Genomic DNA, 54385 nt, shown 5'->3' on the forward strand with positions numbered 1-54385 from the left:
GGTCACCGCGTCCCGCAGGGTGCGGACCGCGTCCTCGTCGCCGAGCAGGCGGCGGGTCACCGGGTTGGGCGCGCGCAGCACGGCCAGCACCATGTGCCCGGCCTCGATGCGGTCGGCCTTGCGGGCCAACGCCTCCCGCAGGGACAGCTCCACGATCTTCTTCGAGTCCGAGGTGAAGGGAATGTGGCCGCGCGGGCCGCCCTCCGCCCCCCAGTACTTGCGCCAGCGCGATCCCTCGGCGGGAACGGCCGCCTCGTCGAGGGCGTTCTCGCCGAAGGTCGCCTCGAGGCTCTCCCGGACGGCGTCGAGATCGATGCCGATGGAGCGCAGGGCCTCCGCGTCCTCGGCGCCGAGCGGTTCCCCGGTCCGCTTGCGGGCCAGCGCCTCTCGCACGTCGTCGGCGGTGAGGCCGTGCGCCGCAAGGATTTCCCGCAGGCCGCCGTCCGGGCAGACCAGCAGTCCGAGCAGCATGTGCTCGACCTCGATGGTCGAGGAGCACAGGTCGCGCGCTTCCTCCTGGGCCAGGACGACCGCGGTGCGGGCGGGTTTGGCGAATCGTTCGAACATCAGCGGATACCGCCCTTCCGGTTGTACTTCTGGTGGACCGCCTGCCGGCTGACCTCGAGCGCGTCGGCGATGGCCTGCCAGGACCAGCCCTGGGTGCGGGCATTGGTGACCTGGATGGCCTCGAGTCGCTCGAGCAACCGGCGCAGTGCGAGCACCGCGCGGAGCCCGACCTGGGGGTCGGGGCTGCCGGCGGCGGCCGCCAGAGTCGTTGCTTCACTCATGAATGTCAATTTACGTTGACATCCACCGCGCGTCAACGAAAATTGACATCGGGAAGGGGGTGTTCGCCGTCAGAGGAAGGGAACGAAGGGGGCGTAGTCGCGCACGCAGCCGTCGGTCCAGTCCCACAGCTCGTCGGGGTCGGTCGGGATGCCGTTCTGCAGCCGCAGCCGCCAGCCGCCAGGCACCTTCTCCCACAGATCGCCGTCCCGGTCCTTGTAGAGACCGAACGCGGACGGCTCCCAGGCGTTGATCCTCGTGCCGTGCTGCGTGGTGACGGCGCTGCCGCGCGCCGATGAGATCACCCATGGCCCGAATGTGACATTCACATCTCCGGCCGACCGCGGTTGCTGCCCCAACTCGACTCCCCATTTGTTGTTGTTTCAAACTATTGGAGCAGAACGGACTGCCCGAGCCCCCGTCCAGCGGGGACCACACGGGTATCCGTCGGCAACCGCGCGAGTAACTGACGGCCATACAAGTAAGGTCTGCCTAAGTAAATGGATGGAGTACCTACGTTCGGCGAGTACATTCGCCAGCGCCGCACCACCGCGAATCTCACGCGCCCCCAACTGGCCTGGCTGGCCAACCTCTCGGTGCCCTACCTGACCAAGATCGAAGGCGGCGCCAACCCCTCCCGACGAGTCATCGAATCCCTGGCGACCGCGCTCAAAATGACGCCGGTCGACTTCGAGTACGCGCTCGTGCTCGCCGAGGGCCCGCTGCCGAGCATCGAACCCGACCTGCCGACCGCGACCGACCAGGAATATCTGAATCTGCTCAACCCCGCGATCGGCGCGTACATCAGCGGGCTGTGGGACATCGTCGCCGTCAACGCCGCGCACCAGGAGTTCTTCCCGGAACTGGCGGCCGGATCCAACTACCTGGAATGGCTGCTCTTCAATCCGATCTCCCGGACCGTCATGGTGAACTGGGACAACGAGGTTCGCATGGCGGTCGGCCGCTTCCGCATGCAGCTCGCCCGCACCGGCGAGGAGGAGCGCGGCGCCGAGATCCTCGAGCAGTGCCTGGCCGATCCGGACTTCGCGCTGCTGTGGCATTCCGACACGGTCGCGGTCGACCGTGGCGATCTCACCAAGTTGGTACGGGATCCGCGCACACTGGCCATTACCGAGATGCGGATCAATATGTGGCGCACCCAATCCACGTTGCATTCGTGGCTGCTGGTGCTCGGCACGGTGGTCGATCGACCCACCGCGGTGACTCGTCCGGTCATGCGGCAGCGCCCCGAAACGTCAAGGGCTATTAACGCTTCCGAGGGGGGTGTTACCCCGTCGAGACGCGCGAAAAACGTTGCGCCGGGTAAGGATCCGATGCCCACAACCCCATTGCAGCAACTCAATAGCAAACTTACCGATGGGTGACCAACCGATATCACCCGACCCGTCGTGCCGTGCGAAAACTAGCCCGACCAAGTACCGGTGGCGATGAATTCGGTCAGCACCGCGGTCGGCTCGGCCAAGCTCAGCCCCTGGTCGGCAACCCATTCGTCATTGAAATAGGTTCCGGCATAACGGTCTCCGCCGTCACAGAGCAGCGTCACCACACTGCCGGTACGGTTCGCGGCGATCATCTCGGCAATCAGGGCAAAGGCCCCCCACAGATTGGTGCCCGTGGAGCCGCCCACCCGCCGGCCCAGCACCGTGCTCGCGTGCCGCGTGGTCGCCACCGATGCCGCGTCGGGCACCTCGATCATGCAGTCCACCACCGTCGGAATGAACGACGGTTCCACCCGCGGCCGCCCGATGCCCTCGATCCGGGACGGCATGCCGGTCTGATAGCCCAGGTCATCGAGCTCGTAACCGCCGTAGAACGCCGAGTTCTCCGGATCCACCACGGCCAGCCGGGTCTCGTGCCGCTTGTAGCGCAGGTAGCGGCCGATGGTCGCGCCGGTACCGCCGGTCCCCGCGCCCACCACCACCCACTCCGGCACCGGATGGGTCTCCAGGGTCATCTGCTGGAAGATGGATTCCGCGATGTTGTTGTTGCCGCGCCAGTCGGTGGCGCGTTCGGCATTGGTGAACTGGTCCATGTAGTGGCCGCCGGTCTCGGCCGCCAATCGCGCCGCCTCGGCGTAGATGTCGGGGGCGTGTTCGACCAGGTGACAGCGTCCGCCCTGGGCCTCGATCAGGGCCAGCTTCTCCGGAGACGTCTTCGCCGGGACCACGGCCACGAAGTCCAGGCCCAGCATCTTGGCGAAGTAGGCCTCGCTGATCGCGGTCGATCCTGACGAAGCCTCCACCACCGTGGTGCCCTCGGTGACCCAGCCGTTGCAAATGGCGTAGAGGAACAGCGATCTCGCCAGCCGGTGCTTGAGACTGCCCGTCGGATGAGTGGATTCGTCCTTCAGGTACAGCTGAACGCCCCGCTCCGGGGGCAGCGGGTAGCGCAGCAAATGCGTGTCCGCGCTGCGCTGGGAGTCCGCGTCGATGAGCCGGACGGCATTGTCCACCCAGTCCCGGGGTGCGCTGCGATCGCAGCGTTTCACTGCTCGCCCTTGCCCTGCAGCCTCGAGCGCAGCTGGTCGCGATCCGCGCGGCGCTTGGCGTCCACGGCGGCGATGTCCCGGTTCACCTGGGTCCGCAGCTTCTTGAACAGCACCAGCGACAGCGGCATGGCGATGAGCAGCGCGAACAGCAGGGCGACGATGAGGGGAATGGACACCTTCACCGCGGCGGCGACGCCCACGATGATCGCGGTGATGACGGCGACCAGCCCGAGCCGGGCCACCGTGTAGAGGGCCAGATTGCGCGCCAGGCTACGGCCCGCACCGTCGGGTCGGGTTGCTTCACTCACGCGGTCCAGACTAGGGGACGGCGGATCGGGAAACGGCCGCGACCCTCGTCCGCCCAGGTCAGACAGGCCAACCGGTCTGTATGTCGCTGGCCGTTCGCTGTGGCGCGGCCAAACGTGACCGTAAACACATAACGGATATCCGTTTTGTCTATTACTTCCTCTTTACCAAAGCGAGACCGTTCGAACACCCGGGGGGTGCAGTGCAACGATGTCGCTACTGATGAGGGATCTGTCGAAACGGAAAGGTTTGCGAATGACTGCGTTCACCGCGGCGAGCCGCGCATTGGGTTCCGTCACCGGTCAGGACACCCTGCTCACCCCAGGCCAAGTCGCTGCCATGTTCCATGTCGATCCGAAGACCGTGACCCGGTGGGCTCACGCGGGTCGGCTCGGCTCCCTTCGGACTCCGGGCGGTCACCGCCGGTTCCGGGAGTCGGAAGTTCTGCAACTCCTGCGGTCCCTCACCACCGAGGCCCGCGTGTAGCACCGATTTTCACGGATTACCGCCCGCTTCACGTGCCTCGGGTACGCGCTCGGATTACCCTCGAAGTCAGGAGGTGAGCGACGTGGCGTACCTGTTGGCACTCATCGCGGTAGTGACCGTCGCGATGCTGTGCTGGAAGGCCTTCGGACCCCAGCGATCGGCCGGCATCGGCCCAGCACCAGCTCGGCGCAACCGCATTATCGGTCCCGAAGACGATCCGGATTTCCTAGCCAGGCTCTCCCGAGAGCATCGCGACGGCGAATCCACCTGATTCACCGAAGTTCCGCCAATGAAGTAGCCATAGCGATATATGTGACCGTCCCCCGTGGAACCGCTTCGGCGCAGCCCACGGGGGATCGTCGTTTTTCCGGGCTTCGTCCGCACCCGACACGCGGCGCATACTGGGGCAGTCCGGTTCCACAGCGGGGCCCATCCGGAGGTGCCTGATGGAGCGTGAACAGAACCTGTCGCAGGACGCCCGGCGCAAAGCCGGGGACGAACGAGCCGCCGCACGGCGGGCCGAGCGGCACGGGCAACTATCGGACATGCACCTGATCCGTGAGGAATCGGGCGCGGACTACGAGCCGCTGACCCGGGGTCAGGTGCGTATGACCGACGTCGAACTAGGCGAGTACGAGCCCGGCTGAGCAAACCCTCAGTGGCTGAGGGCGTCCTCCTCCGCCTTGCGGCGCAGGTTCTCGGCGACCTCGGCCTCCCAGGCCTCGTTCGCCTTGGTGGTGTCGACCTCGAACTCGAAGCGCTGCACCGACTTCGGGTCGATATCGGCGACATCCACGTAGAACTGGTCGTACCAGCGGCGCAACTGGTAGACCGGGCCGTCCTCCTCGGTCAGCAGCGGGTTCTCGATCTTGGACTTGTGCTTCCAGATCTCGACGTCCTGCAGGAAGCCGTCGCCGATGCCCTTGGTCATCTTCTTGGCGATCTTGTCCGCCTGGGCGTCGTCCACACCCTGCGGCTTGCGCACCGACATGCCGTACTGCAGCACGAAGGCGTCCTGCGAGATCGGGTAGTGGCAGTTGATCAGCACGGTCTCGAGCTCGAAGCCGCTGTAGTTGTTGATCAGCGGATTGACCATGTACGACGGGCCGAAGTACGAGGCCACCGACTTCAGGGTGGAGTCGCCGCCGTACTGGGTGGCCATGCCCTTGTCCGGGCGGGCCGTGGAGTCCAGGTACTGGGTCGCGACGTGGCCCTCGAAGACGTTCTTGAAGTACGTCGGGTAGGCGTAGTGGATGTAGAAGAAGTGGGCCATGTCGACCACGTTGTCGATGATCTCGCGGCAGTTGGAGCCCTCGATGATCATGGACTCCCAGGTCCAGTCGGTCCAGCCGTCGCCGATCGTCTCCAGGCCGTTGCCCTCGGCGTCGGTGAACGGGCCCTCGATGTAGGGGATCGTCACCTCGTCGGTGGGCGGGTTGCCCTCGTGGTCGTGCCACACGAACAGCTGTCCGTTGCGCTCCAAGGTGATCCACGAGCGCGTGCGGGCCAGCGGCGGCACCCGGCGGGCATACGGGATGCCGGTGCACTTGCCGTTGCCGCCCCAGCGCCAGTCGTGGAACGGGCAGGCGATGGAATCGCCCTTGACCTCACCCATGCTCAGATCGCCGCCGAGGTGGCGGCAGTACGAGTCGAGCACGTGCAGTTCGTTCTTGCTGTCGGCGAAGATCACCAGCTTGGTCCCGAAGGCCGAAACCTGGTGCGGCTTACCGTCGCGGAACGTGCCGGCCAGTCCGAGGCAGTGCCATCCCCGCGCGTATCGCGAGGGCGCCTCGCCCACATCGATCTCGCGCACCTTACGAACCCGGGCCTCCGGCGTCACTGCCATCTCGAGCTCCCCTTCACTGAAAACTAGAACGTGTTCTAATCACTGTCGCTTAATACCGTACAGCGCAACAGCACTCAGGGGTAGTGCCAGCACGAAGAAGGCCCCGGCACGGATGCGCCGGGGCCTTCGAGAACAGCTGGATCAGTTCAGTCCGGCATACGAGTGCAGGCCGCTGACCACGATATTGATGATGAAGACGTGTCTTGACGTTTGCCACGACAAGCTGTCGTCGATCTCAGCGTCCGCCTACGCATTCCACATTGAGTACGATCGGCAACCCGTAGCTCCCCGCGGCCCAACTGCGTACCCGCTGCGTACCGTCAGGCGACCTTGAAGTACGAGGATGTCCCGACCTGTGCCGCCAACTATCCGTGCCGGACGGACAGGGGCGGACAGGCATAGGTACGCAGGACCGGGGGTAGGGTGGACACTCGCCAACAACGGACGCTACAGACGCTGCACGAGGGTGGATGCTAGCGCCCTCAGCCCTAAAAGCGCTTCCCGCAACTCACTCTGCGATATTTGACTTCCAGTTCCGTGAACCAAATTGTTTCGAATTTGCAGCAGCGAGAAGAACTTCTCCTCATCTTCAGAATCGAGGCTTCCGCTGTCAACTAGTCCTTGAATCATCCTTCTCAGGCTCGGCGTGCGGTCACTATCGAGGCTCAGCTTTTCCGCCGCCAGAAGATTGACAGTCCGCTCAAGTTCCGACCATTCCGTTAGGAATTCAGACTGCAAGACTAGCTTTTCAACTCTCGATTCAGTGCGATAGATACCTTCCTCCCGAGCCAAGAGGCTCGTTCGATCGTTCAGGATGTAAGAGTAACGTCCAGAAAGCGCGACTGTTAGCAGCGTAATTACCGCGCCCGAGGCAGCAACAGCCAATGATAATGCAGCAGACGCCTTAAGAGTGTCACCAAACTGGAAGTACACCCCTACAAGGGATCCCGCAATTACCAATGCGATGCCGTACAGTCGCATAAGCAATCCGGTTCGAGCACGCCGCCGAAGGCGCAGATCAGCCGCCAAATTTGCGCGGATGATCTCGCCACCTTCCGATTCATCCGACGCGGAAATGGCGGCAATCATATCTGTCGCCCCAACCCTGCCATCCCATTTTCCACCGTCACGTGCCTGGCGATTCCGCGCAACAGTAATCGCACGCTCGGAAATTCTCTGTCGCTGGATAGCTAAGTGCGTATCCAGAGCGCGCTTAGCACTGGCCGTGAAGACTTCGTCACGCTCGTCGCTCATCGGCTATCCTTATTGTGCTTGTAGACCTCCGAGATGAAAATTACGACAATCGCAGCTATCACCGCAAGCACTCCCCATCCCGATTTGAGGTTGTTTGTTGCCCACCCGCCCAGAATGCCAGCCGCGGGGGTAGCAATCACAGGGATAAAATCCAGCCCGCTTTTCGGAACTCGCATTAACCCTTGACGAACCAGAAATTCAGCTTGAGTGACATGCTGAGGGGTGATCTCCTGCTGTCCACCAGTGTTAGATGCGGCTTCAATGCGGTCGGCTTCGCGTAAGAGATCCTGCTTGAACTTGTCTACCTTCGCATCGAACTCAGCTTGGCCTTGTGGGGAGAAGTTCGCCAACCCACGCTCCTGTTCCTGGCCTCGAAGGTGCGGCGGCCTTGTCCATCGATGACAGCTCGTAGATTGTAGGCCGCACCTGGCTCGTTCAGCTACCTGCTACAGACCCGCGACCGGCGGCAGCGCTTACGAGGCTGCGAAAAAACTGTTGCAGTCGCCGCAGTAGGTGGTCCGGCCGCCGAGCAACGCACGGCCGGACCCACAACACTCAGGACTATGACCTATGTCGCCGGATGACCGGCGGAACGGTGAACATGGCGACCACGGCAGTCGCCCACTGGATCGCGATAGGCCAGCCCGCGAGGAAACCTGCGGCGGTGGCGATGCCAGTAGTCACCATGAACACCACCCAGGGCATTCGATACGGACCTCGGTCATCGCTACCCCTCCGACGGGACACAGGAAATGAACCAGGCGGTACCCTCATAGGGCCCTTCCTTTCGTCATGCGTAGACAACTGGTTTGGCAACCGCGCCTCGAACTGCTCCAACAGTTCGGGGCGCTTCCCTTGCAGCGCAACAACTCCGAACGCGCTGTAGGAGATTAACCCGGCCGTCAGGCAGCAACGATGACCGCTACCGCCAGTTCATACCCAAACGCTATAAGTCACCCCATGCGGGGACCGGACTCGGCGCTCCCCCGGGCTCTATGTTCAAATCCGCGCGACAATTGACTGTGACAGGGATCACTTTCCTACAGTTTGTATGAGATCGCAGGCGAACCTGCGGCAAACATCGGACGTTCAAGGACATCCCGATCGCGAAAGATGCTGATAGACAGGCAGTTTGACAGTTCGAGAGCACACTCAGCCGATCTTGAAGCGGCTATTACAGGTACCGCAGTAGATTGGCCCATCCTCGTAGGTGCCTCTTGAGACGCGGATCTTGCGTCCACAGTCACACGTCGCGGCAACGCCGTTGTTACTGGACTTGTGACCGTCACGTGGGTCCGGCTCACGTCGCCGGTAGGCCACCAGCCCGGAAGCGAGTTCCTCCAGCTCGTCTCGGTACAGACCCCGAGTATCATCGGGCACCGCAGTCACGGACCATCCGATCTTGGGATCCTTCGCCAAGCTAAGCCCAAGTTCTTCGCCGAGGGCGCGGTATCGCTCGTTGTGCCAGCGGCCCTGGCGGCTGGTGTCTTTGATGTCGCGGACGACCGCGACGCCGTGGGCGGCTTCGTGCAGCAAGGTGCCAAGAACGTCGACCGGACCGCGCTGGAGTCCTTCGCCGCCGACGAACAGCTCATGAAGTTCGTACTCACCGCGGATCCAGCGGTACGGGGCGAAGTGGCCGAGGGTCAGTTCCCCGCCGGCCGATCCGGCTCCTACGGTTAGCACCACACTAGGTACGTCCGGGTGCAGGTGGCGGATTTTCACCCACGTGGTTTCGAGGGCGGAGACGAGAAGGCCGGTGATGGTGTCGGAGTCGGTCATGATCGCCGAAAGCTCTTCCGGGAATTGACACGTACGTGTCAATCCAGGCGGTCATGACTAAATTCGCGCTACCTGAGGCCGTGGCCTGATGGATCATGATCGCTACCTCCAGGCCAAGGACTGCGAGGAACTGACAGGAATTCCTGCGTCCACATGGCGCTACTGGGCGCATATCGGCTCGGGGCCAACCAGTTTCAAGCTCGGCCGCCGCCGCGTCTGGCGAGAGAGCGTCATTCTGGCGTGGATCGCCGAACAGGAAGCCGCGACAACCAACGACGGGGCGGCCTGATCATGCCAGCTCGACGGAACCGGCGCGCCGGGGTCGAAGACCTCTGGTACAAGACCATCCGCGAGCAGGACGGCACCACGCGACGCGTTCCGTCGAAGCTGCATGGAACCGGGAAGCGTTGGCGCGCAAGATATGTCGATGACAGCGGTCACGAACATTCGAAGCGGTTCGTCAGGAAGACCGATGCACAATCCTGGCTCGATATTCAGACGGCCTCACTGGTCTCCGGAACCCACATACGGCCGCGCGACGCTCAGAAGACCGTCGGCCAGTGGTGTGACGAGTGGCTGAAAGGCTATGCCCAGCACCGGGATAACACAGTGCAGCTGGCGAAATGGCATGTCAAGAAGATCAAGGCGGAATTCGGCGATCTGAGGCTGTCGGCCGTCCGGCCGTCCGCTGTGAAGGCGTGGACGGCGAAGCTGAAGGCTGAGGGACTGGCCGACAGCTACGTCTACTCGCTCCACTCTCGGCTGTCCCAGATCTTCAGCGATGCAGTACATGACAATTTGTTGTCACGTAACCCGTGCTCGCGCCGGACATCACCGAATGCGGGTCAACAGAAAATCTATGTTGCAACTATCGAGCAGATCTGGGCTTTGTACGACGCGATGCCCGAGCATCTGCGGGTGGCGGTTCTGCTCGGCGCATTCGTCGGGCTTCGCATCTCGGAGGCCGCCGCACTCCGCGTCGAAGATGTCGACTTCGAGGGCGGCATGGTCTATCCCCAGCGGCAATGGCCGGATCGCCCGCTCAAGACCAAGGCCAGTGATACGCCCGTCCCGATTCCGCAGGAACTCGCGGATCTGCTGAAGACCGCGATCGGGTGGCGGACAGGCGGACACGTGGTCAGTGACGAGTTGGCCAAGCCTGTGTCCCCCTGGGTCATCGGGTGGCACGTGCGGTCAGTGAGGGCGGACATCCCCGGACTTCCCGACGGCTTCAGCTTCCAGGATCTACGCCACTTCTACGCCTCCCTACTGATCCGGCAGGCTGCGGACATCAAGACTGTCCAGGCCCGTGTCCGTCATGGCAGCGCGGTGACCACCCTGCGCTACTACGCCCACCTGTGGCCGGACGCGGACGCGACCACACGGACAGCCGTGGCCGCCGTCCTTCAGGAGCATTTTGGCAAGACTGCGTACCCACTGCGTACCAAGACGGAAAAATCCGGTAATTCCGTACCGGATCAATCCGAGAACCCGCAGGTAGATCGGGCTAGTTGAGGCCCGCGTAGCTGTGCAGGCCGCTGACCACGATGTTGATGATGAAGAGGTTGAAGAGCATCGCGACGAAACCGGCGATGTTGATCCAGGCGGCCTTGGTGTCGCGCCAGCCGGAGGTGGCACGGGCGTGCAGATAGGCGGCGTAGAGAACCCAGGCGATGAAGGAGCAGGTCTCCTTCGGGTCCCAGCCCCAGAAGCGGCCCCAGGCGGCCTCGGCCCAGATCGCGCCCAGGATGACGCCCGAGCCGAAGATGGGGAAGCCGATGATGGTGGTGCGGTAGGCCAGGCGGTCCAGGAGCTGGGCGTCGGGGAGGCGGCGGGCCAGCTGGCCCCAGATGTTGTCGGCCTCCGCGCCCGCGGGCTGCCAGATGCGGAACAGGAACAGCAGGCTCGCGATACCCGAGACCAGGAAGACGCCCGAACCGATCGAGATCACGGTGACGTGGATCGGCAGCCAGTAGGACTTCAGGGCGGGAACGACGGGGGCCGCGTCCACGTGCAGCTTGGTGCCCGCCAGGAACAGCAGGATCAGGACCGGGGTCAGCAGGAAGGACCACATGCCGCGGTAGCGCTGATCGTTCAGCAGGACCAGGCCGAGCAGGACCGCGGCGGCACAGGCCATCGAGATGAACTCGAACATATTGCCCAGCGGGAAACGGTGGGTCGCGAAGCCGCGCAGGACGATCGAGGCCACGTGCACGCCGAATCCGACGAACACGACCGCGAAGCCCATATTGCCGAGACGCTCCGAGAAGGGGCGACCGACTCCGCGGGACTCCACCTTGCCGGGCACGTTCGGCGCGGGCCGCTCGGCGACCGGCTCGGAACCGCCACCGGCGGTGACCAATTCGCGGGTGGTGGTCGGCACCGTACGGGTGAGGGCGAACTGCCAGACCAGCATGATCCAGACCAGCGCGTAGATCACGATGGCCGATTTGAATCCGAGATCGCTGTAGGAGGCGAGATTCTCGTCGATCGGCATTACTTCTCTCCCGTCAGCAGCCGCTCACGCAGGCGGTCGAACTCGCCGCCCCAGCCGGCCTGGTCGGTGCGGGCCAAACCACCCATTTCTACTACGGTACGTCGTACACCGTCGGACGCCTCGCCGGGGTACACCCGCAACCAGATGCGACGACGCTTCACCAGCAGCGACACCAGCAGGCCCGCCATCATGGTCAACGCCGACACCAGCACCCACTGCTGCGCCGGATCGTGCGAGACCTGCAGGTTCACGAACTCTTCCGCGCCGTCGAAGGTCACCTTGGTGCCGTCGGGCAGGGTCGCGGTCTCCCCCGGCTTCAGGTTCACCCGCTGTTCCTTCACCAGGCGGCCCTGCTTGATCATCTCCGGATCCAGTGCGAACAGCGACTGCGCGCGGCCGGTGTCCAGGCCCGTGTCGCCCTTGTAGATGTCGATCGCCACCGCGGGATCGGTCATCGCCGGATACCGGGAGGTGAGCAGCTGGCCGTGCATGAGCGCGGTCGGCGCGAACAGGCCCTGGATCGCCACCTGATGCTTGCGGCGCTCCTCCTCGCTCGGATACATGCCGCCCGGCGGATCGACGCGCAGCACACCCGAGGACAGGAAGGTGGAGGCGTCGTCCGGCTTCCACTGGATGGCCTCGGTGCGGGTCTGCCCGTTCGGGAAGGTCACCGTGAACTTGGGCGCGAAGCCGTGGCCCTGCAGGTACACCCGGTCACCGGCGACGCGCAGCGGATGGTTCACCTGGATGGTGGTGTCGTTCCACGTCCCGGAGGCCAGGTCGGTGCCGGTCTGGTACTGGATGTTCGAGGTGAACATCGCCGCCTGACCGTTCTTCAGGTAGTCGGCCTTGAAGTCCTTGACCCGCACGCACATCGGGGTCAGCCCGGTGCCGTCGTTGACATTGCCCGCGCGGAACGAGTCGAACACCGCGGGCGAGGTGGTGCAGAAGCCGGGGCCGTCATTGGCGAGCACCACGACATTGCCCTCGTAGCCGAACAGCTTGCCGATCGCGATCGCCGCCAGCAGGCCCACCAACGCGAGATGGAAGACCAGGTTGCCGAGCTCGCGGGTGTAGCCCCTCTCCGCGGACAGGGTCAGCTCCCCGTCGCGATCGCCCGGCTGCACCACCGTGCGCCAGCCGCGCATCTGGCCGCGGGCCCGGTCCAGCACCTGCTCCGGGGTCTCCGCGTCGGTGCCGGACCAGTGGTGCGGCAGGCGGGACAGGTTGCGCGGAGCCCTGGTCAGCGGCGCACGCAAGGCCCGGTAGTGGTCCACGCAGCGCGGCAGGATGCAGCCCACCAGCGAGACGAACAGCAGCACGTAGACGGCCGTGAACCAGAAGCTGGAGAACACGTCGAACAGCTGCAGCCGGTCCATCCACGGACCCAGGGTCGCGCGATTGCGGATGTAGTCGTCGACCTTGCCCGCGTTGAGGCTGCGCTGCGGCAGCAGCGCGCCCGGAATGGCGGCCAGGGCCAGCAGGAACAGCAGCATGAGCGCGGTGCGCATGCTGGTCAGGCCACGCCAGGTGTTGCGGAGCAGACCGAGGACGCGGCGCGGCGGCGACTGACGCGGCGGACGGGCGGGGGCGCTGGGGGTTTCGATGGTGGCAGTCATGTCAGATCGGCAGGGTCACATTCGAGACGAAGGCGTCGCGGACCCAGGAGACGAACACGTCCCACGATCCGGTCACCAGGGCGATGCCGACGGCCACCAACAGCAGCCCGCCGGTCACCTGGATGGTGCGGGAATTACGGCGCAGCCAGCCGACGGCCCGCAACGCGGTCGCCGAACCGAACGCCAGGATGATGAACGGCAGCCCCAGGCCGAGGCAGTAGGCCACGATCAGCGCCACGCCGCGCACCGCGGTGGTGCCCTCGGTGCCCGCCGACACCGCCATCACACCCGACAGCGTCGGGCCCAGGCACGGGGTCCAGCCGAGCGCGAACACCGCGCCCAGCAGCGGGGCCCCGATGAGGCCGGTGAAACGACGCGGCTCCATGCGGGTGTCGCGCTGCAGCATCGGGATCAGGCCGATGAAGGCCAGACCCATCACGATGGTCACCACGCCGCCGACCCGTTGCAGCAGTTCACGATTGAGGGTCAGCGCCTGCATGGTGCCGAACACGGTGGTGGCGGCCAGCACGAACACGACGGTGAAGCCCGCCACGAACAGCGCCGCCGCGCCCGCTACCCGCAGGCGCGCCGAATTGCGGCCCGCCACGGCGGTTTTCGCGGTCCGCGCCGATTCCACCGTCACCGGCGGGGCCTCCGCGCCGACCACGCCCGCCAGATACGACAGGTAGCCGGGAACCAAGGGCACCACGCACGGCGAGGCGAACGACACCAGGCCCGCCAGCAGGCACGCGCCCAGCGCGAGCAGCAGCGGTCCGGAGGCGGCGGTCTGCTGGAACGAATCTCCCACGCTCGCCAGGTAGGTCACGTGATTCACTGCTCGGCCGCCAGTCGATCCACCACCGGCCGCAGGTCCTCGGCCAGCAGGCTGCGCAGGAACACCGCCGCCACCCGATGCTGCTTGTCCAGCACGATGGTGGTGGGGATGACGCTGGTCGGGAACTTGCCGCCGAGCGCGAGCAGGCTGCGCATGGCCGGGTCGTAGACGGAGGGGTAACCGACCTTGTTGTCGGTCACGAAATCCTGGGCCTTGTCCTTCTGGTTGTCGCGCACGTTGATGCCCAGGAAGGCGACGCCATTGTCCTTGGTCGCCTCGTAAACCTGTTCCAGCGCACCGACTTCCGCGCGGCACGGGCCACACCACTGGCCCCAGATGTTGAGCACCACGACCTTGCCGGGGAAATCGTCCACCGATGTGGTCTTGCCGTCGTGCATCAGATCCGGGCCGGACAGCTTGCCGATGGTGCCGCGCGCGGACGGCGGATCGTAGAAGATCTCCGTCTTGCCGCCCGGCGAGACGAAATCGAAGGTGCCGCCCTGGGCCACCGCGTCCTTGCCCGCCGTCGTGCACCCGGCGAGCAGGGCCACCACGGTCAGCCCCGCCAGCAGGCCCGCCACCCGCCGCAGCGGGTGTCGGACGAACGCGGACCGGGACGCGATGGCGCGGCTCATGCCCCGGTCACCGTGGGGTCGGAGGCGCCGGCGGGCTCCGAGTAGACGATGTCGATCAACGTATCGCCCTGGTAGACCAGGGAAGTCAGCGATGCCAGCGAGCACTGCCGGTTCCGCGGGTCGTGCCACAGGCGCTGCCCCTGCAGGAAGCGGCGCAGCGTCCACACCGGCAGCTGATGCGACACCAGCACGGCCTCTCGACCGGCGGCCTCCACCCGCGCCTTGTTCACCGCGGCCAGCATGCGGTGCGCGATCTGCAGGTACGGCTCACCCCAGGACGGGGTGAACGGGTCGCGCAGCTTCCACCAGTGGCGGGGCTTGCGCAGCGCGCCGTCGCTCGCCGAGACCCGCAGGCCCTCGAAGGTGTTGCCCGCCTCGATCAGATTGTCGTCGGTGCGGATGATCAGGCCGTGGCCCTTGGCGATCGGATCCGCGGTCTCCTGCGCGCGCTGCAGCGGCGAGGCCACCACCAGCGCGATGTCGTGATCGGACAGTGAACGCGCCACGGCCTGGGCCTGCGCGCGGCCGGTCACCGACAGCTGGAAACCGGGCAGGCGGCCGTAGAGGACACCGTTCGGATTGTGGACCTCGCCGTGGCGCATGACATGGACGATCGTCTCCACGTCGCTGGCCACATCACCGGGGAGGATCAGGCCGCCGCCGGTGCCGGAGGCCGGGGCGGGAACCTCGGTGTCGGCGACGGCGAAGTCGGCTTCCGCGACGACGGACTCGTCGGTCTGGGGATCGACCTCGACGACGATCTCGGACGAGAACGCGACGGGGGCGGGCTCCGCGGCCTCGGCGGGGGCGGATTCCACAGCCTCCGCGGGGGCGGATTCCACAGCCTCGGTGGTCGCGGGCTCCACGGCCTCCGTGATCGCGGGCTCGACAACCTCGGCGGTCGCGGGCTCGACAACCTCGGGGGTCGCAGGCTCGACGACCTCGGGGGTCGCGGGCTCGACAACCTCGGCGGTCGCGGGCTCGACAACCTCGGGGGTCGCGGGCTCCGAAGCCTCGGCGGGCGCCTCGGCCCGGGCGGGAGCGGCGGCGAACTGCTCGGCGGCGGCGATCGCGGCCTCGAAGACCGGCTCGGGGTCGTCGGCCACGACCACGCCGGAATCATCGGATTCCGTTGCGGCGGGCCGGGGTTCGGCCACCGGGGCGGTCACGTCGCCCACCGGGGCGACAGCGATGTTCTCGCCGGTCTCGGCGAGTTCGTCCTCGGCTTGGCGGATGGAGTCCAGGAGGCGGGTGGCCTCTTCGGCGGAGAGAGGAGCCTCGTGCTGGGCGGGGGCGGGTACGCCCGAGTCGGGGTGGACGGAGCTCACGCGGCGGATCCTTCGGGAGTGGCGGCCGCCGCGGCGCGCGCGGCGGCGGGGAGGGCGGCGGCGATGCGGTCGAACGCGTCCTCGTCGAGAGCGGCCGAGACGAACCACGCTTCGAAGGCGCTCGGGGGCGCGTACACACCGGCATCCAGCAGCGCGTGGAAGAAGGCTGGGAAACGCCAGGTCTCGGCGGCCTTGGCGGCGGCGTAGTCGGTGACCGGGTTCTCGGCGAAGAACACGCTCACCATATTGCCCGCGAATTGCACCCGGTGCGCGACGCCTTCGGCGGTCAGCGCCTCGGTGAGCAGCCCGCCCAGGCGCTCGGAGTTCTTGTTCAGGGTGGCGTACACCGACTCGTCGGCGGTGCGCAGCGTGGCCAGGCCCGCGGCCACCGCGACCGGGTTCCCGGACAGGGTGCCCGCCTGGTAGACCAGGCCGAGCGGGGCCAGGTGGTTCATGATGTCGGCGCGCCCGCCGAACGCGGCGGCGGGCAGGCCGCCGCTCATCACCTTGCCGAAGGTGTACAGGTCGCCGGCCACGCCGTCGATGCCGAACCAGCCCGAGTGGCTGACCCGGAAACCGGTCATGACCTCGTCCATGATCAGCAGCGCGCCGTGCTCGGTGGTGAGCCGGCGCAGTCCCTCGTTGAAACCGGGGACCGGCGCGACCGCGCCCATATTGCCCGCGGCGGCCTCGGTGATGACGCACGCGATCTCGCCCGGGTGGGCGGCGAAGGCGGCGGCCACGGCCCCGAGGTCGTTGTAGGGCAGCACCAGGGTGTCGGCGGCCTGAGCGCCGGTGACGCCGGGCGAGGTGGGCAGGCCCAGGGTGGCGACGCCGGAGCCCGCGTCGGCCAGCAGCGCGTCCACGTGCCCGTGGTAGCAGCCGCTGAACTTCACGATCTTGGTGCGGCCGGTGAAGCCGCGGGCCAGCCGGACCGCGCTCATGGTGGCCTCGGTGCCCGAGTTCACCAGGCGGACCCGGTCGACCGGAGCGACCCGGGCCGCGATGGCCTCGGCGAGTTCGATTTCGGCCTCGGTCGGCGCGCCGAAGGACAGACCGCCGGTGGCGGCCCGCTGCACGGCCTCGACGACCGCCGGGTGCGCGTGCCCGAGGATCATCGGGCCCCACGAGCACACCAGGTCCACGTAGTCGTTGCCGTCGGCGTCGGTCAGCGTGCACCCGCGCGCGGAGGCGATGAACCGCGGCGTGCCGCCCACGGAATTGAACGCCCGCACCGGCGAATTCACGCCGCCGGGAATGACCGCCGCGGCGCGTTCGAAAAGGTGGGCTGAGACCGGGACCGACGCCTGGCTCACACGCGGAGAAGAACTCACGGCACCCAGTCTCTCAGCCGCCCCCGCCCCCGTCGACGACAGGGTGTAGTCGAGTGGCTCTTCCCACAGCCAACCCGACATCTTCGCACCCCGGATCGAAGCGCGCATCTCGACGGCCGACGGCTGAGATCATGGGAGCCGGCGAGCGGGTCCTCGATGACGCGGGTCCGAGCAACACGCCGAAATGAGATTCGGACAACGTAATTCGCTACTAGATAGCTGATGCGTAATGTCTCGACGTAGGAAACGGCTTCGGAGAGAGGGCGGGACGTATGCGGGTCGTTCGGTTCGGGGTAGGGATCATCGCGGTGGCGGCCGGTCTGGCCGCCGCGCCCGGGGTGGCGCAGGCCGCGGTGCCGCTGGTGCAGATCGACCAGGGGCGAGTGGGGGTGGCGCTGTCGCATCAAGAGACGGCCGCGATCGCCGATGGGCCCTTACCCGCGGTGGTCAGCATGTTCGTCCCGTTGAGCCGGATGGGCGCGGGCCTGGAGCCCGACACCACCATCTACAAGGACGACAAGGGCGGCGTACACGCCTCCCTGCGTCAGGTGATGATGGAGGCCGCCGATCATCCCGACGGCACGGTGACCCTGTTCGTGAACCTGCCCGGCACCAAGGGCGGTCGCGTGCTGGATGTTTACCAGAACTGGAACTGAGGCGGAGACGGCGGCGCGGTCTGCGGTCGCGCCGCCGCACCCTCCGCTACGGGAGCGGAATCCCCAGGCAGAACGCCGCCCATCCGGTGGACAGCAGGCAGTTCAGCGGGGACGGTAGTAGGTCTTGCCAGGACATCACCAGCAGTGGTGACCCGTAATCCGGGACGGTATCGACCGGGGCCGCGGCGGCCGGAGCCACGACCACAGCGCCGACGAGCCCCGCGGCCAGCACCGCGGGCGCGATGCGTTTCACGAGTTCTGTGCGCTTCATGCCGATGATTCTCCGCGCCGGCCCGAGGCCGACCGAGGCGAAAACCGACTTCGCACCCCTCAATACGGCGTGTCGGACCAGGCTCGCCGAGCGCGAACCGCCCGCGCGGCCCCGTCGATCAGCGACAGTCCGGCCATGATCACCAGCGCCGCGGACCCCGCCAGCCACGGCCCGACGTAGCGGGTCGCACCGAACGACGGCGCCTCTCCCTGCGCCTTGAACACCGTGGTCTGCACCCCGTGCCGCCAGCACCACACCGCCGCGACGGCCAGCACCGGCACCAGCACGATCTCGGCCGCTATCGTCAGCCACCGCATCACAGCGCCTCCCGAGGCTCGTCGTCGGTCCCGCGCGGGTGGCCCAAGGCCTCGGTCAGCGCCGCGCGCAGCGTGACATGGTCACGCGCCCACGCCTGCACCAGCCGACCGTCGGTCAGTTTCAGGCCGATTCCCTTACGCCGCCGTGGTACTCCGGTCAGCTCGCCCAGCGCCCGCGCGGACTGCCAGTCCTCATAATCCCAGGACTCCTCGTCGTCTTCGGGCAGCACCTCGGCGATGTCGCGCAACGGCACCACCTCGGTGCCCTCGCGCAGCTGCTCGGGGGTCAGCTCGACACTGATGTGCCGCTTGCCCGCGATCACCTGCAACCAGACGAACCCGGCCAGCAGCACGGCGCAGAAGACGAGCCCGAACCAGTGGATGTCGCCGCCGCGGATCAGCTCGATGCCCAGGATGATCGCGCACATCGCGGGTCCGTAGGCGATGGTCCGCCAGCGCGCGCCGGGTTCGGAGAACAGCACGGCCCCGGGGGCGTTGATGGCCTCACTCATAGGTCGAGCGTAAAGATCGCGGAACGGCTCAGTGGGCCAGGCCCGGAATCAGGAGTACGGCGAGGGTCAGCAGACCGAAGAGGAACAACAAGCTCAGCACCGCGACATCGCGCCGCAGGCTGTGCGGCTGCTGGATCACCACTCGCATCGTTGCCTCCGCCTTCCCGGCGCCGCACGCCCACGCTCAACGCCTGGGGCCCGGCTTCCGGTTCCCGAAATACCTGTGACTGCCCTCACCATAACGCGTTGACACCCGCGTAACAAACTCGGCGGTAACCTAGCGCGGTCCGGGCCGGAAGTAGGCCTCGGATTCGCTTCGGTAGCAGAGGAATACGGCCCCGCCGGCGAGTACCGCCTGGACGATGCCCGCGCCGCCCGCGACCAGCGCGGCCACCCCGCTCTCCTTGGCGCCGACACCGAACAGCGTCCCCGCCGCGCCGAGCACCAGGAAGATGCCGAAACCGGTGAGAACCGCACGGGCCCAGTTCTTTCCGCGCCCCAGCTGCCACACCACCGCCACCCCGGCTCCGGACAGCACCAGCCAGAACACCGCGACCAGCACGAACACGACGGCGGCCCAGACCTCCACCTGTGCCAGGGTGATCGCCGGTTGCTGCTCCTTCACCTGGTCGAACATCTGCTGCGCCAATTCGTTCCGCTGCCCGAACTGCGCGATCAGCGAGGCGATCAACTGCACCAGCCCGACCCCGAGCGCGACGTACCAGAGCTGACAGGCGGTGCCGACGTCCTCGGGCGCCGGACGCGCCGGATCGTTCGGCGGGACCATGGGATTCACGATCAGAGCTACTCGTTCCGGTTCAGGCCAGCCAGTGCGCGGCCTCGGTGGCCCAGTAGGTGAGCACCATGTCCGCGCCCGCCCGCCGGATCCCGAGCAGCGATTCCAGGATCGCGCCCTTGCGGTCGATCCAGCCGCGCTCGGCGGCCGCGGTGATCATCGCGTACTCGCCGGAGATCTGATAGGCCGCCACCGGCACCGTGGACCGGTCCGAGACCTCGCGCAGGATGTCCAGATACGACATGGCGGGCTTCACCATGACGATGTCCGCGCCCTCGAGCAGATCCAGTTCCAGCTCGCGGATCGCCTCCCGGCGGTTGGCCGGATCCTGCTGGTAGGTGCGCCGATCGCCCTGCAGCGAGGAGCCGACGGCCTCCCGGAACGGGCCGTAGAACGCGGAGGCGTACTTGGCCGCGTACGCGAGGATGGCGGTGTCGGTGTATCCGGCGGCGTCCAGGCCCGCGCGGATCGCACCCACCTGGCCGTCCATCATGCCGCTGGTGCCGAGCAGGTCGGCGCCGGTCGCGGCCTGCGCCAGCGCCATCTCGACGTAGCGGCCGAGGGTGGCGTCGTTGTCGACCGCGCCGTGCTCGTCGAGCACGCCGCAGTGGCCGTGGTCGGTGAATTCGTCCAGGCAGGTGTCGGCCATGACGACCGTCGAGTCGCCGACCTCGGACACCAGCGCGGACAGGCCGCGGTTCAGGATCCCGTCCGGGTCGCTGGCCCCGCTCCCCTGGGCGTCCTTGTCCTCGGGCTTCGGCACGCCGAAGAGCATGAGCCCGCCCACGCCCGCGGCCACGGCTTCGGCGGCCGCCTTGCGCAGCGAGTCCATCGAATGCTGGAAAACGCCTGGCATGGAGGAGATCTCACGCGGTTCGTCGATACCGTCGGCGACGAACATGGGCAGAATCAGGTGCCGCGGCTCCAGGCTGGTCTCGGCGACGAGCCGACGCATGGCGGGAGTGCGGCGCAACCGCCGAGGGCGGTCCATTCCGGTCATGCTCGCATGATATGCCCGGCTCGTGACCGGGGTGCGCGCGCCTCCGACGCCGGGCCCGGCTGGCTACCAAAGTCATTGTGAGCAGCCGTTTTTGTCGGTGGGTCCGAGTAGAATCGAAGATGTGTTCGAAGGGATCGCGCCGCGTTCGAAGGTGCGATCCCGGACCGCGACGGGAGGATTGGCCGTGCTCGCAGCCGTTACCAGCATGTCCGGCAAGGTGAACCGGGGCGCCGGGGTTCCGAAGAAGGGGGAGGTCATCGATCACGCGTGGCGGCCGCTGGCCAAGCAGCCGCTGCCGGCGGGGCGGCCGCGCACGTGGTACGTCTCGCACAATCGGCGATTGAAGGCCATGCGGCTGGCCATCGCGCTCCTGGATTCCGGGTCCTTCGGACCCGACCAGGCCACCAACGAGAAGATCAGGGAGACAGCCGAAGTCATCGGCGTGCATCAGCCCTCGGACGCGACCTGCCGCATGGTCCGCCGTCTGATGGCGGCCCAGCGCTGAGCGCCACGCGGCTCCGCTGAGCGCGGCGGAGGCCTGCCGACATCCCCACGACCGGACGTCGGAGAGCCTCCGCCGCACCCGCGGCACTAGGAGTTCAGGCAGCCGGTCTGGGTCGATCCCGGCGTGCCGGGATTACTCGAACCGCTGGTCAAGCACTTCAACAGGGTCTGCAGCACGGCCGCGGCGGGAATGCCGGACGAGCTGACCCCCGGCGCGTCGGCGACCGGCGCCGCCGCACTCGGGGCCTCGGCGAAAGCCGCCGCCGGGGACAGGCCCGCGCCCAGCGAGATTCCACACATCGCGATCAGGCCGACTGCTACACGCTTCATGAATGTTCACCTCTCGAAGATCGAATACCGAATGCAGCGTAGGCATTTCGCTTCCAGATGAAACGACGACATTTCCTTGGGCATCCACCCGGCGAATGCGAGAGACCCAGGGAGCCACCGAGATCGGAGGTGGCGATCTTGTCTCGCCTGGAGCCGATACGACACCGGCCCCGCGTCGCCGGGACGCGGGGCCGGGTGGCCGGATGTCGTGCCGAAGCTAGCGGCTGCGGCGGCTCTTCTTGCGCGGCGGGGGCAGCAGGCCCTCGGCGCGCAGGTGGGCGGCGTGCTCGGCGAGCGCCTCGACGAGCGGGCCGACCTGGGCCACCTCGGGCTGCACGTCCACGCGCAGGCCGAATTCGATGGCCGTCTCGGCGGTCTTGGGTCCGATGCAGGCCACGATGGTGCGGGCGTGCGGCTTGCCGGCGATGCCGACCAGGTTGCGGACCGTGGAGGACGAGGTGAACAGGACCGCGTCGAAACCGCCGGTCTTGATCATCTCGCGGGTCTCCGCGGGCGGCGGGGACGCGCGCACGGTGCGGTAGGCGGTGACGTCGTCGATCTCCCAGCCGCGGTCGCGCAGGCCCTCGGCGAGGGTCTCGGTGGCGATGTCCGCGCGCGGCAGCAGCACCCGGTTGACCGGGTCGAAAACGTCGTCGTACGGCGGGAAGTCGGCCAGCAGGCCCTCGGAGGACTGCTCACCGGACGGCACCAGCTCGGGGTTGATGCCGAAGGAGCGCACCTTCTCCGCGGTGGCCTCGCCGACGCAGGCGATCTTCACGCCGCTGAAAGCGCGAGCGTCCAGGCCGAATTCGCCGAACTTCTCCCACACCGCGCGCACCGCGTTGGTGGAGGTGAAGACCACCCACTGGTAGCGGCCGTCGACCAGGCCCTTGACCGCGCGCTCCATCTGGGCGGGGCTGCGCGGCGGCTCGACCGCGATGGTCGGGACCTCCATGGGGATGGCGCCGTGGTTGACGAGCTTCTCGCTCATCTCGCCGGCCTGCTCCTTGGTGCGCGGCACCAGCACGGTCCAGCCGTAGAGAGCACGGGACTCCCACCAGGAGGTCTTGGCGCGCTTGTCCACTTCCTTGCCGACCGTGACCACCAGCGGGCCGACCAGTTCGGAGGCCGCGTTGTTCAGGGTCGCCAGGGTGGCGTCGATGGTGCGCTGCTGGCGGGTGGTGCCGCGTACGGTCACCGCGACCGGGGTCTGCGGCGCCAGGCCGTGTTCCACCAGCGCCGACGCGGTCTCGGCCAGGTGGCCGGAGGTGGCGTGCAGCACCAGCGGGCCGGGCGCGGCCGCGACGGCCGCCCAGTCCACCTCGCCGCGGACGTCCACCACGGTGTGGCTGGAACCGAGTTCGATACCCGCGTAGGCGGGCACGGTGGTGCCGGCCGAGAGACCGGGCAGCACCTCGAAGCTCAGATGCGAACGGGTGACGGCGTTGATCTCCTGGATGACCGAGTCGGTGGTCATCGGGTCGCCGGAGACCAGGCGCACCACGTCGGAGCCGCCGCGGGCCTCCGCGATCAGGGTCTTGGCCACCTCGGCGGCGTCGCCCAGGGCGGGGCGCACGTCCACCGGACGGGTCCCGTCGGCGCTCTCCTCGACCGCGATGCCGATCAGGGCGAGCACGCCCTTGTCGACGTCGGGGTCGGTGAAGGCCAGCGTCGCCCGGCCGAGCACCTCGCGGGCCCGCACGGTCAACAGCGCCGGGTCACCGGGCCCTGACCCCACGAAAAGGATCCGACCGGGATTCTTCTTCGTCACTCGGCTCATCGGCTGTTCTCCATTGGGCTGGGATTGCTGTCGTCGGTGAGCTCAGCGGATTCCTCTGTGACGCTGAGCAGTTCGCGCGCCCCCAGCTCCAAGAGCTCGCGCGCCAGTGCCCGCCCCAGGTCCGCGGCATCCGCGACCGGTCCGACCACTGAAGCCCGGATCACATCCGAGCCGTCGATCGCCGCCGCGCAGGCGCGCAGCGACAACTCCTCCACCACCCGGCCGTCGTCGTCGAGTGATTCGACGACCTCGGCCAGCGCACCGATCGGCGCGGTACAACCGGCCTCCAAGTCGGCCAGCAACGCCCGCTCCGCGGTGATCGCGGCACGGGTGCCGGGATCGTCGAGGGCGGACAGGATGGTCACGAGTTCGGTGTCCTCGCTGCGGCATTCGACGGCCAGCGCACCCTGTGACGGGGCGGGCAGCATCTGCACCGGTTCGAGCGATTCGGTGACGACGTCGAGGCGGCCGATGCGGGCCAGCCCGGCCCGCGCCACCACCACGGCATCCAGTTCACCGGAGGAGACCTTGCCGATCCGGGTGTCGAGATTGCCGCGCAGCGGCACGATCTCGATGCCCAGGCCCAGCGCCTTCAGCTGTGCGGCGCGCCGCGGCGCGGAGGTGCCGACCTTCGCACCCGCGGGCAGCTCGCCCAGCACCAGGCCGTCGCGCGCCACCAGCGCGTCGCGCGGATCCTGCCGGGGCGGGATGGCGGCGATGTCGAAGCGCGGATCCTGCGCGGTCGGCAGATCCTTGTACGAGTGGACGGCGATGTCGACCGTGCCCGCGGCCAATTCCTCGCGCAGCGCGGCGGTGAACACGCCCACGCCGATCTTCTGCACGGGATCGGTGGCGTTCTGGTCGCCGGCGGTCTTCACGATGACCAGCTCGGCCTGCTGACCGTTGGCGATCAGGGCGTCACGCACGTGCCCGGCCTGGGTGAGGGCCAGCAGACTGCCGCGGGTGCCGATGCGCCACGGGGCGTCGACCGTTCCGCGAGCGGTTATGTCGTTCTCGTGCACCATTGCTCCGGTCATGCGATGTGCCCCTGTTCGTCCCCCGGGTGGGCGGCGGTGAAATCATCGGCCAGTTCGCCCTGCAGGGCGGAGATCTCCATCGGCGCGGCAACCGCTTGCGCCGCACCGGGTTTGAGCTCGAACAGCTCGCGCAATGCCTCGGCGTAGCTGTCCCCGCCGGGCGTGGAGGCCAGCTGCTTGACCCGCACCGTCGGCGCGTGCAGCAGTTTGTCGACCACCCGTCGCACGGTACGGGCCACCTCGTCGCGTTCGGTGGATTCGAGTCCCGGTAGTCGGGAGTCCAGGCGCAGCAGCTCGGCCTCGACCACGTCGGCGGCCATCTGGCGCAGCGCGGCCACGGTCGGCGTGACCTCGGCCATGCGCTGTCCGGCAAGGTATTTGGAGAGTTCGTCGGCGACGATGATGCGCGCGGCGGCGGTGTCGTCGGCGGCCGCGCCGGCCGACGGGTCGCGCTGCAGCGTCTCGATGTCGATGACGGTGACCCCGGGCAGTCCGGCGACCGCGTGGTCCACGTCGCGGGGCAGGCCCAGGTCGCAGATGACCAGTTCCTCGGCGCCCGGCTTGGCCGACAGCGCCCGGTGCACGTCCGCGAGGGTGACCACGGTGCCCACCGCGCCGGTACAGGTGATCACCACGTCGGCGGCGGCCATGGCCTCGGCCAGCCGGTCCATCTCGATGGCCTCGGCCTCGACGCCGTGCATGGTGGCGGCGGTGTTGGCCAGCCGCTGCGCCTTCTCCAGGGTCCGGTTCACCACGATGACCTTCGCGGCCCCGCCGCGCGCCAGCTGCGCCACCGCGAGCCCGCCCATCGCGCCGGCGCCCAGCACCAACGCGGTGCGCCCGGCCAGCGCGCCCTGCGCGGCGGCCGCGCGATCCAGCGCCACCGACACCACCGACGCGCCCGCGCGGTCGATGCCGGTCTCGGAGTGCACCCGCTTGCCGACCCGCAGCGCGTGCTGGGCCAGCTCGTGCAGGGTGCGCCCGGCGGCCTGCTGGGCGTCGGCCGCGGCATAGGCGGCCCGGATCTGGCTGAGGATCTGCTGCTCGCCGACCACCATGGAATCCAGGCCGGAGGACACCGCGAACAGGTGCTCGGCCGCAGCCTCCGCGTAGCGCACGTAAGCGTGCTTGGTGAGTTCGGGCAGCGGCAGCCCGGAGTGCTTGGTGAGCAGTTCGCCGATCTCCCCGAGCGCGGGGTGGAAGGCGTCGACGACCGCGTAGACCTCGATGCGGTTGCAGGTGGAGACGATCATCGCCTCGGACACGTGCGTGGAGGCCAGCATCTTGTCGGTCAGCTTGGGCCGGTCGGTCTCGGTGATGGCGATCTTCTCCAGCACCGCCACCGGTGCGCTGCGATGTGAGATGCCGACGAGAAGCACGCTCATGGCTGGACCACCGCTCCCTTGCTGGTTGTGTCCGCGGTCTGGATCGTCGCCACCCGGCGGATCGGGGTGGACACCACGCTCGCGTCGGCGACCACCGTCGCCGTACCCGCCGCGGCCGCGCTCATCGCGTCCTCGGCGGCCGATTCCGCGTTGCGGGCCCGCTCGAACGACAACAGCTGCATCTCCACCGCCAGATCCACCCGTCGCACCTCGACGGTGGCCGGGGCCTCGAGGGCCAGGGCCGAGAAGCTCAGCACGCACTGCAAACCGGCCTCGACCAGCAGATCGCACACACCCTGCGCGGCGGCGTCGGGCACGGTGAGGACGGCGATGGTGGGTTCCAGCGTGGCCACGGCGTCGGTCAGCTCGGCCACGTCGCGGACCACGAGTCCGCCGACGGTGGTCCCGATGACCTCGGGATCGTTGTCGAACAGCCCGACCATGGCGAAACCGCGGCGGCGGAAACCGCCGTAGCCGACTAGCGCGCGGCCCAGGTGACCCGCTCCGACCAGCACCACCCGGTGCCCCTCGGACAGGCCGAGCACATCCTCGATGCGGTCGCGCAGCTTGATCACGTCGTAGCCGACGCCACGCACGCCGTTGGGTCCGAGGAAGGAGAGATCCTTGCGCAACTTGGCCGAACCGACACCCGCCGCGACAGCCAGTTCCTCACTCGATACGATGGCTACAGCGTCGTCGGCGAGTACGGCGAGCACCCGGAGGTAAGTGGCCAGCCGGGCCACCGTGGCCTGCGGGATGTCCTTCTGCAGAGCCTTGGAGACGCCAGTCGGCGGCGTCTCTTGCTGCTCTGTCACGTCGCTTGCGCTCCTCGTCCGGCCGGGGGTGAGTGTCCGGGTTCTTTTGTCGACCCGACGCCGGGAGACCGTCGCGGTCCTTACAGGCGAGGTCGAGTCAGGTTCAGGGGGTCGCTTCCGCTGCCCGAGAAGGCGGGTCGCGTGCCACCACCGTAACCGCTTGTGAAGCCCTGCACAAAGTCGGTGAATTCAGTCACTTTGCGGCGGGCTCCGGCCCCGGGTTCATTCAACCCTCATCAGCGCGAACCCGCTACGCAACACACCGGAGGGGACGGACGGAGGGGGACCCGCGCAGAAAGCCCGGAAAATCCCCAATCACGCCCGGTTTCGCGAGGTAGGTCCGGTTATTTCGCGAGGTCGGCGCGCAGCCGCGGCTCGTCCACGTCGAAATAGCTGTGCTCGCGGCCGTCCAGCAGCACCACCGGCAGCCGGTCCCCGTATTCGGCACGCAGGCCCGGATCAGTGGCGGCGGCCACATCCACGTCCACCGTGGTCACCTCGACGCCGAACTCGGCGCAGATCGGGCGCAATTGTTCGAGTGCGGTGTGGCACAGCCCGCAACCGTCCCGGGTCAACAGCGTCACAGCATGTGGCGAATCGCTCATGGCCACCATCTAACAACTTCCCGATATGTCGTTCACCGTCTACGTTGCGGCCACTCCCGGGCGTTACTGTTGAGTTGTTCGCGCTAACAGGCGGAGGTACTGGTGCCGGAACGTTCGAAAGAGCAGGGAACGGGCTTCATCGCGGGACGATTCGGTGAATTCCCGGCGCGCTGGGGTCAGGGACTGGCTGACCTGCAGGATCAGTTCACCCGTATCACCCGCAGCCCCTTCGGTCCCACCGAGGAAGAGGTCCGCGCCAACCTGGCCGGCGAGGCCAGCGCCGACGCCGCGATCGCCCTCCACGACGCCGAGCTGGCGCTGCGCGACCTCGGCGACACGCCGACGCCCGCGATCGCCCGCGATCTGACCGCCGCGGCCTTCTTCGACGTCGACAACACCATGGTGCAGGGCGCGTCGATCGTGCACTTCGCGCGCGGGCTGGCCTCACGCAAGTACTTCAAGACCTCCGACCTGGTCGACATGGCCTGGAAGCAGGTCAAGTTCCGGGTCACCGGCAAGGAGAGCCACTCGGACATGGCGTCCGGCAAGGAGAAGGCGCTGTCCTTCATCGCGGGCCGCCCGACCGCCGAACTCGCCGCGCTCGGCGAGGAGATCTACGACGAGATCATCGCCGACAAGATCTGGCCCGGCACCCGGGCGCTGGCCCAGATGCACCTGGACGCGGGCCAGCAGGTCTGGCTGGTCACCGCCACGCCGGTGGAACTCGCGCAGGTCATCGCCAAGCGGCTGGGCTTGACCGGGGCGCTGGGCACGGTCGCCGAGAGCGAGGACGGCGTGTTCACCGGCCGCCTGGTCGGCGACATCCTGCACGGGCTCGGCAAGGCGCACGCGGTGCGCACCCTCGCCATTCGCGAGGGCCTGAACCTCAAGCGCTGCACCGCCTACTCCGACAGCCACAACGACGTGCCGATGCTCTCGCTGGTCGGCACCGCGGTGGCCATCAACCCCGACGCGGATCTGCGCGAGGTCGCCAAGAATCGCGGCTGGGAAGTGCGCGACTTCCGCACCGGGCGCAAAGCCGCGAAAGTCGGTGTGCCCACGGCCCTCGCGCTCGGCGCGGCGGGCGGCGCGGCCGCGGCCGTGCTGTCCCGGAAACGCGAAGCCAAGGCCAGCTAGTCCGGACGAAAATCGACCGGCCCGCTCCGAATCGGAGTGGGCCGGTCGCATGTCCGTACCAATTATCTAGCCGGTGAACGGATTCCGGCGCTTGATCAGATTCTTGTACAGCGAGCCCTGAATGGTTTCGCGGACCTGATCGGTGATTTCGAACATCGTCATCGGATCATCGGCGTCCGCGGGCTCGTATCCGGCCGTGGAAATCGGCTCGCCGAATTGGATGTACCACTTCGACGGGAACGGAATCGCGCCGAGCGGACCCAGATGCGGAAACAGCGGCGTCACAGGGAAATACGGAATACCGAGCAGCCGCGCCAAAGGCTTGATATCGGCCAGCTTCGGATAGATCTCCTCCGAACCCACGATCGAGCACGGAATGATCGGCACCCCGGTGCGCACCGCCGCCGACACGAAACCGCCACGGCCGAAACGCTGCAACTTGTAGCGGTCCGAATACGGCTTGCCGACGCCCTTGTAACCCTCGGGGAAAACACCCGCGACTTCGCCCGCGCGCAAAAGCCTTTCGGCGTCCGCGGGACAGGCCAGGGTGTGCCCGGCCTTGCGGGCCAGCCCGCCCAGCAGCGGCGTCTCGAAGATCAGGTCGGCGGCCAGCAGGCGCAGCGCGCGCTGCTTGGGGTGCCGGTCGTGGACGGCCAGCTGCAGCATCAGCCCGTCCAGCGGCACCGTGCCCGCGTGGTTGGCCACGATCAGCGCGCCGCCCGCCTCGGGGATGTTCTCGATACCCGACACCTCGACCCGGAACCACAGGTCCGACAGCGGCCGCAGCATCGGCAGGATCACCGATTCCAGCAGATGCTCGTCCAGGCCGAACTCGTCGACCTGGTAGTCGCCGGTGAGGCGGCGGCGGGCGAAGTCGGCCGTGTAGCGGACCCCGTCGGCCACGGTTCCCCGGATCATCTCCCCCAGCGACTTGGGCTGACGCGCTTCGACCTCGGCGAGCCGATCGGTCAGCGAGGTCACCGGGGTGAGCGCCGGTTCCCCCGCCGGCCACACCCGAGGCGACGGGCGACTGTGCCGCGCCTCGAAGTCCACGTCGTGAAGTCGAATCACCTTCGCTACATCACTCATTGGTGCGCTCCCGTCCCGGCCCCGAGCAGGCTGAGAAGTTTGTTCTCTGCGGCGTCGATCCACGCGGGATCGATCACGGGCCGCAACGCTGCGCCCCCTATGAAGTCGTCGAAGGCCTGCACCGTGGTCCAGCGTGGACCGAAGCCCAGTTCGGTCCGCATCCGGGTGGTGTCCAGGCCACAACCGAAGTGGAAATAGTCGATCTGCTCGGCGGTGAACTCCCGCATCACCGGGCCCATCACGGTGCGCCCGACACTGCGGAACACCGAGTACGGGACCGGGAGTTCGACCCGCCCGGCCCGTCGGATCGCCTGCGACAGCGCCATCGCGCCGTCCCCAGCCACATTGTAGGTGCCGCCGGGGGCCGTCATGGCCCCATGCACCAGGGCGGCGATGCCGTCCTCCTCGTGCAGCAGCTGCATACGCGGATCCCGGCCCAGAATGGTCGGCGTGATCGGCGAGCGGAAATACTGCACACCTCGCTTGGCCAGCTGCGGGCCCACGATCGGCGGGAACCGCAGGATTGCCGCCGAGATGTCGGGCCGCCGCCGGGCCAGCCCGCGCACGAAACCCTCCACCTCGATCATGTCCCGCGCGAACCAGCCGCGCGGCGGCGTGCGGGCGCTCATCTCCTCGGTGAACTTCACCGGGTCCTTGGCGCTGCACCCGTAGACGGCGGAGGAGGAACGCACCACCACCCGCCGCACACTGGAAGCCTTGCGGCACACGGCGAACAGCTGCATGGCGCCCAGGACGTTCATGTCCTTCATCGCGGCGCGGCCGCCACCCGAGGGCGGGCGCGAGAGCGCGGCGGGATGCACCACCGTATCGACCTGATTGCCGTCGATAACCTTGCGGATCAACGGATTACGAATATCGGCGCGCACGAATTCGGCGCGGCCCATACGGCGCAGCAGCTCGCGGCTGGGCTGTTTGGCGTCCACGGCGATGATGCGTTCGACGGCCGGGTCGGCCGCCAACCGGGCCACCACATTGCCGCCGAAGAACCGGCTCGCGCCGGTCACCATCACTACCTTGGGCGGTTGCCCGTCCCGAGTCCCTGCCACTCCGGATCCCACCTAGCCCCCATGCCTTGAATTGTCATCGGGCGTTTTTCCCGCTCCCAGGGTAACCGGCGAGTAGGGGGCATTCGAAGGGTATTAACCAGGATCTAACGATGAGTTCGATCACCTGTGACGAACGAAAGCCCGCCACCGACGGTGACGGGCTTCCAGCTACGACGCAGCGGCTTACTTGCCGAGTTTTCTGCGCTGCACGCGCGTGCGGCGAAGCAGCTTGCGGTGCTTCTTCTTCGACATGCGCTTGCGGCGCTTCTTGATCACAGAACCCATAGGGTTGTTCCTCGCGTTCTCTCGGGTCATCCCCGCTTCCGCGGGGTGCACACTGTCTGACCCTGCACAGTCCCTACCCGATACGGGCCGAGATGGACCCGGCGGCACCACCGGCACGTACAGGATGCCGGTCCATGCTACCGGGCCACTCTCGGGCGAACGAAACGGGTGGGGCCGATCGGTTATCGGGCCGTACTACCCCGCATCGAAGTAGGACGTCTCCAGATAGTCGTGCACCGCCTTGGCGTGCACCCGGAAGGAACGCCCCACCCGCACCGCGGGCAGCTCTCCCGAATGCACCAACCGGTACACCGTCATTTTGGAAACCCGCATCAGATTCGCGACCTCGGCAACGGTGAGGAACTGCGTTCCCCCTCCGATGACGGATCCCGCGGTGATTGGGCTGTTTCCGGACCTCGCTTGGCTGTTTCCAGACATCATTGCGCCACTGACCTCCGGCACGTCCGCGCCGCCGGCTTCCCCACCGGCGGAACAGACACGCACGTGCTCCTTGAAGCTTAGCGGGACCAGTGGGATTGCTGCGACGGGTGTGAGAAATCAGCCTTTGCTGTGGCGAGTCGGCCTACGGCAGCAAACTAGCAACCGAGCAGTATTGGAAAGTGGGGAGCACACTCACCCACTCTCAACGTTAGTCCGCGATCGCGCCGAGTTCGACGGAACGGCGTTTTGCAGCGTGCAACGCATCGTGGAATGCCGATCGCACCGCACCCCGCTCCAACTCCCGCAGACCCGCCGCGGTGGTCCCCGCGGGCGAGGTGACGGCCGCGCGCAATTCCACGGCAGACTGACCCGACTCCTCCAGCAGCGCGGCCGAACCGAGCAGCGTCTGCGTCACCAACTGGGTGGCCACATCGCGGGTCAGGCCCAGGCCCACCGCGCCGTCGATCATCGCCTCGACGATCAGGAAGAAGTACGCCGGACCCGAACCGGACACCGCGGTGACGGCGTCCATCTGCGCCTCGGAGACGGTCACCGCCGTACCCACCGACTCCAGCATCTCGGTGACCAGGCCCAGCTGCTCCTTGCGGGCGTAGCGGCCGGGGGCGATGGCGCTCATGCCCTGGCCGACCAGCATCGGGGTGTTCGACATGACCCGCACGACCGGGAAGCCGGCGGGCAGCTTGGACTCCATGCGCGCGGTGGTCACCCCGGCCGCCAGCGACACCAGCACCTGATCGTGGTCGGCCGCGCCGAGCTCGGCCTTGCCCAGCTCGATCAGGACCGCGTCGACATCGTTGGGCTTCACCGCGATCACGATGAGGTCGGCCGACTTGCCGGCATCGGCGATGTCGTCGGTGGCGCGGATCCCGAACCGGGCCGCGAGCGCCTCGGCGCGCGCCCGCACCGGCTCGACCACCACCAGATCCTTGTTCGCCTGCCCGGACTCGAGCAGGCCCGCGATCAGCGCCTCCCCGATCCGACCCCCACCGATTACCGCAATCCTCGTCATAGCTCTCAAGGCTAGCGGGGCAGGCGATTACCTCGGCTGGGGGATCAAGGCCAGCTGGCGGCTCTGCGCCACGATCGCGCCCGTGGAGTCGATGACGAGCTGGTCCTCGTCGAACATGCGGTTGCCGACCTCGCGAGCCTTCGCGATGACACGCAGCCAGCCCGGCGCCGGGCGGCGGCGCAGGTACGTGGTGAGCTGGACCGTGGGGGCCCAGCCGAAGTGGCCGAGGTTCATCGGGACCGGCGGGCTCATGTCGGCGGACATGAGGGCGAAGAAGGCGGACACGTCCGGGTCCTGCTCGTCGCCCGCGAAGGGGCGGATCCACAGGCGCAGACGGGGTTCGGATTTCTCCCCGGCGAGGAAGCGGGCCCAGGTCGGATCGAGGGCGACCGAGGAGCCCCGGGCCACGTGCACGATCTTGCCCATGGGGTTGCGGTCGTCGTAGAAGAGCGCGTCGGCGGGCGGTTCGGCGGGCATGTCGCCGACGTGGTCGGCGGCGTACTGCGGATCCCCGTCGTCAAGGTGGCTGAACGTGAGGGCGGTGTGCACCAGGGTGCGGCCGTCCTGGATCAGGCTCGCGTCGACGAGGGCGATCTGGCGGCCCAGCTTGCGGGTGCGGACCTCGTACTCGACGGCGCCGGGGACGGGCGCGCCGAGGAAGTCGGTGCTGGCCGAGATCGGGAACATGGCGGCCTGTTCGGGGGCCGTGCGGCGCAGCCATTCGGTGGCCGCGGCGGCGCTGCCCGCGACCATGGTGCCGCCGTGCAGTTTGTCGCCGATGGTCCAGGTGGGCTCGATGGATCCCGCGAAGCGGCCGGCGCCGGGGGTGGTCGCGTCGAGTTCGGTCAGCGTGCAGACGCGACTGAACGGCGCGTCGGCCAATTCGCTCGTCGACGCCGGGTCGACGGTCAGCTCCGTGGTCATCCGCTGTCCTTCCGCTGGGTTTTGTACAGCGTAAACGGACCCGGTGAAAATTCCGGACGGGTCGTGGGATGAATCACCCCGGCAACCGGGCCGAATGAGAAACTCAGCCGCGATGCGCGGCCGTCGGCTCCGGCGTCGGCGCGGGCGAGAATCCGTTCAGATGCTCCCGGGCGAAGGACAGTGCCCGATCCAGCATGGCCGCCCGATCCATCGTCGTGCGGGCCATCTGGGTGTTGACCTCGACGACCGCCTGACCGTCGAAACCGTTGCGCATCAACATGTCACAGAGTTCGGCCACCGGCTGGGTGCCCTCCCCCGGGATCAGGTGCTCGTCGGTGGCGGCGCCGCGCCCGTCCGCGAGATGCAGATGGGTCAGGCCCGAGCCCATGCGCTGCGCCAGCGTCAGCGGATCCACGCCCGCGGTCGCGGTGTGCGAGGTGTCCAGGGTGTAGTGGCGGTAGCCGGTCTCGGTCGGGTCGTAGGAGGGGCTGAAGGTGGTGATGGACGGCCCCGGGCCGCCGCGGCGGCGCAGCCGGTCGATCGAGCTGCCGCGCAGCAGGGTGTCGGCGCGCATCGGGAACATGTTCTCCACCGCGACCGCGACCGGCGACGAATTCTCCAGTTCCGCAACCTGTTTCGCGAAGCCCTCGGCGTAGCGGCGCTGCCAGCGGAAGGGCGGGTGCACCACCACGGTGGCCGCGCCCAGCGCCTCGGCGGTGTGCACGCTGCGGGTGAGTTTCGCGATCGGGTCCGACCCCCAGACCCGTTGCGAGATCAGCAGACACGGGGCGTGCACGGCCAGCACCGGCACGTCGTATTTGTGCGCGAAATGCTGCACGGTGGAAATGGACTGGCTGGCCGGTTCCGCCCAGACCATGAGTTCGACACCGTCGTAACCGAGTTCGGCCGCGTACCGGAACGCCGCCTCGGTGTTCTCCGGATACACCGACGCCGTCGACAGCCCGACCCGGACTTCCCCGCGCCCCGCCCGGCCCTCGGTGCTCGCCCCCTGCGCTTGCACGATATTCCCCACTGCCGCTCCCTGCTCAGTTCGTACTGAGTAGAAAGGCTAGCGGTCCGAGCGTCACGAAGACGCCTACGACGACGGCAATCACAGTGCTGAAAATGTCATCGGTGCGGCGCAGCACGCGCACCAATGCGACCAGGCCGAGGATCACGACCATGGCCAGGGCCAGGGCAACCCACGGGAGCACTTCCCACATGCGTTCGAAGCCCTTGAACAGCAACATGCCCGCGACCGCGGCGCCCACGCTCTGGCCCGCGATCACCAGCCACTGCCGGCGGTGCTCGTCCTCGTCGGACCGGCCCGCCGACCGCGCGCCCGCGGCCCGCGACCGAGCGGGCTCGGCGGCCTTGCCGCGACCGGCCTTGCGGGTGAGGGCGCCCGCCTTCCGGGTGAGCGCGGAGAACCGCGCGCCCATCGACGACTCGGGCTCGTCGTCGTAGTCGTCGTAGTCGTCCTCGTCGAGCGGCTCGTAGAAGTCGGTGAGGTGATCGTCGGGCTCGGGCTCCGGCGCGACCGCCCCGCGGCCCCGGGAACCGAAGCCGCGGCGTTTGCCCGCGTTTCGCGCATTTCGTTCGGCGCGCTCGTCCTCGCGCTGCTGGGCGTCACGCAGCAGATCTCCGGCGACCGACTGGCCCGACAGCAGCTGCTGATCGTCGTCGGCGAGCGAGGACCACGCGGCGGTCGGCACCGCGGCCTGATCGCCGCGGTCGGGTTCGGCGTCGGGTCCCGGCCGTCTTCGCGCCGACCACTCCGGCAGCCCGGTGGCCGCGCCGTGATCGACACCGCCGCGGCGATCCCCGAACGGCGGGGCGGGCTGCGGTTCGGGGACCCGCTGCGACTGGGTCTCGGCGTGCCTGCGGGCCGAGCGCGACATCGGCGGGGCGCCGGCGGCCTGCGGCGGGTCAAAGGGACGGTCCTGGTGCGGAGCGCGCGGAAGCGGCTCGGGCGCCGGCGTCGGCGACCACGCGGGGGCGGCGGGGTTGAACTGGGTGTGGTCCTCGAACGGCGGGCGGGCCACCGCCGGGTTGAACTGGGTGCGCGAGTCGCGCCCGGCACGGGCGGCGATGTCGCGCATGGCGTCCGAGGCGGCGTCGCGGGTCGCGCCGTTGTCGCCCAGGAGGCCGCTGTCGCCCCGGGAGCCGTTGTCGCCGCGGAAGGGGCGCACCTCGTCGGTGGTGTCTTCCTCGGGGTCGTAGCGGCGGCGGCGACCGCCCTCGCGGGGTGCGGGCGGGGCGGGCGGTTCGGCGCCCAGGCCGTCGAGCGCGAAGTCGGAGTCCAGCGGATCGGGCTTGCGGCGGCGGCCGCCGGAGCGGGGCTCGACGGGGGCCGGGGCCGGGGTCTCGGTGGGGGGCCAGTCCAGACCGGCGGACCAGCTCTGGCCGGACGGCTCGGGTAGGGACGGCGGCTGCGGGGCGGGGGCCAGCGGGTCGTAATACGAGATGGGCCCGGAGAGCGGCGAATAGGCGGGTTCGGGCTCGGCTACCGAATAGGACGAATAGTCCGGCGCGGGCGGGGCCGCGGGAGTGGAGAAGTCGGAGTAATTCGAGAAGTTCGAATAGTTGGAATAGTCCGATTCGGTGGCGGCGGGCTCGGGCTCGGCGGCGGCTTCCTCGTCCGGCGCGGCGTGGGAGGACGATCCGGGCACGATCGGAATGTCACCGGTCAGTTCGGCGACGGAAATGCCCCGCCCGCTTCGGCGTCTGCGCCCCCCACCGCCGGCGGAGCCGCCACTTTGCTGCCCGTTCCGCGCCAGTAGCTCGGCGACGGACAGCTGACTTGAATCCTCGGTCATCGAGACACCGTTTCGATCGGGCCCGTCAGGCCGCTGTCGGGGCCGCCGGCTGTCGGTTCGCTATCAAGGTCGGTATCCAATTTGCGCAAGATCAATCCCTCTCGCAGCGCCCAGGGACAGATATCGAGCGTGTCCAGGGACAGTGCCCGCATACTCGCCTCCGCGACCAGCGCACCGGCCACGAGTTGTTGTGACCGATCAGAACTTACGCCTTCCAATTCTGCCCGGTCGGCGGCTGTCATTCTCGATATGAACGCAATCAGCTGCCGCAGGCCGGAACTGGTCAGGGTACGCCGCACACGCGGTCCCGCAACAGAGGGGGCGGCGCCGGTCAGGCGGGCCAGCGAGCGGAAGGTCTTGGAGGTGCCGACGGCCAGATCCGGGCGGCCCACCTCGAGCAGTTGCTTGCTGGGCAGCACCAGCTCGGCGTCGAGCCAGTCGCGCAGCACCGCGACCCGGCGCTTGCCCGGCGGGTCGTGGCGCAGCCAGTCCCGGGTGAGGCGGCCGGCGCCCAACTGCAGCGACAAGGCCATATCCGGGTCCTCGTCCGCGCCGTTGCTCATCTCGAGCGAGCCGCCGCCGATGTCGAGGTTCAGGATCCGGCCCGGGCTCCAGCCGTACCAGCGGCGGACGGCCAGGAAGGTGTGCCGGGCCTCGTCGACGCCGGAGAGCACCTGCAGCTTCACACCGGTCTCGGCGCGGACCCTGGCCAGCACCTCATCGGAGTTGGTGGCCTCACGGACCGCCGAGGTGGCGAACGCCATCAGCTCCACGCAGCCGGAAGTCTTTGCGATACTTGCGAATTCGGCTACCGTAGCCGTCAGCCGGGACGCCCCCGCGGAAGTGATCCGCCCCAGGTCGTCCATGCTCTCGGACAGCCGCAGGGCCGACTTCGTCGAACTCATCGGCATCGGGTGCCCACCACGATGCGCGTCCACCACGAGCAGGTGGACGGTATTGCTTCCCACATCGAGTACTCCGAGACGCACATGAACACGGTACTGGGTGCGTCAGGACTTCTGGCCAGGCGACTGAGCTGTTAGCGTTCCGCATTGTGACGACAGGGGCATCGGCGAGCGGACCGACCGGGCTGCGACCAGCGGCGAAGATCGACCCGACGCCCGAAGTAGAACTCGACTTCCCACGCGAATGGATCGAATTCGTCGATCCAGCAAATGACGAGCATTTGATCGCGGCGGATCTGACCTGGCTGCTCTCGCGCTGGACCTGCGTTTTCGGCACGCCGGCATGCCAGGGCATCATCGACGGCCGCGAGAACGACGGCTGCTGCTCGCACGGCGCGTTCCTCTCCGACGAGGAGGACGGCAAGAAGCTGCACAGGGCTGTGAAAATGCTCACACCCGAGGACTGGCAGCTCATGGGCGAGGCGACCGACGACCAGGGCCGGGTCCGCAAGAAGCTATACCTCGAGGAGGACGACCTCGACGACGAACCCGCGCTGCGCACCCGGCGCGTCGACGGCGCGTGCATCTTCCTCAACCGGCCCGGTTTCAGCGAGGGCATCGGCTGCGCGCTGCACACCATGGCGCTGCGCAAGGGCCTGGAGCCGCTCACCGTGAAGCCGGAAGTGTGCTGGCAGCTGCCGATTCGCCGGACCCAGGAGTGGGTGGAGCGGCCCGACGGCGTGGAGATCCTGCGCACCGCGATCGGCGAGTACGACCGCCGCGGCTGGGGCCCGGGCGGCCTGGACCTGAACTGGTACTGCACCGGTTCCCCGGATGCGCACGTCGGCACCCGGCCGGTATGGGAGGCTTACGCGCCCGAGTTGATCGAGCTGATCGGCAAGCCCGCGTACGACGAGCTGGCCGCGCACTGCCGCCGGAGACAGGGCCTGGGCATCGTCGCGGTGCACCCGGCGACGGCCATCGCGCAGGAGAAGGCGGCGGCAGCCGCCGCCGAGCCGGTGACCAGCGCGAACGGATCGAAGAAGGTCCGGTCCGCGAAGAAGTAGCGGAATACTTGCCAGTAGTTTTCTGAAAACACCTAATTTCACATCACTGCTCGCTTACTGTGCGTCGGACCCCTACCTACCTCGGGGGTCGCAGCACAGGAGTACGCATAGTGAGCACATTCCCCTTGGGCGGCCGCCACCTCGGCGCCGGACTGGCCGCACTGGCCATCGCGACCGGCGCCGTGGCGGTCCTCGCCACGCACGAGGCTCCCGAAGCCCACGCGACCGTCGACTCGATCACCATCTCGGGCTCGAACTGGACCGTCGGCCAGACCTACACCCTCAGCGCCGACCTCTCCGGCGCATCCTTCGGCCTCCTCGTCTACTGGGAAGACAACGGCAACCCCATCACCAGCCCGGCCTCCAAAGTGCCGTGGCCGCCGTACCACTCCAGCACCGACTGGACCCCCACCACCGCCGGCCAGCACAACATCACCCTCAAGCAGGGCAGCTCCACCAAATCCCTGATCGTGAACGTCAGCACCGTCGCCACCACGACGACCGCGCCGCCGACCACCACGACCACCGTGCCGCCGACCACCACGACCACGGTCCCGCCGACGACGACCACCACGGTCCCGCCGACCACCACCACGGATCCGACCACCACCACGACGGTCCCGCCGACCACCACCACGGTGCCGCCGACCACCACCACGGATCCCACGACCACGGTGCCGCCGACCACGACCACCACGGTCCCGCCGACCACCACCACGGATCCGACCACCACGACCACGGTCCCGCCGACCACCACGACGGATCCCACCACCACGACGGCGCCGCCGACCACCACCACGGCCCCGCCGACCACCACCACTCCCGCGCCCAGCGGCGGCGGCACCGGTAGCGCCAATGGCCTGCCCTTCGGTCTCTGACCCGCTCGGTCTCCGACCTTCTCCGAACCCCTTGTTGCACACAGGAGTACCCATGCGCACCACCACCGTCCGGCGCCTCGGCGCCGGGTTGGCGGGCCTCGCCGTCATCACCGGCGGCGCCCTGGCCATGCAGACCCACGAGGCCCCCGCCGCGCACGCCACCGTCGACTCGATCACCATCTCGGGCTCGAACTGGACCGTCGGCCAGACCTACACCCTCAGCGCCGACCTCTCCGGCGCATCCTTCGGCCTCCTCGTCTACTGGGAAGACAACGGCAACCCCATCACCAGCCCGGCCTCCAAAGTGCCGTGGCCGCCGTACCACTCCAGCACCGACTGGACGCCCAACTCCCCCGGCCAGCACGTCATCACCCTGTCCCAGGGCAGCTCGACCAAGTCCCTGGTGGTGAACGTCAGCACCGTCGCCACCACGACGACCGCGCCGCCGACCACCACGACCACGGTGCCGCCGACCACCACCACGACGGTCCCGCCGACGACCACCACCACGGTGCCGCCGACCACGACCACCACCGACCCCACCACCACCACTCCGCCGACGACGACGGCTCCCCCGTCGACGACCACCCCGGCGCCGAGCGGTGGCGGTACCGGCAGCGCCAACGGCCTGCCCTTCGGTCTCTGACCGATCTCCCCCAGTTCCCTTGGGGCACAGCCAGACACAACAGAGGAGTAGTCATGCAGAGCAAGTATTCGGGCCGGTCGATCACAGCGGGGATGGCCGGTCTGACCGTCGCGTCCGCCGCCGCGGTCGCGGTCGCCCTGGCCCCAGGGGCGAACGCCACCGTCGACGTGATCACCGTGTCCGACAGCGCGCCGACGGTCGGGGGTACCTACACCCTCAGCGCTGATCTGTCCGGTGCGTCGATCGGGCTGCTGGTGAACTGGAACGACAACGGCGCGAGCCTGACCGACGGCGTCGGCATCATCCCGTGGCCGGTGGGCCACTCGAGCGTCACCTGGAAGCCCACCACGCCGGGCCAGCACATCATCACGGCCTCGCAGGGCAGCAGCACGCAGACCCTGATCGTGAACGTGGCGGGCGGCACCACCACCCCGCCGACCACCACGACCGCCCCGCCGACCACCACCACGGCGCCGACCACGACGGCTCCGACCACCACCAAGCCGTCGACCGGCGGCGGTGGCAGCATCGGCTCCGGCAGCGCGACCGGTAGCGCGGGCAAGCTGGTGGGCGGTCTGCTGAGCGGCCTGTTCGGCAGCAGCTAGCGAATCGCCTTACGAGATCGGGCGTGTCGGGTTCTCCGGAACCCGACACGCCCGATCTCGTTTGTGGCGCGGGTCTCGCCGGTGCGGCGCGCGTCATAGTGTCCGGAAGGTGAACAAACGGTGCTGGTCGGAGACAATCCAATCAGGCTGCACAGAAGTATATTTCGCATAACCGCCGGTCCGATGACCTCGCGTTGTGAATACCCGGAAGTGCCCAGGACATCGATCCGCTATTGCGAATTCACCGGAGCGTGTTAGACATCGTGGCCATGATCAAGAAAATCCTCGCCGTCTCCGCCCTGACCGCCGGTGCGGTTATCTCCATTGCCCCGCAGGCCTTCGCCGATAACACCGATCCGACCGCGTTCTCCGATCGCACCGCCGATTTCGTCGTGTACAACGACCCGGCCGTGCTGGGCGCCAAGGACGCCGGCAAGCAGATCGTGGTGAGCCCCTACGGCACCAGCCACACCATCGCCTGCCGCGGCAACGGCGCGGATGTCGCGTGGTACGACTGCATGCAGCAGGACAACCCCGGCCTGGGCTGGATCATCCTGGAGAAGCAGGAACTGCCCGGCCTCGGCCCGGCGTGGGTCTACACCATGAAGAACGACCCCAACGCGTAATTCGCCGGCCGCACGGGTAAGCCCGGAAACTGGTCGGGGAGTAAGACGAAACCCGCCCGCTTCGTGAATTCGAAGCGGGCGGGTTCTGCGTTCGGGACGGTTCTAGGCTTCCAGCTTGTAGCCCAGGCCGCGCACGGTGACCAGGTGCTCGGGCTTGGCCGGATCGGCTTCGATCTTCGAGCGCAGGCGCTTCACGTGCACGTCGAGGGTCTTGGTGTCACCGACGTAATCGGCGCCCCAGACGCGGTCGATGAGCTGTCCGCGGGTGAGCACGCGCCCGGAATTGCGCAGCAGGTATTCGAGCAGGTCGAATTCCTTGAGCGGCAGCGTCACCGCCTTGCCGTTCACCTGCACGGTGTGGCGGTCCACGTCCATGCGCACCGGGCCGGCCTCGAGCACCGCGGTCTCGCTGCCGTTGTCGGGCTCCTCACCGGCGCCGCGCCGCAGCACGGCCCGGATGCGGGCGATCAGCTCGCGCGAGGAGTAGGGCTTGGTGACGTAGTCGTCGGCGCCCAGTTCCAGGCCGACCACCTTGTCGATCTCGCTGTCGCGCGCGGTCACCATGATGACCGGGACGCTGCCGCGCACCCGTAGCTGCTTGCACACGTCGGTGCCGCTCATGCCGGGGAGCATGAGGTCGAGCAAGACGATGTCCGCGCCCGAGCGGTCGAACTCGGCCAGCGCGGACGGGCCGTCGCCCACCACGGTGACCTCGAACCCCTCCTTGCGCAGCAGGAACGCGAGCGGATCGGCCAGCGACTCCTCGTCCTCGACGATCAGCACACTCGTCATCGGGTTGCCTCCACACCGTTGGTTCTGGCCCGCCCGAGGGGGCGCGTGCCGTTTTCCTTCTTGGCCACCGGAACACCGGTGGCAAGTCTCTTGTCGACCTGCCCGTTGGAATCGGCAGGGTGGGCCGGGATGCGCAGGGTGAACGTCGATCCGGTGCCCAGTTTGCTCCACAGGGTGATCTCACCGTTGTGGTTGGCGGCCACATGCTTGACGATAGCCAGCCCGAGGCCGGTACCGCCGGTGGCACGCGAGCGCGCCTTGTCGGCCCGGAAGAAGCGTTCGAAGACGCGCTCCTGGTCTTCCTTGGAGATGCCGATGCCGCGGTCGGTGACGGCGATATTGATGTAGCCGCCACGCAGCGCCCGGCTCACCGACACGTGGGAGCCGCGCGGGGAGTACGCGATGGCGTTCTCGACCAGGTTGGACAGCGCGGTCACCAGCAGGGTCTGGTCGCCGAGCACCTCGAGGCCGCTGCCCGCGTCGGTGGACACGGTGATGCCCGCGGCCTCGGCGGTGGTGCGGGAGCGTTCGATGGCCTGGGTGACCACGGTGTCGACGTCGACAGCCTCGAGCTCGGGCAGCCGTTCGGCGCCCTGCAGGCGCGACAGCGCGATCAGCTCGGTGACCATCTTGCCCATGCGGCGGGCCTCGCCGTGCAGGCGTTCACCGAAGTGCCGGACCGAGTCGGGATCGTCGGCGGATTCCAGCAACGCCTCGGCCAACAGGCTCATGGCCCCGACGGGGGTCTTGAGTTCGTGGCTCACATTGGCGACGAAGTCGCGGCGGGTGGCCTCCATGCGGGCCTGTTCGGAGTCGTCGTCCGCGAACAGGACCACGAAGTTCGGATTCTCCTGGGAGAGCGGCCGGGCAACTCCTCGGACAGCGAGGCGGGCGCGGCCGGGCATGGGGATCTTGGCGGTCAGCTCGAACTCGACGTCCTGGCCGCCGGCCAGCACCTGTTCGACCGCGGCCCAGGCGCGCTCGTCGAGCAGGCGGTCGTGGACCACGCCCAGCTCCTCGGCCCGCGGGTTGACCAGGACCACGTCCCGGTACTGGTCGACGACGGCGATGCCGGATTCGGAGGCGAGCACGATCAGGTCCAGCACCTGGGACATGGTCAGCCCGGTGTCGGTGGCGGCACGCATCCGCTCCTGGCGAGCGTTCACATACGGAATGAGCAGTCCGCCGACGGCCAGTCCTACTACGGCCGCCAGGACTGCCAAAAGCACGGCCTGTGGAACGCTCACACTTTGAATCGTACGGTCGCCGACGCGGGGTCAAACCCCGGGTGCAGGAAGTTTCACGCAGGTCATGGGTCCTTCCACCTTCGTTAGCCCGGTGTTCACGCGATGTTCGGTCAGCGTGTCGCCGCCGGTGAGCGCCCTTGTGGCAACCGCTTTCGCGGTGGCGGTTCAGTCCTCGGGATCGCCGTAGAGGGCGGTGCGCACGGTGTCGCCGTGGCGGTCTGCCCACTCCCCCAGCGCGAAGATCGGGATCAGCAGATCACGGCCCGCGGGAGTCAGCGAATACTCAACGCGCGGTGGCGCTTCCGCGTATCGGCGATGTTCCAGCAACCCCATCGCCTGCATGCGCCGCAGGGTCTGGGTGAGCATCTTCTGACTGATGCCGCCGATGGCGCGGCGCAATTCCACCGGGCGCATCGGACCCTCGCGCAGTGTGTAAACGATCACTGTCAGCCATGAATTGCCGAATACGTCTACCGCCAGCCGCGCGGGGCAGTCCGATTCGCGGCCGCCGTATTCGGCGAACCGCACCGGTTCGGTGCTCTCGACCGTCATGACTCCACCCTGCCACCGCCATTGGGCACCCGGGAGTGCGCTTCGGAATTCCTAACGTCGTCGTCACACGCCACACCAAGGAGATGACATGCGAATCGGAATCATCGGGGCCGGGCAGATGGCCCGCGCTCTCGGCGGCGGCTGGGCCGCGGCCGGGCACGAGATCGTGGTCGGCGCACGGACTTCCACGCGGGCGGCGGAGGCCGCGGCCGCGATCGGGTCCGGCGCCCGGCCCGCCACCGTGGCCGAGGCGGCGAATGTCGGCGAAGCCACGCTGCTGGCCGTGCCGGTGGCCGCGTTGACGGACATCCTCACCGACCAGCGCGAGGCCCTCACCGGCCGCACCTTGATCGACTGCACGAATGCCTTCGCTCCGGACATCGGCGGCTTCGGTCTCTCCGAACCCGCGGTGGCCGAACGCATCTCGGCCGCGACGCCCGGCGCCAAGGTGGTGAAGGCGTTCAATCTGCTGGCCGCCGAGGTGTGGGCGGGCCCGGATCGCGAATTCGACGGCCGCCCTGTGACGGTGCCGCTGTGCGGCGATGACGAGGCGGCGATCGCGCTCGTGTCCGGCCTCGCCGAGGACCTGAAACTGCGCCCGATCCCCGCGGGCGGCCTGTCCCGGGCCCGATATCTGGAGGCCACCGCGGCTTTCGTGGTCGGCCTCTGGTTCACCGGTCACGATGCCCGTGCCCTGTTCCCGCCGCTGGAAGCGGCCTTCGCCGTTCCCGACGAGTCGGAGGGCTGGCGGAATTCCAGAGAGTGAGTGTACAGTCACTCACATGAGCAGACGCGGGATCGCACTCTCCACTTCGGACGTTCGACGGGATGCCGTGCTGGATGCGGCGATCACCGAGTTCGCCAAGACGGGATTCCATGGGACGCCGATCAATACGGTCGCCGTCGCGGCCGGAATCTCGCCCGCGTACGTGTTCAAGCTCTTCCCCAGCAAGGTGGAGTTGTTCGTCGCCGCCCTGGACCGCTGTTTCGAACGGGTCGAGGGCGCCCTGGCGACCGGCGCCGCCCGGACCCCGGGCGGCGATCCGGAGCAGGTGCTGCACGAGATGGGCGGGGCCTACGCCGAATTGATCGTGGACAAGAGCCTGCTCATGCTGCAGGTGCACGCCCTCTCGGCGGCCGATGTGCCCGATATCGCCGAGGCCGTGCGCCGCGGCCTGCGGCGGGTCACCGAGTTCGCCGAAACCCGTTCCGGAGCGACCGGCGAACAGGTCCAGCGGTTCATGGCCTACGGGCAGTTGTGCCACCTGATCACGACCCTCGGCCTGGACGCCGGCGAAGGCGCCTGGGCCGCCACCCTGACCGCGGGCATCCGACACTTCGACTGACCTCTCACGCCCTCTCACGAGGGCGTTTTCTTCAACCCAAGAGTGATTGACCGATCACACACCCGGAAGGGATCGACCCATGTCGAACATCATCGCCACCGAAGTAGTGCTGCCCGGACGTGTCGAGCCGGAGGGCCTGACCGTCACCACACGCGAATTGCCGCAGCCCGGCCCCGGCGAGGCGCTGGTCCGTATGGAGGCGACCGGGGTGTCCTTCGCGGAGCAGCAGATGCGGCGCGGCAAATACTATGACCAGCCCGCGTTTCCGTTCGTGCCCGGCTACGACGTCGTCGGCGTGGTGGCGGCAGTCGGGGCCGGGGTCGATCCGGCCCTGGTCGGCCGCCGGGTCGCGGCGCTGACCAAGATCGGCGGCTGGAGCAGCCATCTCGCGGTGCCCGCGGGTGATCTGGTGCCGGTGCCCGAGGGCCTGGCCGCGGACGCCGCGGAGACCTTCGTCGTGAACGGCATCACCGCCTGGCAGATGCTGCACGGGAAGGCGAAAGCCCGTGCGGGGCAGACCATCCTGGTGCACGGCGCGAACGGCGGCGTCGGGTCGACGCTGGTGCAGCTGGCGCGGGCGGCGGGGATCCGGGTGATCGGGACCGCGTCGGCGCGCAACGCGGACGCTGTGGCCGAGCTCGGCGCCCTGCCGGTCGACTATCGCGGGGATGTGACGGCCCAGGTGCGGGCGCTGGCGCCGGACGGGGTGGACGCGGTCTTCGACCATGTCGGCGGGCCCGGCATCGTGGACTCGTTCGCGCTGCTCGCGCCCGGCGGCACCCTCGTCTCCTACGGCAGCGCCGCCACCAAGGACGAGGAGGGCAATTCCCGGCTGCCGGTGCTGAAGCTGTTCACCCGCCTGCTGTGGTGGAATGCGCTGCCCAACAAGCGGAGCGCGTCCTTCTACAACATCTGGGCGGGCCGCCGCCGGCGTTCCCGGTTCCAGGCGCGCCTCGCGACGGACCTGGGCGCGGTCCTCGATCTGGCCGAGCGCGGCGCGCTGCACCCGCAGATCGCGGCCCGAATCCCGTTGCGGGAGGCCGCGCGGGCGCTCACGCTCGCCGAATCCGGCACCGTCACCGGCAAAGTCGTGATCGTCGCCGACACTGAGTCCTGAGACGCCTGCCCGCATTGCGGCCGGAAAAGAAAAAACCCCGGGCGTGCACGCCGTTGTGCACGCTCGGGGATTCAATCCCGGTAGGGCGGTGTCACCAGCCGGTGTTGCCGCGGACCGGGATGTTCACGAAGCTCGGACGGGCCGGGTCGAGCTGCAGATGCTGCGGCTTCAGACCGGTGTCGATGAGCATCGGGAGGATGGGCAGGCCCTTGGGGAAGTTGCCCGCGAACACGTCCACGCGCAGGCGGTGGCCCGGCTGCAGGACGGCCTGGGTGCCGCCGAGGGCGATGTCGAGGGTGGTGGCCTCGCCGGGCACGGTCTCCTGGCGCTTGTCCAGCGAGGTGAAGGCGCGCGGGTCGGTGTAGTCGCCGTTCGGGGAGCGGCTGCTGCGGTCCTCGTCGACCTGGCGCAGCGAGGCCATGAGCTCGCCGGAGGTCAGCACGGTGGACTGGCCGTCGGGAGCGACGTCGTTGACGGTGACGGTCCAGTAGCCGTCGGCGGCGTCCTGAACGGTGTTGAGGTGCACCGCGATCGGGCCCGAGATGGTGGTGGCCTCGGCGACCGGCGCGCTGGTGAAGGTGAGCGCGTTGGTCTCGGCGATCCGGGAGTCCTTGGAGCAGCCGTCGACCAGGTTCAGGATGCCCGCGGTGGCCTGGGCGGCGTCGTTGGAGCAGACGGTGGACAGGCCGGGCGCGACGGTGAGCCGGTCGCCGTCACCGTTGGCGGCCGCGGTGAGCGAGCCGTCGTGCAGGCTGTTCGAGGTGCCGGAGGGCTGCGCGGAGAGGTACATGCGCCGGTAGTCGGCGGCCTCGGAAGCCGGTGCGGTGGGCCCGAATCCGCCCTGGGTGTCCCAGCCGCCGCCCTGGGTCTTGAGGGTCACCGGACCGTAGCCGTCGATGCCGTTGTCGATGCCCTTGAGCCACTTGTCGAACCAGGCGCGCTGCAGCACGTCCAGGCGCGGCGGGGCTCCGACGCGGTTGACGTCCGCACCGGAGGTGACGTGGTAGGTGTTGCCCATGAGCAGCTGCTTCTGGCCGGGCGGCAGCGGAATCTGGTTGTAGATCTTGGATTCCGAGTAGGTGAACAGGTCGTGCCAGCCGCCGGTCACGAAGGTCGGGATCTGGATGCGGCTGGGATCGCCGAGCCAGTCCTGGCGATCCTGGGTGAACCCGTTGAGCATGTCCTTCACGCGCGGGTCGAGGCTCTCCATGGTGGTGGAGGTGTAGGCCGACATCAGCACGTCGAGGTAGCCGAAGGGATCGTTGACGCGATCCTGCAGCCATTTGAAGTCGAAGGTGCCCGCGGCGATCGAGGCCAGGTCCGGCACCCACTTGAGACCGTTGATGGCGCTGAGCCACAGCGGGATGAAGTTGAAGCCGAAGCCGCCGCCGGGCGCGAGCACGTCGTCGATGAGGTCGCTGCCGGGCACGATCGGGAAGATGGCCTTCAGCGCGGGCGGCTGCTTCTCGGCGGCCTGCACCTGGTTGATGGCGCTGTAGGACAGCCCGCTCATGCCGATGCGGCCGTTGGACCAGCTCTGCTTGGAGGCCCAGTCGATGGTCTCGACGGTGTCCTGCTGCTCGCGGCCGCGCAGCATGTCCCACTCGCCCTGCGAGAATCCGGTGCCGCGCACGTCCACGACGACCTGCGTGTACCCGGACTTGATGAGCTGGCGGTCGACGGAGAAGTTGCGGAGTTCGCCGTTGCCCGCCGCGTTCAGCAGTTCACCGAAGCCGGTGAGCGGAGTGCCGTCGAGGTGGATGTTGCGGAAGACATTCAGGAGCGCGTCGGACAGGCCCGGAATGGAGAAGGCGCTGTCGGCGACGTTCGACACCAGCTTGGTGTAGGGCGTCATGTTCAGCACGGTCGGCGTCGGGGTGTCGATGGGACGGCCCGCGGCGTCGGCCGGGTGGTAGACGTTGCCCTTGAGGACGGTGCCGTCACTCATGGTGATCGGGACGTCCCATTCGATGAAGACGTTCGGGTACTGCTGCGGCCCGTCCTCGGCGGCGGTCCAGGCGGCGCCGGCGGCACCGCCATCGGGTCCGGTCGGGGTGATGGCATCGGCGGTGATGCCGGTCAAAGGCAGGAGCAGAGCGGCCGTGGCGGCTAAAACCGTGGCCTGTAGCGCGTGCTTCATCGAACGTGATCTACCTCTCGCGGATATCGAACGACCAGCAGCATATCTACCGGAAAGTAAGTTGCAAACCCTGGTTACAGGTACCGATTTGAATGCACGAACCCCCGGCAAATTATTTTGCGCGACACCGGAATACCCTACGGTCACGTAGCGTGACGGGTATCACAGTCGAATCCTGAGACAATAATGCCCCGGCCAATCCGATTGACCGGGGCATTATTTCGAGTGTTTCAGGGCGAAACTACTTTCCGCCCTGGTTCGCGACGGCGGCGGCGCCGGCCGCGGCGGCCTCCGGGTCGAGGTAGACACCGGCGCCGATCGGGCGCAGGTTCTCGTCGAGCTCGTACTTCAGCGGAATACCGGTCGGAATGTTCAGCCCGGCGATGTCCTCGTCGGAGATGTTCTCCAGGTGCTTCACCAGCGCGCGCAGCGAATTACCGTGCGCGGCAACCAGAACGGTCTTGCCGGCGCGCACATCGGTCGCGATGGTGTCCTCCCAGTACGGGACCATGCGGGCGACGACGTCCTTGAGGCACTCGGTCGCGGGGACCTCGATGCCCGCGTAGCGCGGGTCGCCGTCCTGGCTGTACTCGCTGTCGACCTCGATCGGCGGCGGCGGGGTGTCGTAGCTGCGGCGCCACAGCATGAACTGGTCCTCGCCGTACTGCTCCTTGATCTCCGCCTTGTTCTTGCCCTGCAGGGCGCCGTAGTGGCGCTCGTTCAGACGCCAGTCGCGGACCACCGGAATCCAGTGACGGTCGCAGGCGTCGAGGGCGTTGTTGGCGGTGCTGATCGCGCGGCGCAGCAGCGAGGTGTAGACGATATCCGGCAGAATCCCGTGCTCGGCGAGCAGTTCGCCGGCACGCTTGCCTTCCGCGACACCCTTGTCGGTGAGGCGAACATCCACCCAGCCGGTGAACAGGTTGAGGGCATTCCATTCGCTCTCGCCGTGGCGCAGCAAAACGAGGGTGTACGTCATGGGGTCATCCTCCCACGAGCAGCGCCGCACCCCGCAGGGTGGCCTGATCAGTGAGTTCGGAGGGAACGACCCGCAGATCCCGCAGGAAGCGCAGGCGGGCGTGGCCGAGCGCCGCCGCGCGCAGCGGCTGCCACAGCGGCTCCCCGGACTGCGCGAAGCCGCCGCCGATGACGACCAGATCGGTGTCGAGCAACGCGGCCGCGGAGGCGACGGCGGTCCCGATGGCGGTGCCGGCCCGGGCGAGCGCCTCCTTGGCGAGCGGCTCTCCATCGCGCGCGGCCTGGGCCAGTTCCACTCCGGTCGCGCCCTCCCACCCCTGCCGCCGGGCCCAGCGCACCGCGGACTTGCCGCTGCCGACGGCCTCCACGCAGCCGAATCCGCCGCAGGCGCAGGGCTCTTCGTTGCCGGGCACCACGATGTGGCCGACGTGCCCGGCATTGCCGGTGCGGCCCATGACGACCCGGCCGTCGCTGATGATCCCGCCGCCGATGCCCGAGGACACGGTCAGGCAGAGCGCGTTGTCCGCGCCGCGCGCCGCGCCGAGCCGGTGTTCGGCCAGCGCCAGGCAGGCCCCGTCGAGGGCGAAGCGAATCTCGGCCGTGGGGAACACTTTCCGCACCGCGTCCACGATGGGGAAGCCGTCCGCCCATTCCGGGATATTGAGCGGACCGCACACCCCGGCGGGGACGTCCACCGGCCCCGCGGACCCGATGCCGACCGCGGTCACCGTCTCCCCGGCGGCCACGGCGCCGAGTAATTCACGGCAGGCCGCCCACACCCCGGATTCGGGTACGTCGACGCGTTGGGGTTTTTCGGGCATTCCGGTCGAATCGACCAGGGCTGCCGCGAATTTGGTCGCTCCGATATCCAGCGCAAGCGCCACCATGGCTCCCCCGCCTCTCCGAGACTTCAGCGCACGGCTCAGATGCGTCCGAGTTGGCATTGCGTGCCTGCGGTGGTGAGCCGAACCTATTGTGGACGTCCCCGACAAGTTACCCCGACCGGCACGAAATCAGTTCTCACCCTGGCATACGGGGCAGCGTGTCGGCGTCCTCGATGAGGTGTTCGAAGGCGCGCAGATTCTTGAGCGATTCGCCGCGCGAGACCCGCCATTTCCATTCCTTGCGAATGGATTCGGCGAAGCCGAGTTCGAGCAGGGTATTGAAGTCGGCGTCGACGGCTTCGAGGATCTGGCCGAACCAACGGTCCAGTTCGTCAGAGGTGACGCGGTCGTTGGACATGCGCCCGACCAGGTAGATGTCGCCGACCCGGTCGATGGTGTACGCCACGCCGTACAGGCGGCGATTGCGGCGCAGCAGGAATTTGTAGACGCCCTCGAAGTTCTCGTCGGGCTTGCGGCAGACGAAGGACTCCATCCGCACGCCGTGCTTGCCGACGCCGACGCCGATGACGGTCTTGAGCTTGCGCTCGCCCGGCAGCACCACCGCGAACAGGTCGGGCGCCTCGCGCGAGTACTCGATCTCGCGGTCCCGGAGCGTGTCGTCGATGAGTTGTGCCGTGGCCCGGGCGGTTTCGTCGTTCAAACCACCGCTGCTGGCATGCGGGCGCGGCGTCCAGTCGCGCTCGACCTCACTCATCTGCGTACCGCTCCCGTCCGCCGCCGCCACAACGACTGCGATCTGGCCTGATTGCTGTCGGTATGCAGGCTACCGCGCGCCCGAGTGCCCCGAGCCTGCGACAACGCGGCCGAGTAGCTGTTCAGCAGCCCGTCGGCGGTGTGCGCCCAGGAGAAGTTGGCCGCGTGCTCGACGGCCGCCGCGCCCATGAGTTCGAGCCGCACCGGGTCCTCGAGCATGCCGCGCAGCGCGTCCGCCCAGTCCGGGGTGCGGTGGCCGGGAACCAGCAGACCGGAGACCCCGTCGCGGACGGCGGTGCCGAGCCCGCCCACGTCGGCGGCCAGCACCGGGGTGCCGCTGGCCTGCGCCTCGATGGCGACCAGGCCGAAAGACTCGTTGTAGCTGGGCACCGCGACCAGGTCGGCGGCGCGGTACACCTGCACCAGCCGGTGCGCGGGCTGCGGCGGCAGGAAGGTGACGCGATCCGAGATGCCCAGGGCCGCAGCGAGTTCGATGAGCGCGTTGGGCCGTTCCAGCCCGCTGCCGGAGGGTCCGCCCACGATCACCACGCGCAGCGGCCGGGCGGGCGGCACCGGCTGCGCGGCCTCCTCGGCGAGCAGGTGCGCGGCGGCGCGGACCAGCACGTCGGGGGCCTTGAGCGGCTGGATGCGGCCGATGAAGGCGACGATCCGCTCGTCGGCGCGCAGGCCGAGCTCGGCGCGGGCGGCGAGCTTGTCGCCGGGGAAGTAGCGGCTCAGGTCGGCGCCGGGCAGCACCACGTCGATGTGCTCGGGGTCGGCGCCGTACAGCTCCACGAGCTGGCGGGCCTCCTCGCCGGTATTGGCGACCAGCCGGTCGGCCTCGGCGACGATCTGCTTCTCGCCGATCTCGCGGACCGCGGGCTCGGGGCAGTCGCCCTCGGCCAGGAAGGCGTTCTTGACCGCGGCCAGGGTGTGCGCGGTATGCACCATCGGCACCCGCCAGCGGTCCCGCGCGAGCCATCCGACCTGGCCGGACAGCCAGTAGTGCGAGTGGATCAGGTCGTAGTGGCCGGGCAGGTTGCGCGCCTCGGTGCGCAGCACCTCCGCGGCGAAGGGGCACAGCTGGGTGGGCAGGTCGAACTTGTCGAGCCCCTCGAAGGGTCCGGCGACCACATTGCGGACCAGCACGCCGGGCGCGGCCTCGACGACGGGTTCGTCATTGGAGGAGGTGGCGCGGGTGAAGATCTCCACCTCGGTGCCGCGGCGGGCGAGTTCGAGGGCGGTCTGCAGGACGTAGACGTTCATGCCGCCCGCGTCGCCCGTTCCGGGCTGCGCCAAGGGTGACGTATGCACCGATAGCACGGCAATCCGATTGGGCCGTAGCTCCGGGCGTTGACTCACCACTCCAGTGTGCACGGGGGTTACAACGCCCCATGCACGGGTTACCTTCCCAAGTGACCTGACTCACAAGGATATTCGTCAGCGTGAATGCAATCCCGCTATCACCGCAGGTCTCGTGCGAAAGCGGCGATTTCGGCGGCGAATCGCTCCGGATCCTCGATGAACAGGCCGTGCTGGGCGCCCTCCCAATACGAGGTCCGCACGTCGGGCGCGGAGGCCGCGATGTGGCGGCCGTTCTCGATGGGAACCACCGGGTCGGCGGTGCCGTGCAGCACCAGGACGGGGATGTCGAGGCCGCGCAGGGTGTCGGTGTTGTCGACCGTCCGGTAGAACAGCGCCTTGCGGACCCGGGGCGGGGTGGCGATGCTGCCGCCGAACAGCCGCTGGGCGTCCACGCCCTTGTCCCGGCCGGGGCCGGTATTGGCATTGCCGAAGGCGGCGAAACCGCGCATGGCTTTGCCCGCGCTCTCGTCGAACACGTCCGGAATGGCCTTGGCCATGCCGGGCCCGGTCTCCGCGCCGGGCACGCCACGGCCGATATTGGCCTGCGAACCGGTGTAGACGACGCCCGCGAGGGCCGCGGTGCCGTGCGCGGTGAGGTAGTCGGAGGCGACGATGCCGCCGTAGGACCAGCCCAGCAGCAGCGCGCCGGAGGTGATGTCCTCGGCCGCGAATACGGCGGCGATATCGGCGGCCCAGTTCTTCGGGTCGTCGTAGCCTGCCTCGGGGGCGTCGGAGTAGCCGTGCCCGCGCAGGTCCACCGCGATCACCCGGAACTGCTCGGCGAGCAGGTCGGCCGACCGCCCCCAGCAGCGCAGATTCCCGGACCAGCCGTGCAGCAGCACCAGCGGGCGCGCCCCTTCCGGACCCGTCACCCGGTAAACGATGGTCGTGCCGTCCGCGCTCACTGCTTCCCGAATCGCCATGCAGTGAGGCTAACCGGCAGCGCCGCCGGGATCTCGCGCCCGCCACGGCGCCCGCGGCGGGCGCGGGCCCGGAAGGCGCAGGCCAGGGTCCTTGCCTAAGCTCAGAACCATGAGCACTCGTACCGCCGTGGTGACCGGAGCCAGTTCGGGTATCGGCGAGGCAACCGCCCGCGAACTCGCCAAGCAGGGGTACCACGTGTACGTGGGCGCACGCCGGGTCGAGCGTCTGGAGAAGCTGGCCGAGGAGATCGGCGGCACCCCGCTGGCCCTGGACGTGACCGACGAGGAGTCGGTGCGCGCCTTCACCGAAGCGGTCGAGCGGTGCGACGTGCTGGTCAACAATGCCGGTGGCGCGAAGGGCCTGGCCCCGGTGCTCGAGGCCGATCTGGACGACTGGCGCTGGATGTGGGAGACCAATGTGCTGGGCACGCTGCGGCTCACCAAGGCGCTGCTGCCCAAGCTGATCGCCTCCGGGGACGGCCTGATCGTCACCATCACCTCCATCGCCGCCTTCCACGCCTACGACAACGGGTCCGGGTACACCTCGGCCAAGCACGCGCAGGCGGTGCTGCACCGGACGCTGCGCGGTGAGCTGCTCGGGCAGCCGGTGCGGCTGACCGAGATCGCGCCGGGCGCGGTGGAGACGGAGTTCTCGCTGGTGCGGTTCGCGGGTGACGCCGAGCGCGCGGCGAGCGTGTACCAGGGCATCGATCCGCTGGTGGCGCAGGACATCGCGGAGGTGGTGGGTTTCGTGGCGTCCCGCCCGCCGCACGTCAATCTGGACACCATCACGGTGACGCCGCGGGATCAGGCCGGACCGGGCCGTTTCGCGCGTCGTTCCTGACCGGGGTGCGCGGCGCGGCGCAGTCACGTTGCGCCGCATCGCAGTTCACTGCCCCATGATCTGAATCACGGATTCTTCAAAATCGGAATCCGCGCGCCGGCCGCTGCTAGCGTCCCCCGCAATCGAGGGCGGCTTGGAGCGAACATGGTGAGATCACGCATCGAGGCGGTCGGGTCGTACCTGCCCGCCACCGAGATATCGACCGCGGAGCTGCTGGCCCAGCTGGCCGTCGACTCCCCCATCGACCTGGAGCGGATCAGCGGAGTGCGGCACCGCCGCCGCTGCGCCGAAGACGAGGATTCCTTCACCGTGGCGATGGCCGCGGCCCGGACCGCCCTCGACAATTCCCGCTACGACGCCGCCGATCTGGACGTCGTCATCTCCTGCTCCATCACGCGTATTCGCGGCGACGACTTCTGCGTGGAACCTTCGTTCGCGCTCATGCTGCGCAACGAACTCGGCGCGACCGGAGCCATCCATTTCGACGTCTCCAATGCCTGCGCGGGCATGATGAGCGGAGTTCTGGTGCTGGACCGGATGATTCGCGCGGGAATGGTGCGGCGCGGCCTGGTGGTCTCCGGCGAGTACATCACCCCGATCTCCGATACCGCGGTGCGCGAGATGTCGGAGAAATACGATCCGCAGTTCGCGTCCCTGACCGTCGGCGACGGCGCGGCCGCGGTGGTGCTGGACGGCGACGGCACCGCCGACGAGGGCATCGACTACGTCGAGCTCAATA

General features: G+C 68.3%; 62 protein-coding genes and 1 pseudogene (2 of these 63 only partly in view). 19 read left to right on the forward strand and 44 right to left on the reverse strand.

Translation table 11 applies throughout. The features are described from left to right. The 3 genes from ACQP06_RS32630 to ACQP06_RS32640 all read right to left on the reverse strand — a co-directional run. Positions 1 to 567: the 5' portion of a Clp protease N-terminal domain-containing protein gene (locus ACQP06_RS32630; protein ID WP_433668752.1), read on the reverse strand. 24 nt of this gene lie to the left of the window's left edge; the window shows 567 of its 591 coding nt (coding positions 1–567); the start codon lies at positions 565 to 567; the stop codon falls past the left edge of the window. Next, positions 567 to 788 (reverse strand): helix-turn-helix domain-containing protein, encoded by a 222-nt coding sequence (locus tag ACQP06_RS32635; protein ID WP_147207290.1) that lies wholly within the window; start codon positions 786 to 788, stop codon positions 567 to 569. The genes ACQP06_RS32630 and ACQP06_RS32635 overlap by 1 nt, the downstream gene beginning before the upstream one ends. A 69-nt stretch (positions 789 to 857) precedes the next feature. Beyond that, positions 858 to 1091 carry a hypothetical protein gene (locus tag ACQP06_RS32640; RefSeq protein WP_433668754.1) on the reverse strand — a complete coding sequence of 78 codons (234 nt, stop codon included), beginning with the start codon at positions 1089 to 1091 and terminating at the stop codon, positions 858 to 860. A gap of 195 nt (positions 1092 to 1286) precedes the next feature. Here ACQP06_RS32640 and ACQP06_RS32645 point away from each other — a divergent pair, with 195 nt between their 5' ends. Then, complete coding sequence (locus ACQP06_RS32645) at positions 1287 to 2171, forward strand: helix-turn-helix domain-containing protein (RefSeq protein WP_433668756.1); 885 nt, start codon at positions 1287 to 1289, stop codon at positions 2169 to 2171. 38 nt (positions 2172 to 2209) lie between these two features. Here ACQP06_RS32645 and ACQP06_RS32650 read toward each other — a convergent pair whose 3' ends face one another. Continuing rightward, positions 2210 to 3295 (reverse strand): PLP-dependent cysteine synthase family protein, encoded by a 1086-nt coding sequence (locus ACQP06_RS32650; protein ID WP_433668758.1) that lies wholly within the window; start codon positions 3293 to 3295, stop codon positions 2210 to 2212. Beyond that, entirely contained in the window at positions 3292 to 3603 is a 312-nt protein-coding gene (locus ACQP06_RS32655; protein ID WP_357091000.1) for a DUF4229 domain-containing protein, read from the reverse strand. The genes ACQP06_RS32650 and ACQP06_RS32655 overlap by 4 nt, the downstream gene beginning before the upstream one ends. 253 nt (positions 3604 to 3856) lie before the next feature. Here ACQP06_RS32655 and ACQP06_RS32660 point away from each other — a divergent pair, with 253 nt between their 5' ends. The 3 genes from ACQP06_RS32660 (at position 3857) to ACQP06_RS32670 (ending at position 4734) form a co-directional block, all read left to right on the forward strand. Further along, the gene (locus ACQP06_RS32660; protein WP_213559159.1) at positions 3857 to 4087 is read left to right on the forward strand and encodes a BldC family transcriptional regulator; all 231 of its coding nucleotides are present in this window, start codon (positions 3857 to 3859) and stop codon (positions 4085 to 4087) included. 82 nt (positions 4088 to 4169) lie between these two features. Beyond that, a complete protein-coding gene (locus ACQP06_RS32665; protein WP_433668759.1) occupies positions 4170 to 4358 on the forward strand; it encodes a hypothetical protein in 189 nt (62 codons plus the stop codon). Positions 4359 to 4533: 175 nt separating this feature from the next. After that, positions 4534 to 4734: a hypothetical protein gene (locus ACQP06_RS32670; RefSeq protein WP_357090996.1), complete on the forward strand. Its 201-nt coding sequence runs from the start codon at positions 4534 to 4536 to the stop codon at positions 4732 to 4734. Positions 4735 to 4742: 8 nt separating this feature from the next. On the opposite strand, the gene ACQP06_RS32675 is transcribed toward ACQP06_RS32670, so the two are convergent. The 4 genes from ACQP06_RS32675 to ACQP06_RS32690 form a co-directional block, all read right to left on the reverse strand. Then, entirely contained in the window at positions 4743 to 5933 is a 1191-nt protein-coding gene (locus ACQP06_RS32675; RefSeq protein WP_433668762.1) for a Rieske 2Fe-2S domain-containing protein, read from the reverse strand. A gap of 447 nt (positions 5934 to 6380) precedes the next feature. After that, the gene (locus ACQP06_RS32680; protein WP_433668764.1) at positions 6381 to 7187 is read right to left on the reverse strand and encodes a hypothetical protein; all 807 of its coding nucleotides are present in this window, start codon (positions 7185 to 7187) and stop codon (positions 6381 to 6383) included. Beyond that, positions 7184 to 7537 carry a hypothetical protein gene (locus ACQP06_RS32685; RefSeq protein WP_433668765.1) on the reverse strand — a complete coding sequence of 118 codons (354 nt, stop codon included), beginning with the start codon at positions 7535 to 7537 and terminating at the stop codon, positions 7184 to 7186. Before ACQP06_RS32685 ends, ACQP06_RS32680 begins: the two co-directional genes overlap by 4 nt. Positions 7538 to 8339: 802 nt before the next feature. Then, positions 8340 to 8969: a hypothetical protein gene (locus ACQP06_RS32690; RefSeq protein WP_433668766.1), complete on the reverse strand. Its 630-nt coding sequence runs from the start codon at positions 8967 to 8969 to the stop codon at positions 8340 to 8342. Positions 8970 to 9057: 88 nt separating this feature from the next. Between ACQP06_RS32690 and ACQP06_RS32695 the strand changes: the two genes are divergently transcribed. Further along, positions 9058 to 9258 carry a helix-turn-helix transcriptional regulator gene (locus ACQP06_RS32695; RefSeq protein ID WP_433668767.1) on the forward strand — a complete coding sequence of 67 codons (201 nt, stop codon included), beginning with the start codon at positions 9058 to 9060 and terminating at the stop codon, positions 9256 to 9258. Positions 9259 to 9260: 2 nt separating this feature from the next. Continuing rightward, positions 9261 to 10484, forward strand: a complete 1224-nt coding sequence (locus ACQP06_RS32700) for a tyrosine-type recombinase/integrase (protein WP_433668768.1) — start codon at positions 9261 to 9263, stop codon at positions 10482 to 10484. Here the strand turns inward: ACQP06_RS32700 and ccsB are convergent. The 6 genes from ccsB to hemL all read right to left on the reverse strand — a co-directional run bounded on the left by ccsB (position 10477) and on the right by hemL (position 17217). Beyond that, positions 10477 to 11466, reverse strand: coding sequence for a c-type cytochrome biogenesis protein CcsB (gene ccsB, locus ACQP06_RS32705; RefSeq protein ID WP_433668770.1), 990 nt, complete (start codon positions 11464 to 11466; stop codon positions 10477 to 10479). The genes ACQP06_RS32700 and ccsB overlap by 8 nt on opposite strands. Continuing rightward, on the reverse strand, positions 11466 to 13085 hold the full coding sequence (resB, locus tag ACQP06_RS32710) for a cytochrome c biogenesis protein ResB (protein WP_433668771.1): 1620 nt from the start codon (positions 13083 to 13085) through the stop codon (positions 11466 to 11468). The genes ccsB and resB overlap by 1 nt, the downstream gene beginning before the upstream one ends. 1 nt (position 13086) lies before the next feature. Next, positions 13087 to 13911, reverse strand: coding sequence for a cytochrome c biogenesis CcdA family protein (locus ACQP06_RS32715; RefSeq protein WP_433668773.1), 825 nt, complete (start codon positions 13909 to 13911; stop codon positions 13087 to 13089). Positions 13912 to 13916: 5 nt separating this feature from the next. Then, positions 13917 to 14555 (reverse strand): TlpA family protein disulfide reductase, encoded by a 639-nt coding sequence (locus ACQP06_RS32720; protein ID WP_433668775.1) that lies wholly within the window; start codon positions 14553 to 14555, stop codon positions 13917 to 13919. After that, the gene (locus ACQP06_RS32725) at positions 14552 to 15157 is read right to left on the reverse strand and encodes a histidine phosphatase family protein (RefSeq protein ID WP_357091356.1); all 606 of its coding nucleotides are present in this window, start codon (positions 15155 to 15157) and stop codon (positions 14552 to 14554) included. Before ACQP06_RS32725 ends, ACQP06_RS32720 begins: the two co-directional genes overlap by 4 nt. 722 nt (positions 15158 to 15879) lie before the next feature. Further along, positions 15880 to 17217, reverse strand: a complete 1338-nt coding sequence (gene hemL, locus ACQP06_RS32730) for a glutamate-1-semialdehyde 2,1-aminomutase (protein WP_433668777.1) — start codon at positions 17215 to 17217, stop codon at positions 15880 to 15882. A gap of 272 nt (positions 17218 to 17489) precedes the next feature. On the opposite strand from hemL, the gene ACQP06_RS32735 reads away from it, so the two are divergent. Further along, positions 17490 to 17873 (forward strand): hypothetical protein, encoded by a 384-nt coding sequence (locus tag ACQP06_RS32735; protein ID WP_379092207.1) that lies wholly within the window; start codon positions 17490 to 17492, stop codon positions 17871 to 17873. 46 nt (positions 17874 to 17919) lie between these two features. Here the strand turns inward: ACQP06_RS32735 and ACQP06_RS32740 are convergent, their stop codons facing one another. The 5 genes from ACQP06_RS32740 to hemB form a co-directional block, all read right to left on the reverse strand. Next, positions 17920 to 18144: a hypothetical protein gene (locus tag ACQP06_RS32740; protein ID WP_433668779.1), complete on the reverse strand. Its 225-nt coding sequence runs from the start codon at positions 18142 to 18144 to the stop codon at positions 17920 to 17922. 59 nt (positions 18145 to 18203) lie between these two features. Beyond that, on the reverse strand, positions 18204 to 18461 hold the full coding sequence (locus ACQP06_RS32745) for a hypothetical protein (protein ID WP_357090980.1): 258 nt from the start codon (positions 18459 to 18461) through the stop codon (positions 18204 to 18206). Further along, positions 18461 to 18973, reverse strand: coding sequence for a hypothetical protein (locus ACQP06_RS32750; protein WP_433668780.1), 513 nt, complete (start codon positions 18971 to 18973; stop codon positions 18461 to 18463). The genes ACQP06_RS32745 and ACQP06_RS32750 overlap by 1 nt, the downstream gene beginning before the upstream one ends. Positions 18974 to 19250: 277 nt before the next feature. Beyond that, on the reverse strand, positions 19251 to 19760 hold the full coding sequence (locus tag ACQP06_RS32755) for a hypothetical protein (RefSeq protein WP_433668782.1): 510 nt from the start codon (positions 19758 to 19760) through the stop codon (positions 19251 to 19253). Positions 19761 to 19791: 31 nt separating this feature from the next. Beyond that, the gene (hemB, locus tag ACQP06_RS32760; protein WP_433668783.1) at positions 19792 to 20769 is read right to left on the reverse strand and encodes a porphobilinogen synthase; all 978 of its coding nucleotides are present in this window, start codon (positions 20767 to 20769) and stop codon (positions 19792 to 19794) included. Between the two features lie 184 nt (positions 20770 to 20953). On the opposite strand from hemB, the gene ACQP06_RS32765 reads away from it, so the two are divergent. Beyond that, positions 20954 to 21274 carry a hypothetical protein gene (locus ACQP06_RS32765; RefSeq protein ID WP_357090974.1) on the forward strand — a complete coding sequence of 107 codons (321 nt, stop codon included), beginning with the start codon at positions 20954 to 20956 and terminating at the stop codon, positions 21272 to 21274. A gap of 86 nt (positions 21275 to 21360) precedes the next feature. On the opposite strand, the gene ACQP06_RS32770 is transcribed toward ACQP06_RS32765, so the two are convergent. The 6 genes from ACQP06_RS32770 to ACQP06_RS32795 all read right to left on the reverse strand — a co-directional run bounded on the left by ACQP06_RS32770 (position 21361) and on the right by ACQP06_RS32795 (position 27225). Then, positions 21361 to 21603, reverse strand: a complete 243-nt coding sequence (locus ACQP06_RS32770) for a hypothetical protein (RefSeq protein WP_433668784.1) — start codon at positions 21601 to 21603, stop codon at positions 21361 to 21363. Positions 21604 to 21820: 217 nt separating this feature from the next. Continuing rightward, positions 21821 to 23383: a bifunctional uroporphyrinogen-III C-methyltransferase/uroporphyrinogen-III synthase gene (locus ACQP06_RS32775; protein WP_357090970.1), complete on the reverse strand. Its 1563-nt coding sequence runs from the start codon at positions 23381 to 23383 to the stop codon at positions 21821 to 21823. Further along, positions 23380 to 24408 (reverse strand): hydroxymethylbilane synthase, encoded by a 1029-nt coding sequence (gene hemC / locus ACQP06_RS32780; RefSeq protein WP_433673498.1) that lies wholly within the window; start codon positions 24406 to 24408, stop codon positions 23380 to 23382. Before hemC ends, ACQP06_RS32775 begins: the two co-directional genes overlap by 4 nt. Positions 24409 to 24416: 8 nt before the next feature. After that, on the reverse strand, positions 24417 to 25805 hold the full coding sequence (locus ACQP06_RS32785; RefSeq protein WP_433668785.1) for a glutamyl-tRNA reductase: 1389 nt from the start codon (positions 25803 to 25805) through the stop codon (positions 24417 to 24419). After that, a complete protein-coding gene (locus ACQP06_RS32790; RefSeq protein WP_433668787.1) occupies positions 25802 to 26620 on the reverse strand; it encodes a redox-sensing transcriptional repressor Rex in 819 nt (272 codons plus the stop codon). The genes ACQP06_RS32785 and ACQP06_RS32790 overlap by 4 nt, the downstream gene beginning before the upstream one ends. Positions 26621 to 26964: 344 nt before the next feature. Next, positions 26965 to 27225, reverse strand: coding sequence for a glutaredoxin family protein (locus tag ACQP06_RS32795; RefSeq protein ID WP_357090964.1), 261 nt, complete (start codon positions 27223 to 27225; stop codon positions 26965 to 26967). 102 nt (positions 27226 to 27327) lie between these two features. Between ACQP06_RS32795 and ACQP06_RS32800 the strand changes: the two genes are divergently transcribed. After that, complete coding sequence (locus tag ACQP06_RS32800; RefSeq protein WP_433668789.1) at positions 27328 to 28362, forward strand: HAD family hydrolase; 1035 nt, start codon at positions 27328 to 27330, stop codon at positions 28360 to 28362. A gap of 66 nt (positions 28363 to 28428) precedes the next feature. On the opposite strand, the gene ACQP06_RS32805 is transcribed toward ACQP06_RS32800, so the two are convergent. From ACQP06_RS32805 to ACQP06_RS32845, 9 genes and pseudogenes are all read right to left on the reverse strand, one after another. Next, positions 28429 to 29451: a lysophospholipid acyltransferase family protein gene (locus ACQP06_RS32805; RefSeq protein WP_433668790.1), complete on the reverse strand. Its 1023-nt coding sequence runs from the start codon at positions 29449 to 29451 to the stop codon at positions 28429 to 28431. After that, positions 29448 to 30479, reverse strand: a complete 1032-nt coding sequence (locus tag ACQP06_RS32810; protein ID WP_433673499.1) for an NAD-dependent epimerase/dehydratase family protein — start codon at positions 30477 to 30479, stop codon at positions 29448 to 29450. Before ACQP06_RS32810 ends, ACQP06_RS32805 begins: the two co-directional genes overlap by 4 nt. Before the next feature lie 222 nt (positions 30480 to 30701). Further along, positions 30702 to 30803 carry a 30S ribosomal protein bS22 gene (locus ACQP06_RS32815; protein ID WP_003402602.1) on the reverse strand — a complete coding sequence of 34 codons (102 nt, stop codon included), beginning with the start codon at positions 30801 to 30803 and terminating at the stop codon, positions 30702 to 30704. Positions 30804 to 30998: 195 nt separating this feature from the next. Then, positions 30999 to 31244, reverse strand: a complete 246-nt coding sequence (locus ACQP06_RS32820; RefSeq protein ID WP_154790969.1) for a helix-turn-helix domain-containing protein — start codon at positions 31242 to 31244, stop codon at positions 30999 to 31001. Positions 31245 to 31452: 208 nt separating this feature from the next. Further along, a complete protein-coding gene (gene proC, locus ACQP06_RS32825) occupies positions 31453 to 32274 on the reverse strand; it encodes a pyrroline-5-carboxylate reductase (RefSeq protein WP_433668792.1) in 822 nt (273 codons plus the stop codon). Positions 32275 to 32301: 27 nt separating this feature from the next. Next, positions 32302 to 33198, reverse strand: a complete 897-nt coding sequence (locus ACQP06_RS32830; protein ID WP_433668793.1) for a thioesterase family protein — start codon at positions 33196 to 33198, stop codon at positions 32302 to 32304. Between the two features lie 103 nt (positions 33199 to 33301). Further along, positions 33302 to 34222, reverse strand: a complete 921-nt coding sequence (locus ACQP06_RS32835; protein WP_433673500.1) for a sugar phosphate isomerase/epimerase family protein — start codon at positions 34220 to 34222, stop codon at positions 33302 to 33304. A gap of 22 nt (positions 34223 to 34244) precedes the next feature. Then, positions 34245 to 34574: pseudogene (locus tag ACQP06_RS32840) on the reverse strand (hypothetical protein); the annotation flags it as partial. 1439 nt (positions 34575 to 36013) lie between these two features. Continuing rightward, positions 36014 to 37006, reverse strand: a complete 993-nt coding sequence (locus tag ACQP06_RS32845; protein WP_433668794.1) for a hypothetical protein — start codon at positions 37004 to 37006, stop codon at positions 36014 to 36016. 65 nt (positions 37007 to 37071) lie between these two features. On the opposite strand from ACQP06_RS32845, the gene ACQP06_RS32850 reads away from it, so the two are divergent. The 5 genes from ACQP06_RS32850 to ACQP06_RS32870 all read left to right on the forward strand — a co-directional run bounded on the left by ACQP06_RS32850 (position 37072) and on the right by ACQP06_RS32870 (position 40744). Then, on the forward strand, positions 37072 to 37989 hold the full coding sequence (locus ACQP06_RS32850; protein WP_433668795.1) for a hypothetical protein: 918 nt from the start codon (positions 37072 to 37074) through the stop codon (positions 37987 to 37989). Between the two features lie 110 nt (positions 37990 to 38099). Further along, positions 38100 to 38867: a hypothetical protein gene (locus ACQP06_RS32855; protein ID WP_433668797.1), complete on the forward strand. Its 768-nt coding sequence runs from the start codon at positions 38100 to 38102 to the stop codon at positions 38865 to 38867. 52 nt (positions 38868 to 38919) lie between these two features. Further along, a complete protein-coding gene (locus ACQP06_RS32860; RefSeq protein WP_433668798.1) occupies positions 38920 to 39513 on the forward strand; it encodes a hypothetical protein in 594 nt (197 codons plus the stop codon). A 53-nt stretch (positions 39514 to 39566) separates the two neighbouring features. Continuing rightward, positions 39567 to 40118, forward strand: coding sequence for a hypothetical protein (locus ACQP06_RS32865; protein WP_433668800.1), 552 nt, complete (start codon positions 39567 to 39569; stop codon positions 40116 to 40118). 269 nt (positions 40119 to 40387) lie between these two features. Further along, positions 40388 to 40744: a hypothetical protein gene (locus tag ACQP06_RS32870; protein ID WP_433668801.1), complete on the forward strand. Its 357-nt coding sequence runs from the start codon at positions 40388 to 40390 to the stop codon at positions 40742 to 40744. Between the two features lie 102 nt (positions 40745 to 40846). On the opposite strand, the gene ACQP06_RS32875 is transcribed toward ACQP06_RS32870, so the two are convergent. The 3 genes from ACQP06_RS32875 to ACQP06_RS32885 all read right to left on the reverse strand — a co-directional run bounded on the left by ACQP06_RS32875 (position 40847) and on the right by ACQP06_RS32885 (position 43335). Then, a complete protein-coding gene (locus tag ACQP06_RS32875; protein ID WP_357090946.1) occupies positions 40847 to 41536 on the reverse strand; it encodes a response regulator transcription factor in 690 nt (229 codons plus the stop codon). Beyond that, positions 41533 to 42783, reverse strand: coding sequence for a sensor histidine kinase (locus tag ACQP06_RS32880; RefSeq protein ID WP_433668803.1), 1251 nt, complete (start codon positions 42781 to 42783; stop codon positions 41533 to 41535). The genes ACQP06_RS32875 and ACQP06_RS32880 overlap by 4 nt, the downstream gene beginning before the upstream one ends. Before the next feature lie 165 nt (positions 42784 to 42948). Continuing rightward, positions 42949 to 43335, reverse strand: coding sequence for a winged helix-turn-helix transcriptional regulator (locus ACQP06_RS32885; RefSeq protein ID WP_379092138.1), 387 nt, complete (start codon positions 43333 to 43335; stop codon positions 42949 to 42951). Positions 43336 to 43423: 88 nt separating this feature from the next. On the opposite strand from ACQP06_RS32885, the gene ACQP06_RS32890 reads away from it, so the two are divergent. From ACQP06_RS32890 to ACQP06_RS32900, 3 genes are all read left to right on the forward strand, one after another. Further along, a complete protein-coding gene (locus tag ACQP06_RS32890) occupies positions 43424 to 44101 on the forward strand; it encodes an NADPH-dependent F420 reductase (protein ID WP_433668805.1) in 678 nt (225 codons plus the stop codon). A gap of 16 nt (positions 44102 to 44117) precedes the next feature. Further along, positions 44118 to 44681 (forward strand): TetR/AcrR family transcriptional regulator, encoded by a 564-nt coding sequence (locus ACQP06_RS32895; protein WP_433668806.1) that lies wholly within the window; start codon positions 44118 to 44120, stop codon positions 44679 to 44681. Between the two features lie 79 nt (positions 44682 to 44760). Beyond that, positions 44761 to 45798 carry a medium chain dehydrogenase/reductase family protein gene (locus tag ACQP06_RS32900; RefSeq protein WP_433668808.1) on the forward strand — a complete coding sequence of 346 codons (1038 nt, stop codon included), beginning with the start codon at positions 44761 to 44763 and terminating at the stop codon, positions 45796 to 45798. A 91-nt stretch (positions 45799 to 45889) separates the two neighbouring features. Here ACQP06_RS32900 and ACQP06_RS32905 read toward each other — a convergent pair whose 3' ends face one another. The 6 genes from ACQP06_RS32905 to ACQP06_RS32930 form a co-directional block, all read right to left on the reverse strand. Next, complete coding sequence (locus ACQP06_RS32905; RefSeq protein ID WP_433668810.1) at positions 45890 to 47938, reverse strand: CocE/NonD family hydrolase; 2049 nt, start codon at positions 47936 to 47938, stop codon at positions 45890 to 45892. A gap of 241 nt (positions 47939 to 48179) precedes the next feature. Next, positions 48180 to 48917: a phosphoglyceromutase gene (locus tag ACQP06_RS32910; protein ID WP_433668812.1), complete on the reverse strand. Its 738-nt coding sequence runs from the start codon at positions 48915 to 48917 to the stop codon at positions 48180 to 48182. Between the two features lie 4 nt (positions 48918 to 48921). After that, complete coding sequence (locus ACQP06_RS32915) at positions 48922 to 49860, reverse strand: ROK family protein (RefSeq protein ID WP_433668814.1); 939 nt, start codon at positions 49858 to 49860, stop codon at positions 48922 to 48924. Positions 49861 to 49936: 76 nt separating this feature from the next. After that, positions 49937 to 50515 (reverse strand): YbjN domain-containing protein, encoded by a 579-nt coding sequence (locus tag ACQP06_RS32920; RefSeq protein ID WP_433668815.1) that lies wholly within the window; start codon positions 50513 to 50515, stop codon positions 49937 to 49939. After that, positions 50512 to 51879 carry a D-inositol-3-phosphate glycosyltransferase gene (gene mshA / locus ACQP06_RS32925; RefSeq protein WP_433673501.1) on the reverse strand — a complete coding sequence of 456 codons (1368 nt, stop codon included), beginning with the start codon at positions 51877 to 51879 and terminating at the stop codon, positions 50512 to 50514. The genes ACQP06_RS32920 and mshA overlap by 4 nt, the downstream gene beginning before the upstream one ends. Before the next feature lie 98 nt (positions 51880 to 51977). Beyond that, positions 51978 to 52802, reverse strand: coding sequence for an alpha/beta fold hydrolase (locus ACQP06_RS32930; protein WP_433668817.1), 825 nt, complete (start codon positions 52800 to 52802; stop codon positions 51978 to 51980). Between the two features lie 109 nt (positions 52803 to 52911). Here ACQP06_RS32930 and ACQP06_RS32935 point away from each other — a divergent pair, with 109 nt between their 5' ends. Then, complete coding sequence (locus ACQP06_RS32935) at positions 52912 to 53646, forward strand: SDR family NAD(P)-dependent oxidoreductase (protein WP_357281898.1); 735 nt, start codon at positions 52912 to 52914, stop codon at positions 53644 to 53646. Between the two features lie 144 nt (positions 53647 to 53790). Then, positions 53791 to 54385, forward strand: partial view of a 3-oxoacyl-ACP synthase III family protein gene (locus tag ACQP06_RS32940; protein ID WP_433668819.1) — the 5' portion only. It continues 440 nt past the right edge of the window; 595 of the gene's 1035 nt are visible here — the first part of the coding sequence; the start codon lies at positions 53791 to 53793; its stop codon lies off the right edge, out of view.

The sequence above is a fragment of the Nocardia sp. CA-136227 genome, assembly GCF_050955695.1.
GTDB lineage: Bacteria > Actinomycetota > Actinomycetes > Mycobacteriales > Mycobacteriaceae > Nocardia.

Bases quoted from the DNA above. Each gene is read 5' to 3' on its own strand.
- ACQP06_RS32635 (WP_147207290.1), bottom strand. From the start codon at position 788: ATGAGTGAAGCAACGACTCTGGCGGCCGCCGCCGGCAGCCCCGACCCC.
- ACQP06_RS32645 (WP_433668756.1), top strand. From the start codon at position 1,287: ATGGATGGAGTACCTACGTTCGGCGAGTACATTCGCCAGCGCCGCACC.
- ACQP06_RS32660 (WP_213559159.1), top strand. From the start codon at position 3,857: ATGACTGCGTTCACCGCGGCGAGCCGCGCATTGGGTTCCGTCACCGGT.
- ACQP06_RS32670 (WP_357090996.1), top strand. From the start codon at position 4,534: ATGGAGCGTGAACAGAACCTGTCGCAGGACGCCCGGCGCAAAGCCGGG.
- ACQP06_RS32675 (WP_433668762.1), bottom strand. From the start codon at position 5,933: ATGGCAGTGACGCCGGAGGCCCGGGTTCGTAAGGTGCGCGAGATCGAT.
- ACQP06_RS32680 (WP_433668764.1), bottom strand. From the start codon at position 7,187: ATGAGCGACGAGCGTGACGAAGTCTTCACGGCCAGTGCTAAGCGCGCT.
- ACQP06_RS32690 (WP_433668766.1), bottom strand. From the start codon at position 8,969: ATGACCGACTCCGACACCATCACCGGCCTTCTCGTCTCCGCCCTCGAA.
- ACQP06_RS32695 (WP_433668767.1), top strand. From the start codon at position 9,058: ATGGATCATGATCGCTACCTCCAGGCCAAGGACTGCGAGGAACTGACA.
- ACQP06_RS32700 (WP_433668768.1), top strand. From the start codon at position 9,261: ATGCCAGCTCGACGGAACCGGCGCGCCGGGGTCGAAGACCTCTGGTAC.
- ccsB (WP_433668770.1), bottom strand. From the start codon at position 11,466: ATGCCGATCGACGAGAATCTCGCCTCCTACAGCGATCTCGGATTCAAA.
- resB (WP_433668771.1), bottom strand. From the start codon at position 13,085: ATGACTGCCACCATCGAAACCCCCAGCGCCCCCGCCCGTCCGCCGCGT.
- ACQP06_RS32720 (WP_433668775.1), bottom strand. From the start codon at position 14,555: ATGAGCCGCGCCATCGCGTCCCGGTCCGCGTTCGTCCGACACCCGCTG.
- ACQP06_RS32725 (WP_357091356.1), bottom strand. From the start codon at position 15,157: ATGCGCCACGGCGAGGTCCACAATCCGAACGGTGTCCTCTACGGCCGC.
- ACQP06_RS32735 (WP_379092207.1), top strand. From the start codon at position 17,490: ATGCGGGTCGTTCGGTTCGGGGTAGGGATCATCGCGGTGGCGGCCGGT.
- ACQP06_RS32740 (WP_433668779.1), bottom strand. From the start codon at position 18,144: ATGAAGCGCACAGAACTCGTGAAACGCATCGCGCCCGCGGTGCTGGCC.
- ACQP06_RS32745 (WP_357090980.1), bottom strand. From the start codon at position 18,461: ATGCGGTGGCTGACGATAGCGGCCGAGATCGTGCTGGTGCCGGTGCTG.
- ACQP06_RS32750 (WP_433668780.1), bottom strand. From the start codon at position 18,973: ATGAGTGAGGCCATCAACGCCCCCGGGGCCGTGCTGTTCTCCGAACCC.
- ACQP06_RS32755 (WP_433668782.1), bottom strand. From the start codon at position 19,760: ATGGTCCCGCCGAACGATCCGGCGCGTCCGGCGCCCGAGGACGTCGGC.
- hemB (WP_433668783.1), bottom strand. From the start codon at position 20,769: ATGACCGGAATGGACCGCCCTCGGCGGTTGCGCCGCACTCCCGCCATG.
- ACQP06_RS32770 (WP_433668784.1), bottom strand. From the start codon at position 21,603: ATGAAGCGTGTAGCAGTCGGCCTGATCGCGATGTGTGGAATCTCGCTG.
- ACQP06_RS32775 (WP_357090970.1), bottom strand. From the start codon at position 23,383: ATGAGCCGAGTGACGAAGAAGAATCCCGGTCGGATCCTTTTCGTGGGG.
- hemC (WP_433673498.1), bottom strand. From the start codon at position 24,408: ATGGTGCACGAGAACGACATAACCGCTCGCGGAACGGTCGACGCCCCG.
- ACQP06_RS32785 (WP_433668785.1), bottom strand. From the start codon at position 25,805: ATGAGCGTGCTTCTCGTCGGCATCTCACATCGCAGCGCACCGGTGGCG.
- ACQP06_RS32795 (WP_357090964.1), bottom strand. From the start codon at position 27,225: ATGAGCGATTCGCCACATGCTGTGACGCTGTTGACCCGGGACGGTTGC.
- ACQP06_RS32805 (WP_433668790.1), bottom strand. From the start codon at position 29,451: ATGAGTGATGTAGCGAAGGTGATTCGACTTCACGACGTGGACTTCGAG.
- ACQP06_RS32810 (WP_433673499.1), bottom strand. From the start codon at position 30,479: ATGGTGACCGGCGCGAGCCGGTTCTTCGGCGGCAATGTGGTGGCCCGG.
- ACQP06_RS32815 (WP_003402602.1), bottom strand. From the start codon at position 30,803: ATGGGTTCTGTGATCAAGAAGCGCCGCAAGCGCATGTCGAAGAAGAAG.
- ACQP06_RS32820 (WP_154790969.1), bottom strand. From the start codon at position 31,244: ATGATGTCTGGAAACAGCCAAGCGAGGTCCGGAAACAGCCCAATCACC.
- proC (WP_433668792.1), bottom strand. From the start codon at position 32,274: ATGACGAGGATTGCGGTAATCGGTGGGGGTCGGATCGGGGAGGCGCTG.
- ACQP06_RS32830 (WP_433668793.1), bottom strand. From the start codon at position 33,198: ATGACCACGGAGCTGACCGTCGACCCGGCGTCGACGAGCGAATTGGCC.
- ACQP06_RS32860 (WP_433668798.1), top strand. From the start codon at position 38,920: ATGCGCACCACCACCGTCCGGCGCCTCGGCGCCGGGTTGGCGGGCCTC.
- ACQP06_RS32865 (WP_433668800.1), top strand. From the start codon at position 39,567: ATGCAGAGCAAGTATTCGGGCCGGTCGATCACAGCGGGGATGGCCGGT.
- ACQP06_RS32870 (WP_433668801.1), top strand. From the start codon at position 40,388: ATGATCAAGAAAATCCTCGCCGTCTCCGCCCTGACCGCCGGTGCGGTT.
- ACQP06_RS32875 (WP_357090946.1), bottom strand. From the start codon at position 41,536: ATGACGAGTGTGCTGATCGTCGAGGACGAGGAGTCGCTGGCCGATCCG.
- ACQP06_RS32885 (WP_379092138.1), bottom strand. From the start codon at position 43,335: ATGACGGTCGAGAGCACCGAACCGGTGCGGTTCGCCGAATACGGCGGC.
- ACQP06_RS32890 (WP_433668805.1), top strand. From the start codon at position 43,424: ATGCGAATCGGAATCATCGGGGCCGGGCAGATGGCCCGCGCTCTCGGC.
- ACQP06_RS32895 (WP_433668806.1), top strand. From the start codon at position 44,118: ATGAGCAGACGCGGGATCGCACTCTCCACTTCGGACGTTCGACGGGAT.
- ACQP06_RS32900 (WP_433668808.1), top strand. From the start codon at position 44,761: ATGTCGAACATCATCGCCACCGAAGTAGTGCTGCCCGGACGTGTCGAG.
- ACQP06_RS32905 (WP_433668810.1), bottom strand. From the start codon at position 47,938: ATGAAGCACGCGCTACAGGCCACGGTTTTAGCCGCCACGGCCGCTCTG.
- ACQP06_RS32910 (WP_433668812.1), bottom strand. From the start codon at position 48,917: ATGACGTACACCCTCGTTTTGCTGCGCCACGGCGAGAGCGAATGGAAT.
- ACQP06_RS32915 (WP_433668814.1), bottom strand. From the start codon at position 49,860: ATGCCAACTCGGACGCATCTGAGCCGTGCGCTGAAGTCTCGGAGAGGC.
- ACQP06_RS32920 (WP_433668815.1), bottom strand. From the start codon at position 50,515: ATGAGTGAGGTCGAGCGCGACTGGACGCCGCGCCCGCATGCCAGCAGC.
- ACQP06_RS32930 (WP_433668817.1), bottom strand. From the start codon at position 52,802: ATGGCGATTCGGGAAGCAGTGAGCGCGGACGGCACGACCATCGTTTAC.
- ACQP06_RS32935 (WP_357281898.1), top strand. From the start codon at position 52,912: ATGAGCACTCGTACCGCCGTGGTGACCGGAGCCAGTTCGGGTATCGGC.